General features: G+C 47.4%; 52 protein-coding genes and 4 tRNA genes (2 of these 56 running past the window's edge). 29 read left to right on the forward strand and 27 right to left on the reverse strand.

Annotated elements, in window-relative coordinates:
- The 5 genes from hutU to G5S52_RS03665 form a co-directional block, all read left to right on the forward strand.
- Positions 1–801: the final stretch of a urocanate hydratase gene (gene hutU, locus G5S52_RS03645; RefSeq protein ID WP_165011831.1), read on the forward strand. Its footprint begins 894 nt before the window's first position; only the last 801 of its 1,695 coding nucleotides appear in the window; its start codon lies beyond the left edge, outside the window; it ends in the stop codon at positions 799–801.
- 13 nt (positions 802–814) lie between these two features.
- Complete coding sequence (hutH, locus tag G5S52_RS03650) at positions 815–2,347, forward strand: histidine ammonia-lyase (RefSeq protein WP_165011832.1); 1,533 nt, start codon at positions 815–817, stop codon at positions 2,345–2,347.
- 175 nt (positions 2,348–2,522) lie between these two features.
- Positions 2,523–3,386 carry a fructosamine kinase family protein gene (locus tag G5S52_RS03655; RefSeq protein ID WP_165011833.1) on the forward strand — a complete coding sequence of 288 codons (864 nt, stop codon included), beginning with the start codon at positions 2,523–2,525 and terminating at the stop codon, positions 3,384–3,386.
- Between the two features lie 68 nt (positions 3,387–3,454).
- On the forward strand, positions 3,455–4,105 hold the full coding sequence (hxpB, locus tag G5S52_RS03660; RefSeq protein WP_165011834.1) for a hexitol phosphatase HxpB: 651 nt from the start codon (positions 3,455–3,457) through the stop codon (positions 4,103–4,105).
- Between the two features lie 318 nt (positions 4,106–4,423).
- Positions 4,424–4,627 carry a CPXCG motif-containing cysteine-rich protein gene (locus G5S52_RS03665; RefSeq protein WP_039850230.1) on the forward strand — a complete coding sequence of 68 codons (204 nt, stop codon included), beginning with the start codon at positions 4,424–4,426 and terminating at the stop codon, positions 4,625–4,627.
- A 75-nt stretch (positions 4,628–4,702) separates the two neighbouring features.
- On the opposite strand, the gene G5S52_RS03670 is transcribed toward G5S52_RS03665, so the two are convergent.
- Positions 4,703–5,314 carry a riboflavin synthase subunit alpha gene (locus G5S52_RS03670; protein ID WP_165011835.1) on the reverse strand — a complete coding sequence of 204 codons (612 nt, stop codon included), beginning with the start codon at positions 5,312–5,314 and terminating at the stop codon, positions 4,703–4,705.
- 154 nt (positions 5,315–5,468) lie between these two features.
- Between G5S52_RS03670 and G5S52_RS03675 the strand changes: the two genes are divergently transcribed.
- Together G5S52_RS03675 and G5S52_RS03680 are read left to right on the forward strand one after the other, a co-directional pair.
- The gene (locus tag G5S52_RS03675) at positions 5,469–6,839 is read left to right on the forward strand and encodes an MATE family efflux transporter (RefSeq protein ID WP_165011836.1); all 1,371 of its coding nucleotides are present in this window, start codon (positions 5,469–5,471) and stop codon (positions 6,837–6,839) included.
- Between the two features lie 104 nt (positions 6,840–6,943).
- Positions 6,944–7,936, forward strand: a complete 993-nt coding sequence (locus tag G5S52_RS03680) for a DUF3080 family protein (protein ID WP_165011837.1) — start codon at positions 6,944–6,946, stop codon at positions 7,934–7,936.
- Here the strand turns inward: G5S52_RS03680 and G5S52_RS03685 are convergent.
- The 5 genes from G5S52_RS03685 to G5S52_RS03705 form a co-directional block, all read right to left on the reverse strand.
- Entirely contained in the window at positions 7,931–10,036 is a 2,106-nt protein-coding gene (locus tag G5S52_RS03685; protein ID WP_165011838.1) for a peptidase domain-containing ABC transporter, read from the reverse strand. The two genes, G5S52_RS03680 and G5S52_RS03685, sit on opposite strands and share 6 nt — an antisense overlap.
- Position 10,037: 1 nt before the next feature.
- Entirely contained in the window at positions 10,038–11,276 is a 1,239-nt protein-coding gene (locus tag G5S52_RS03690; RefSeq protein WP_165011839.1) for a beta-barrel domain-containing protein, read from the reverse strand.
- Between the two features lie 4 nt (positions 11,277–11,280).
- Positions 11,281–12,276, reverse strand: coding sequence for an MvdC/MvdD family ATP grasp protein (locus tag G5S52_RS03695; protein ID WP_165011840.1), 996 nt, complete (start codon positions 12,274–12,276; stop codon positions 11,281–11,283).
- A gap of 21 nt (positions 12,277–12,297) precedes the next feature.
- The gene (locus G5S52_RS03700) at positions 12,298–13,275 is read right to left on the reverse strand and encodes an MvdC/MvdD family ATP grasp protein (RefSeq protein WP_165011841.1); all 978 of its coding nucleotides are present in this window, start codon (positions 13,273–13,275) and stop codon (positions 12,298–12,300) included.
- 128 nt (positions 13,276–13,403) lie between these two features.
- Positions 13,404–13,613, reverse strand: coding sequence for a microviridin/marinostatin family tricyclic proteinase inhibitor (locus G5S52_RS03705; protein WP_165011842.1), 210 nt, complete (start codon positions 13,611–13,613; stop codon positions 13,404–13,406).
- Between the two features lie 695 nt (positions 13,614–14,308).
- Here G5S52_RS03705 and G5S52_RS03710 point away from each other — a divergent pair.
- The 5 genes from G5S52_RS03710 to G5S52_RS03730 all read left to right on the forward strand — a co-directional run bounded on the left by G5S52_RS03710 (position 14,309) and on the right by G5S52_RS03730 (position 16,359).
- Positions 14,309–14,385, forward strand: a tRNA-Val gene (locus G5S52_RS03710).
- Positions 14,386–14,411: 26 nt separating this feature from the next.
- Positions 14,412–14,488, forward strand: a tRNA-Val gene (locus tag G5S52_RS03715).
- A gap of 31 nt (positions 14,489–14,519) precedes the next feature.
- Positions 14,520–14,596: transfer RNA gene (locus G5S52_RS03720), tRNA-Val, on the forward strand.
- 49 nt (positions 14,597–14,645) lie between these two features.
- Positions 14,646–14,721: transfer RNA gene (locus G5S52_RS03725), tRNA-Val, on the forward strand.
- A gap of 270 nt (positions 14,722–14,991) precedes the next feature.
- Positions 14,992–16,359, forward strand: a complete 1,368-nt coding sequence (locus G5S52_RS03730; RefSeq protein WP_165011843.1) for an MATE family efflux transporter — start codon at positions 14,992–14,994, stop codon at positions 16,357–16,359.
- Between the two features lie 103 nt (positions 16,360–16,462).
- Here G5S52_RS03730 and G5S52_RS03735 read toward each other — a convergent pair whose 3' ends face one another.
- Entirely contained in the window at positions 16,463–17,998 is a 1,536-nt protein-coding gene (locus tag G5S52_RS03735; RefSeq protein ID WP_205743762.1) for a phospholipase D family protein, read from the reverse strand.
- A 262-nt stretch (positions 17,999–18,260) separates the two neighbouring features.
- Here G5S52_RS03735 and G5S52_RS03740 point away from each other — a divergent pair, with 262 nt between their 5' ends.
- Complete coding sequence (locus tag G5S52_RS03740) at positions 18,261–20,141, forward strand: methyl-accepting chemotaxis protein (protein ID WP_165011844.1); 1,881 nt, start codon at positions 18,261–18,263, stop codon at positions 20,139–20,141.
- On the opposite strand, the gene G5S52_RS03745 is transcribed toward G5S52_RS03740, so the two are convergent.
- Positions 20,138–20,701, reverse strand: coding sequence for a dioxygenase family protein (locus tag G5S52_RS03745; RefSeq protein ID WP_165011845.1), 564 nt, complete (start codon positions 20,699–20,701; stop codon positions 20,138–20,140). The genes G5S52_RS03740 and G5S52_RS03745 overlap by 4 nt on opposite strands.
- 301 nt (positions 20,702–21,002) lie before the next feature.
- Here G5S52_RS03745 and G5S52_RS03750 point away from each other — a divergent pair, with 301 nt between their 5' ends.
- On the forward strand, positions 21,003–21,965 hold the full coding sequence (locus tag G5S52_RS03750) for a TerC/Alx family metal homeostasis membrane protein (RefSeq protein ID WP_046306190.1): 963 nt from the start codon (positions 21,003–21,005) through the stop codon (positions 21,963–21,965).
- Between the two features lie 45 nt (positions 21,966–22,010).
- On the opposite strand, the gene G5S52_RS23750 is transcribed toward G5S52_RS03750, so the two are convergent.
- The 5 genes from G5S52_RS23750 to G5S52_RS03770 form a co-directional block, all read right to left on the reverse strand.
- Positions 22,011–22,313: a hypothetical protein gene (locus G5S52_RS23750; protein WP_235956078.1), complete on the reverse strand. Its 303-nt coding sequence runs from the start codon at positions 22,311–22,313 to the stop codon at positions 22,011–22,013.
- On the reverse strand, positions 22,310–22,642 hold the full coding sequence (locus tag G5S52_RS23755; protein ID WP_235956079.1) for a hypothetical protein: 333 nt from the start codon (positions 22,640–22,642) through the stop codon (positions 22,310–22,312). The genes G5S52_RS23750 and G5S52_RS23755 overlap by 4 nt, the downstream gene beginning before the upstream one ends.
- Positions 22,643–22,740: 98 nt before the next feature.
- A complete protein-coding gene (locus tag G5S52_RS03760) occupies positions 22,741–23,370 on the reverse strand; it encodes a nucleotidyl cyclase domain-containing protein (RefSeq protein WP_205743763.1) in 630 nt (209 codons plus the stop codon).
- Between the two features lie 66 nt (positions 23,371–23,436).
- Positions 23,437–24,237: a ParA family protein gene (locus G5S52_RS03765; protein WP_165011846.1), complete on the reverse strand. Its 801-nt coding sequence runs from the start codon at positions 24,235–24,237 to the stop codon at positions 23,437–23,439.
- A gap of 157 nt (positions 24,238–24,394) precedes the next feature.
- Complete coding sequence (locus G5S52_RS03770; protein WP_165011847.1) at positions 24,395–24,928, reverse strand: cytochrome b; 534 nt, start codon at positions 24,926–24,928, stop codon at positions 24,395–24,397.
- 371 nt (positions 24,929–25,299) lie between these two features.
- Between G5S52_RS03770 and G5S52_RS03775 the strand changes: the two genes are divergently transcribed.
- The 3 genes from G5S52_RS03775 to G5S52_RS03785 all read left to right on the forward strand — a co-directional run bounded on the left by G5S52_RS03775 (position 25,300) and on the right by G5S52_RS03785 (position 29,330).
- Entirely contained in the window at positions 25,300–27,000 is a 1,701-nt protein-coding gene (locus tag G5S52_RS03775) for a mechanosensitive ion channel family protein (protein WP_165011848.1), read from the forward strand.
- Positions 27,001–27,294: 294 nt separating this feature from the next.
- Positions 27,295–28,524: a hypothetical protein gene (locus G5S52_RS03780; RefSeq protein ID WP_165011849.1), complete on the forward strand. Its 1,230-nt coding sequence runs from the start codon at positions 27,295–27,297 to the stop codon at positions 28,522–28,524.
- Positions 28,525–28,526: 2 nt separating this feature from the next.
- The gene (locus G5S52_RS03785) at positions 28,527–29,330 is read left to right on the forward strand and encodes an Ig-like domain-containing protein (protein ID WP_165011850.1); all 804 of its coding nucleotides are present in this window, start codon (positions 28,527–28,529) and stop codon (positions 29,328–29,330) included.
- Between the two features lie 51 nt (positions 29,331–29,381).
- Here the strand turns inward: G5S52_RS03785 and G5S52_RS03790 are convergent, their stop codons facing one another.
- The 3 genes from G5S52_RS03790 to G5S52_RS03800 are packed head-to-tail and all read right to left on the reverse strand — an operon-like array spanning position 29,382 to position 30,871.
- Positions 29,382–29,669 (reverse strand): hypothetical protein, encoded by a 288-nt coding sequence (locus tag G5S52_RS03790; protein WP_062661721.1) that lies wholly within the window; start codon positions 29,667–29,669, stop codon positions 29,382–29,384.
- 43 nt (positions 29,670–29,712) lie between these two features.
- Positions 29,713–30,459 carry a metallophosphoesterase family protein gene (locus G5S52_RS03795; RefSeq protein ID WP_165011851.1) on the reverse strand — a complete coding sequence of 249 codons (747 nt, stop codon included), beginning with the start codon at positions 30,457–30,459 and terminating at the stop codon, positions 29,713–29,715.
- 16 nt (positions 30,460–30,475) lie between these two features.
- On the reverse strand, positions 30,476–30,871 hold the full coding sequence (locus G5S52_RS03800; protein ID WP_165011852.1) for a GFA family protein: 396 nt from the start codon (positions 30,869–30,871) through the stop codon (positions 30,476–30,478).
- Positions 30,872–31,092: 221 nt separating this feature from the next.
- On the opposite strand from G5S52_RS03800, the gene G5S52_RS03805 reads away from it, so the two are divergent.
- Positions 31,093–31,284, forward strand: coding sequence for a hypothetical protein (locus G5S52_RS03805; RefSeq protein ID WP_165011853.1), 192 nt, complete (start codon positions 31,093–31,095; stop codon positions 31,282–31,284).
- Between the two features lie 41 nt (positions 31,285–31,325).
- On the opposite strand, the gene G5S52_RS03810 is transcribed toward G5S52_RS03805, so the two are convergent.
- The 6 genes from G5S52_RS03810 to G5S52_RS03835 form a co-directional block, all read right to left on the reverse strand.
- The gene (locus tag G5S52_RS03810) at positions 31,326–31,718 is read right to left on the reverse strand and encodes a hypothetical protein (protein WP_235956080.1); all 393 of its coding nucleotides are present in this window, start codon (positions 31,716–31,718) and stop codon (positions 31,326–31,328) included.
- A 225-nt stretch (positions 31,719–31,943) separates the two neighbouring features.
- Entirely contained in the window at positions 31,944–32,789 is an 846-nt protein-coding gene (locus G5S52_RS03815) for a citryl-CoA lyase (RefSeq protein ID WP_165011854.1), read from the reverse strand.
- Positions 32,786–33,988, reverse strand: coding sequence for a CaiB/BaiF CoA transferase family protein (locus tag G5S52_RS03820; RefSeq protein ID WP_165011855.1), 1,203 nt, complete (start codon positions 33,986–33,988; stop codon positions 32,786–32,788). Before G5S52_RS03820 ends, G5S52_RS03815 begins: the two co-directional genes overlap by 4 nt.
- An 11-nt stretch (positions 33,989–33,999) precedes the next feature.
- Positions 34,000–35,553 (reverse strand): tripartite tricarboxylate transporter permease, encoded by a 1,554-nt coding sequence (locus G5S52_RS03825; RefSeq protein WP_165011856.1) that lies wholly within the window; start codon positions 35,551–35,553, stop codon positions 34,000–34,002.
- A gap of 4 nt (positions 35,554–35,557) precedes the next feature.
- Complete coding sequence (locus tag G5S52_RS03830; protein WP_062661739.1) at positions 35,558–36,031, reverse strand: tripartite tricarboxylate transporter TctB family protein; 474 nt, start codon at positions 36,029–36,031, stop codon at positions 35,558–35,560.
- 131 nt (positions 36,032–36,162) lie between these two features.
- On the reverse strand, positions 36,163–37,146 hold the full coding sequence (locus tag G5S52_RS03835) for a tripartite tricarboxylate transporter substrate binding protein (protein ID WP_165011857.1): 984 nt from the start codon (positions 37,144–37,146) through the stop codon (positions 36,163–36,165).
- A 307-nt stretch (positions 37,147–37,453) separates the two neighbouring features.
- Between G5S52_RS03835 and G5S52_RS03840 the strand changes: the two genes are divergently transcribed.
- The 3 genes from G5S52_RS03840 to G5S52_RS03850 all read left to right on the forward strand — a co-directional run bounded on the left by G5S52_RS03840 (position 37,454) and on the right by G5S52_RS03850 (position 40,895).
- Positions 37,454–39,067, forward strand: a complete 1,614-nt coding sequence (locus G5S52_RS03840) for an ATP-binding protein (RefSeq protein ID WP_165011858.1) — start codon at positions 37,454–37,456, stop codon at positions 39,065–39,067.
- Between the two features lie 39 nt (positions 39,068–39,106).
- Positions 39,107–39,814, forward strand: coding sequence for a response regulator (locus G5S52_RS03845; protein ID WP_165011859.1), 708 nt, complete (start codon positions 39,107–39,109; stop codon positions 39,812–39,814).
- A gap of 184 nt (positions 39,815–39,998) precedes the next feature.
- The gene (locus tag G5S52_RS03850) at positions 39,999–40,895 is read left to right on the forward strand and encodes a DNA-3-methyladenine glycosylase family protein (protein ID WP_165011860.1); all 897 of its coding nucleotides are present in this window, start codon (positions 39,999–40,001) and stop codon (positions 40,893–40,895) included.
- A 3-nt stretch (positions 40,896–40,898) separates the two neighbouring features.
- Here the strand turns inward: G5S52_RS03850 and G5S52_RS03855 are convergent, their stop codons facing one another.
- A complete protein-coding gene (locus tag G5S52_RS03855) occupies positions 40,899–41,528 on the reverse strand; it encodes a hypothetical protein (RefSeq protein WP_165011861.1) in 630 nt (209 codons plus the stop codon).
- Between the two features lie 258 nt (positions 41,529–41,786).
- On the opposite strand from G5S52_RS03855, the gene G5S52_RS03860 reads away from it, so the two are divergent.
- Positions 41,787–42,806: a Preprotein translocase subunit SecY gene (locus G5S52_RS03860; protein ID WP_165011862.1), complete on the forward strand. Its 1,020-nt coding sequence runs from the start codon at positions 41,787–41,789 to the stop codon at positions 42,804–42,806.
- A gap of 60 nt (positions 42,807–42,866) precedes the next feature.
- Here the strand turns inward: G5S52_RS03860 and G5S52_RS03865 are convergent, their stop codons facing one another.
- Positions 42,867–44,114 (reverse strand): hypothetical protein, encoded by a 1,248-nt coding sequence (locus G5S52_RS03865; RefSeq protein ID WP_165011863.1) that lies wholly within the window; start codon positions 44,112–44,114, stop codon positions 42,867–42,869.
- 902 nt (positions 44,115–45,016) lie between these two features.
- Here G5S52_RS03865 and G5S52_RS03870 point away from each other — a divergent pair.
- The 5 genes from G5S52_RS03870 to G5S52_RS03890 all read left to right on the forward strand — a co-directional run bounded on the left by G5S52_RS03870 (position 45,017) and on the right by G5S52_RS03890 (position 50,702).
- The gene (locus G5S52_RS03870) at positions 45,017–46,417 is read left to right on the forward strand and encodes an L-cystine transporter (RefSeq protein ID WP_165011864.1); all 1,401 of its coding nucleotides are present in this window, start codon (positions 45,017–45,019) and stop codon (positions 46,415–46,417) included.
- A 66-nt stretch (positions 46,418–46,483) separates the two neighbouring features.
- Positions 46,484–47,821, forward strand: a complete 1,338-nt coding sequence (locus tag G5S52_RS03875; RefSeq protein ID WP_165011865.1) for a CoA-disulfide reductase — start codon at positions 46,484–46,486, stop codon at positions 47,819–47,821.
- Between the two features lie 215 nt (positions 47,822–48,036).
- Entirely contained in the window at positions 48,037–49,464 is a 1,428-nt protein-coding gene (locus tag G5S52_RS03880) for an NAD-dependent succinate-semialdehyde dehydrogenase (protein WP_165011866.1), read from the forward strand.
- Positions 49,465–49,599: 135 nt separating this feature from the next.
- Complete coding sequence (locus G5S52_RS03885; RefSeq protein WP_165011867.1) at positions 49,600–49,980, forward strand: CZB domain-containing protein; 381 nt, start codon at positions 49,600–49,602, stop codon at positions 49,978–49,980.
- 233 nt (positions 49,981–50,213) lie between these two features.
- Positions 50,214–50,702, forward strand: a complete 489-nt coding sequence (locus G5S52_RS03890; protein WP_165011868.1) for a hypothetical protein — start codon at positions 50,214–50,216, stop codon at positions 50,700–50,702.
- 44 nt (positions 50,703–50,746) lie between these two features.
- On the opposite strand, the gene G5S52_RS03895 is transcribed toward G5S52_RS03890, so the two are convergent.
- Positions 50,747–50,998, reverse strand: a complete 252-nt coding sequence (locus G5S52_RS03895) for a hypothetical protein (RefSeq protein WP_165011869.1) — start codon at positions 50,996–50,998, stop codon at positions 50,747–50,749.
- 219 nt (positions 50,999–51,217) lie between these two features.
- Between G5S52_RS03895 and G5S52_RS03900 the strand changes: the two genes are divergently transcribed.
- Together G5S52_RS03900 and G5S52_RS03905 are read left to right on the forward strand one after the other, a co-directional pair.
- The gene (locus tag G5S52_RS03900) at positions 51,218–52,231 is read left to right on the forward strand and encodes a TAXI family TRAP transporter solute-binding subunit (RefSeq protein ID WP_165011870.1); all 1,014 of its coding nucleotides are present in this window, start codon (positions 51,218–51,220) and stop codon (positions 52,229–52,231) included.
- 91 nt (positions 52,232–52,322) lie between these two features.
- On the forward strand, positions 52,323–54,458 hold the full coding sequence (locus G5S52_RS03905; RefSeq protein ID WP_165011871.1) for a TRAP transporter permease: 2,136 nt from the start codon (positions 52,323–52,325) through the stop codon (positions 54,456–54,458).
- Between the two features lie 62 nt (positions 54,459–54,520).
- Here the strand turns inward: G5S52_RS03905 and G5S52_RS03910 are convergent, their stop codons facing one another.
- Entirely contained in the window at positions 54,521–55,504 is a 984-nt protein-coding gene (locus tag G5S52_RS03910; protein ID WP_165011872.1) for a chemotaxis protein CheV, read from the reverse strand.
- A gap of 153 nt (positions 55,505–55,657) precedes the next feature.
- Positions 55,658–57,671 carry the 3' end of a type I secretion C-terminal target domain-containing protein gene (locus tag G5S52_RS24275; protein ID WP_368737447.1) on the reverse strand. It continues 2,699 nt past the right edge of the window, so 2,014 of the gene's 4,713 nt are visible here — the last part of the coding sequence; the start codon falls outside the window, past its right edge — the gene reads right to left on this strand; the stop codon is at positions 55,658–55,660.

A 57,671-nucleotide genomic window follows, 5' to 3' on the forward strand; every position in this document is an offset into this window, starting at 1 on the left:
GCGAAAGCTTCAATGGCAGAACAAGTCAAAGCCATGCTGACACTGCAATCCCGCGGCGCAGCGACGCTGGATTACGGCAACAATATTCGCCAAATGGCATTGGAAAAAGGCGTCGAAGATGCATTTGATTTCCCGGGCTTCGTTCCGGCGTATATTCGTCCTCTTTTTTGTCAGGGCATCGGCCCCTTCCGTTGGGCTGCGCTGTCTGGCGATCCAGAAGATATTTATAAAACCGATCAGAAAGTCAAAGAACTGATCCCGGACAACCCTCACCTCCATAACTGGCTAGATATGGCGCGCGAACGCATTCAATTCCAGGGATTGCCTGCACGTATTTGTTGGGTGGGGTTAAAAGACCGAGCGCGCCTTGGTTTAGCCTTCAACGAAATGGTGAAAAACGGCGAGCTGAAAGCGCCGATTGTGATTGGTCGTGATCACTTAGATTCAGGCTCAGTAGCAAGTCCAAACCGCGAAACCGAAGGCATGATGGATGGCTCTGATGCTGTATCAGATTGGCCCCTGCTCAATGCGCTGCTTAATACTGCTTCGGGAGCAACCTGGGTGTCACTGCACCATGGCGGCGGCGTTGGCATGGGCTTCTCGCAACACTCTGGCGTGGTGATCGTATGTGACGGTACCGACGATGCCGCGAAACGTGTTGGGCGCGTGTTGCACAACGACCCTGCCACAGGTGTGATGCGCCATGCAGATGCCGGATACGGTATCGCGATAAACTGCGCGAAAGAACAACAACTTGACTTACCTTTGCTAGACCTTCCAAACGTTCCGGTTAAGCAGTAAGGAGCCAATAATAATGAATAAACTAACGCTCATTCCGGGTGCGCTAACACTCAAAGATCTTCGTCTTATCAGCCGAGAGCCTACTCAGGTTAAGTTTGCCAAAGGTGTGGCTGAAACCATGCAAGAAAGCGTAGATACCGTTGCCAGCGTGCTTGATGAAGGCCGTGTGGTTTACGGTATCAACACGGGGTTTGGGTTGCTTGCCAACACCCGTATTGAACTGGAAGACCTCGAAACTCTTCAGCGCTCGATTGTACTTTCCCATGCTGCGGGTATTGGCGAGTTTATGGATGACGCCACCGTACGCCTGATGATGGTACTGAAAATCTCAAGCCTGGCCCGTGGTTATTCCGGTATCCGCTATTCGGTAGTTGAAGCGCTGGCCAAGCTGATTAATGCCGAAGTCTTCCCTTGTATTCCCAAGAAAGGTTCGGTGGGTGCGTCTGGCGACTTGGCTCCCCTCGCCCACATGAGCACCGTTTTGCTAGGTGAAGGTCAGGCAAGGCACAAAGGTGAAATCATTTCCGGTGCGATGGCACTGAAAATTGCTGGTTTGGAGCCAATCACGCTTGGTCCCAAAGAAGGATTGGCACTGCTGAATGGTACCCAAGCTTCTACCGCTTTTGCTCTGGAAGGTTTGTTTGCTGCGGAAGATCTTTTCGCTTCTGCAACCGCGTGCGGAGCACTTTCTGTTGAAGCGGCATTGGGCAGCCGCCGTCCGTTTGATCCTCGAATTCATCAGGTGCGAGGCCATCAAACCCAAATAGATGCTGCTAACGCTTATCTTCATTTATTGGATAGTCACAGTGAAATTGGCGATAGCCATCAAGGCTGTGAAAAAGTGCAGGATCCCTACTCCCTGCGCTGCCAGCCACAAGTGATGGGCGCATGTTTACAACAAATACGACATGCAGCTGACATACTCGAAATCGAAGCGAATTCAGTGTCTGATAATCCACTGGTTTTCTGTGATGACGGCGACATCATTTCCGGCGGTAACTTCCATGCTGAACCCGTTGCGATGGCGGCAGACAACCTCGCTTTGGCAATTGCAGAAATCGGTAGCTTGTCAGAGCGACGGATGGCGCTGCTTATCGACAGTGGATTAAGCAAGTTGCCTCCGTTCCTCGTCGACAATGGCGGTGTAAACAGCGGCTTTATGATTGCACAGGTCACCTCTGCGGCGTTGGCCAGCGAAAACAAAACACTCGCCCACCCCGCATCCGTAGACAGCTTACCCACCTCAGCAAACCAGGAAGACCACGTTTCCATGGCAACCTTCGCAGGACGTCGCCTGGCGGAAATGGCCGACAACACACGAGGCATTCTGGCGGTAGAGTTGCTCGCAGCATGTCAGGGGTTGGATTTCCGTGCGCCGCTGAAAACATCCCAGCGCTTAGAGCGAATTAAGGCGGAACTCAGAAGTCACGTTACCTTCTATGATAAAGATCGCTACTTCGCACCAGATATCAAGAAGGCAAACGCTCACCTTAAAGAAGCCAGCCACAACAAATACATGCCATCGAAACTGTTGCCGAGTTTCTAGGGGCTGTTGACCGTATTTCGTTCTCTAACGCCCCGTTCTTACGGGGCTTTGTCTTATTTTCTCCAAAATTCAAAAAACCGACACAGATTGTGGGATTAGACACATATCACTCCCAGCGAATTGCGCTACTATTTTGTTATCACACCAATTTTCATCGTCATGAAGAGGTGCACTTATGTGGCATTCGCTCTCAGTTCAGCTTTCGCTCGCTCTGGGTCAGCAGTTTGAAGTCGAAGAAAAAACGCCCATCGATGGAGGTGACATCAACGAGTGTTACGCCATTGCCAGTGGAAATTTGCGCTTCTTTGTGAAGATTAATTCACGAGACAGCTTGCCCGTTTTTGAAGCCGAAGCAGAAAGCCTTCGCCATCTTGCAAACAGTAGCGAAGTTTCTATTCCTCAGGTGATTTACCTTGGCATTATCAAAGAGAAGTCAGTGTTGGTGCTGGACTACATTCCGATGAAACCTCTTGATAGTGAAAATGCCTATCTACTCGGCAAAGAACTGGCGAAGCTTCATCAATGGGGAGAACAACTCGAGTACGGGTTTGATATTGACAACTTCATTGGTACAACGGAGCAACGGAACAGCTGGCATCGAAAATGGGCTAACTTCTTCGCCGATCATCGCATCGGTTTCCAGCTTCAGCTGGCAGAAGAAAGAGGCATGTCATTTGGTGATGTAGAAACCATTGTCGAAGCAGTAAAAGAACGACTGAACGGCCATCAACCGAAAGCCAGCCTTGTGCATGGCGATTTGTGGAAAGGTAATGCCTCTTCAACCATGAATGGACCAATGGTATATGACCCTGCCTGCTATTGGGGCGACCGCGAAGTGGATATTGCGATGACTTATTTGTTTGGCGGATTCCCAGAAGCGTTTTACGCGGGTTACGAAGAAGTGTGGCCACTCGATGAAGGATTTGAAGATCGTAAAGACCTTTATAACCTTTACCATATGCTCAATCACTGCCTACTTTTCGGCGGTCCTTATTTGGCTGAAACCGAGGCACTGATCAATAAACTCGAGCTGATTTGATTTTCTTGTTTAGCGATCATCGTTCAGAATATGGCGCTTTGGCGCCTTTTTCTTTTTTGGGAGCTCTCATGATCCAAGCAGCTATTTTCGACATGGACGGCCTGTTGGTCGATTCAGAACCCTTTTGGCAAGATGCAGAGCTTGCTGTATTCCAGAGTCTGGGGGTAAAAATCACCCGCCAAGACACTATTGATACCACTGGCATCCGCATAGACCAGATTGTTAAGCATTATTATAAAACTCAAGGCTGGGAAGGTCCCTCCTGCGAGGAAGTGTGCGACATGATCCTCGACAAAGTGATTGAGCTAGTTTCGATTCATAAACCCATGAAGCCAGGAGTAATGCACGCACTAACGCTCTGTAAAGAAGCGAATCTGCGCATTGCCCTTGCCTCTTCTTCACCGCTAAAACTGATCAATGCGACACTAGACGCGTTGGATATCGGAGCTTGGTTTGAACAATGCCACTCTGCTGAACATTTGAAGTATGGCAAGCCTCATCCAGAGGTCTATCTGAACGCCGCAGAAGGCTTGGGCATTGACCCACAAAACTGCGTCGCTTTGGAAGATTCGTTTACTGGGCTATTGGCTGCCAAAGCCGCCCAGATGCGCACAATTGTCGTGCCAGAACATGAGGTTGCCACTCAAGAACGCTGGGTAATCAGTGACGTCAAACTTACATCGCTGGACGAATTAAGCATCAAAATGTTGGAGGCTTAATCTCCAAAATCAGGGCAAAATGTCGAGTTTTGCCCTGCTGTTTCACTCCCTTCTTGAACGACACTCACAGAACGCAACTTACACTCACACTCTGTAATACATTCTTACGTATCCCAATAAGAATGCCGGATACAACTGTTACGAACTATATCGCAACCCAATAATTCAACGGGATTTCCGGTGCTCGGTCATACTTTGGTCTTATTTCACTGAGCAAACATTCTTGGCTTCTTAGAATGGAAACACATGAGCACAAGAAGAAACAGCTATCTTTTCTTCGTCATGTTATTGGCTCGCAGTTCAGATAGGGAGTTGAACATGCAAAATTACACTGAAAGAGGGATCGATTGTCCGCACTGTGGACACAGGATTCGTATTACTTTGGATACCAGCGGTGGTGATCAGGAATTTTATGACGATTGCCCAGCATGCTGTAACGCTATTCATTTGAATCTCATCATCGACTCTCAGCACAAAACCATCAACTTATTCGTAGATGCTGACGACGAGCAGATTTTCTAAAACATTCAGGCAGTCGATACTAGAAAAGCCAGCAGTTGCTGGCTTTTTCATTTCTACGTAATCAGTGAACAACACTTAAGCTTGTTTGGCAGCAAGTACCCTTTCAACGGTATCAACCACCGCCTGCGTTTGCGGGTCAACTTCAATGTTCACCCTGTCCCCTTTAGCACGCCAGCCCATATTGGTGCGCTGCAGTGTTTCAGGGATGAGGTTAACGCAGAAACGATTATCTTCAACCGCGCCAATAGTCAGACTGATGCCATCAATACCGATGTAACCTTTATCGAAAACGTACTTGGAGATATTTGCCGGCACTTCAAACCAAACCTGACGGTTGTTCTCTGACTCGATGACATCAATCACTTCGGCGGTGCACATGATGTGACCAGACATCGAATGCCCGCCAATTTCATCACCAAACCTGGCTGCACGCTCAAGATTCACTTTGTCGCCTTCCTTGACCTCGCCGAGATTGGTCAGCGCCAATGTTGCTTGCATCAAGTCAAACCACACAAGGTCACCGTCAATTTTAGTCACCGTCAAACAACAACCGTTATGAGCGACAGAAGCGCCAATTTCCAACCCTTTTCGCATAACATCATCCATGCGGATCACATGACTCTGAAAGTTCGTCTTTTTCTCTATCTGAATGATTTCCGCGGTGGTTTGAACAATACCTGTAAACATAACGATTCCTGATAACAGCAACTGGCTGTATTAATAGTGAGGCAAACAAAAAGCTAAATCTTGTGTATTTCACAAAAGTATCGATTGTGGCCGTCCTTTGCAAACGTATAATACAACTCCTTTTCAGCCTCTCTTTTCTTTTCCGGAGTTATAGGTGCAAAACTATCGCCTGGAAGCCAAATCCATCATTAAATTGGGGATCCCTGTCTTCATTGCGCAGCTCGCGCAAACTTCCATGGGCTTTGTCGATACGGTTATGGCTGGTGGTGTTAGCGCTACCGACATGGCTGCCGTCGCCGTAGCAACCAGTGTCTGGTTGCCTTCTATCCTGTTTGGTATTGGTATCCTGTTAGCGATGGTTCCGATCATCGCCCAGTTAAATGGCTCAGGCCGTCAGGCAAAAATACCCTTTCAGGTACAACAAGGCGTTTACATGGCATTGATGCTGTCAGTACCTATCGCGCTTGTGCTTTACAACGCTGGTCACATTGTTAACTACATGGAAGTAGAGGCCGCATTAGCCGAAAAAACCATTGGCTATCTCTATGCGGTAATTTTGGCGGTACCTGCATTCCTGCTGTTCCAAGTGCTTCGCAACTTAGCAGAAGGCATGTCACTCACCACACCTGCAATGATCATTGGCTTTATCGGTCTGGCTGCGAACGTTCCCCTTAACTGGATATTTGTTTACGGTAAGTTCGGCGCACCTGAGCTCGGTGCTGTGGGTTGTGGTGTAGCAACCACCATTGTTTACTGGTTGATGCTCATTTCGATGTTCATCTATATCAAGCTGAACAAACGTCTTCAGCGCGTGAACGCGTTTGCTGACTTTTCAAAACCAGACTTCCCAGCTTTATGGCGCATTTTCAAAATGGGCCTGCCAGTGGCAGCTGCGATTTTCTTCGAAGTGACTCTGTTTGCTGTGATTGCCCTTCTCATCGCGCCACTGGGTTCAACGGTCGTTGCGGCACACCAGATAGCGATTAACTTCTCTTCGATGATCTTTATGTTGCCGATGAGCCTGGGTACCGCTGTGAGTATCCGTGTTAGTCACCAGCTGGGTGAGAAATCGACAGAGGGAGCAGCCCGCGCAGCCAAACTTGGTATTTTGATCGGTTTAGGCACAGCCATGATTACCGCAGCGCTGACGGTAATTTTCCGCGAACCTATTATCCACCTTTACAACAGCAACCCAGAAGTTGTGGCCATCGCGGCTAACCTGATGCTGCTTGCAGCCATTTATCAGTGTACCGACGCTATTCAGGTCGTTGCGGCGGGTGCATTGCGCGGTTATAAGGACATGCGTGCCATCTTCGAGCGCACCTTTGTCGCGTACTGGATTCTCGGCGTGCCAATTGGCTACGTTCTGGGTATGATGGATTGGATAGTAGAACCTATGGGCGCATACGGTTTCTGGGTAGGTATTATTATCGGTCTCACTTCAGCCGCAATTTTGCTGGGTATTCGCCTTCGCTGGATTCGCAAACAACCGGATGAATTCCAGTTAGCAATGGCTGAGAAATAATCATCCCCGTCGCAAATCCCGGCCTTTGAGCCGGAATTTTCTTTTTGGATCCCGCTTCTTTTATACTTCGTATCATGACTATGACTTCTTAACAAAACGAGAAAATGGCCCATAGACTCGTCTTCGTCATCACAGGTTTGTTCCTACTTTCAGGTTGTCTGGAATCAGACAAGGCTCGCGCACAATTTGAAAACTATCAGAGTCGCCTTGCCAACGTGGTGAATACTGAGCCTCTACCGTTAGAAGACAGTGTTTCCATCGAACTTCCGAGAAAGCGGGACCTTACTTTACCCCTCGAAGATGTTCGGATGGGCTTGCTCGATGCTTATGAACTGCGAGAGTGTGGATTGTTTCAATTGATAGCCGACAGAAACTCCATTCTCGGCAAGGTTCAGGACGCCTTCAGGCAGCTCAATTATGAAGTGTCGCTGTTAAACACACTTGAACTTTGCTTATCAGAGGTCGAAAGCGATACCCTCCGCGAGCAATTGCTCAAAGTCCAAAAGCAAAAGCAACAGCAGCTCAGTACCGTGTACTGGAACACGCTGATCAGCAGCGATGCGTGGCGGCAGCAGCTCACCCCTTCCGGGATTGGATTGATCGCGCCTGATAAGCCTTTTCCGCACAGCGAAGCACTGTTGGCCATTAATGCTTACGCTCATCTGTCAGAGAAAGATACTGATATCGTTTCTCTTCAGGAGCCCATCGAAAAGCAGCGCTATCTAGGCACCGTTTTCTATTCCATGGATGAAAGCACTCGTTGGCTTAACACCATTACCAAGCAGCTTTATCGCGATGACCTTCTGGTGATTTGTGGTGCGAACCGCGATCCAACCCGCCTCAACTACCTCAGAAATGTCTTCGATAAATTCTTCATCGGCGAAGTGCAACCCTACCTTTCGAAAATCAACGGGCTTTATCTCGATGCCCAGCCTGCACTGGAAACCCTTCACAGGCAATTACCAGACAATGAGGTTTTCTTTAACTACAACGACGCCTATTTTGCCGGCAGTCACTATCAGAATTTCCAGCAAGCCGTTAAAGACCATGTTGGATACTGGCAACAATTGTTTCAGCGATGCAATGTGCAGCTATAGTGCTGCCATATCAATGACTCTATCAGCACTTTTAATCGTCTCTGGACGGTGGGCAATCATGACCCTGGTGAGTGGCAATGAAGTAATATTCCGTGTTACGTTTCGCTCTCGCTCAACATCCAAACTACTTGTCGCTTCGTCAAGGTAAAGAATGGCGGGTTGTCTATACAAAGCCCGAGCCAACAAAAGGCGCTGCATCTGCCCACCAGAAAGGTTGGATCCCATGTCAGCAATTAAGCTTTGGTAACCCATGGGTAGGCGAGTTATGTCCTGATGAATATCAGCAAAATAAGCACACTGGTAAATCAATTCTTGATTGGGTTCGGGTGAAAAGAAAGCAATGTTATCTTCAATGCTCCCGCTAAGGAGAACATCATCCTGCATCACAGAAGCAATCAATTTCCGGTAATTCACCAAACCAATGTCCCTGATATCCTCGCCACCCACCCGTACCTGCCCGGATGTAGGCTGTAGCAGGCCCAGCATAATTTTTATCAAGGTCGACTTACCACAACCGGAAGGACCGACAATCGCCACACACTCGCCCGGTGCTATGCGTAAGTTAATATTATTTAGGAGATAATCTGACTGCTCAGAATAGCGGAAAGAAACATTCACCAACTCAATTTCTCCGCCCAACCGTTCGATTTCCCGACCATTGTCTCTGTGCGCTTCCTGTTCGTGCATAGCGATATCAGCAATACGGTCAAGGTGTAGGCGCATCATCTTAAACAAAATCAATTGCTCGATTAAGGCCGTAAACCGGGTGGTTAACTGCGCTTTATATGCCAAAAACGCGAATACCATACCCACAGTCAGAGAGCCGCTCATCACGCCCGTCGCCGCCAGATAGATCACGATGATATGTTCCAATCCGAAAAGGAACTGCCTGGCCGCCTCAAAACCAATATTCAGTCTGCCAAGACGGATATCCGAATTGATCACTGACCCATACAGATTCTGCCAGTGACTCTGACGCGTGGATTCTGCGTTAAAAAGCCTGACAGTTTGCATTCCCCGAACGGTTTCAAGAAACTGACTTTGCTCTTTGGCTTTGGCTTCGATAGAGGCTTCAGTGACCTGTTTCAGCCTTCTGAACATCACCAAACGCAAAGCCAGATACAAGAGCACAACCGCCATGACAACCGCTGTCAATGTGGGGCTGTAAATCAGCATCACAATTAAAACCGTCGTCGACATTACGCCATCAACAACAGTTTCGACCAGCCCTGTCGTCATTCTCTCGCGAATATCAGCAAGAGAACCAAAGCGGGAAACAATATCACCCACATGGCGCGTTTCGAAAAAACTCATCGGTAAACGAAGCAAATGGCGGAGCAGATTCGCCCCCATCTGCAGGTTCAGTTGACTCGATAATCGTAAGATCAGCCAGCTTCGAATCGCGGTCGTGACCGTGCTGAACAGAAGCACCAAACTGAAACCCAAAGCGAGCACAATGAGCAAAACATCGTCGTAGCGAACGATGACCTCATCAAGCACAAGCTGGATATAATAGGGATTCGCCAACACAAAGATTTGAAGCAGAATAGACAACACGATCAGGCTAGTTAGCGCACCGGTAAAGCCCGAAATCTTTGTCCACAGTTGCGTTAAAGACATCTTCTGCCGTTCATCGGCTTTCTTGAAGTCGGATGTCGGCATAAGCTCCACAGCAATACCTGTGTACTTCTCGCTAAATGATGCAACGGATAGCACCTTCGGCCCCGTCGCAGGATCATTGATGAAGAGCTGGTTTTTCTTCACTCCGGTTAATACCACAAAGTGGTTTAAATCCCAGTGGAGAATACAGGGCAAGCTTAGCTTCCCCACACTTTCGAGCGGGCATTTGATGGCTCGGGCGGCAAGATTCAGTTTGTCGGCAGCCTGAATAAGGTGATGAACGGTCATCCCACTTAGGCCTGCAGAAAAACGTTTCCGAACTGAAGGCATATCCAGCTTGTGCCCATGATAGCTTGAGACCATAGCAAGACAGGCAAGGCCGCACTCTGCTGATTCAGTTTGCAAAATAGGCTTGACCGACTTCTTACCTGAGTACTCTATCAATGAAGTGATATGAGGTTCCTGATCGACGACCTGCATACTAAATTTTCCCTAATAACCCGTAGAGTGGCTCAAGAATCCAACCCAAAATACTGCGGCTTTCCAGCACAATGTCAGCTTCCAGCCTGAGGCCATTTTTTAAAGGATATTCATGGCCGCCCTGCTCTATCACAGCTTGTTTCAGGGTCACCCGAATCCGATAAGAAGGTTCCGAAATCGGAAAAACAGCATTCTCTTGTTGAATCAGTACGCTATCAATCAAAGACACTGTGCCTTCTACGTAACCAAAACGCTGATAAGGAAATGCATCAAGACGGATCTTTACCAAGTCTCCCGTTTGAACAAATCCCGCCGAACGCGTTGGTAGCATGAGTTCTGCCACCAAGGTCGCCTCTTCCGGGATGATGCTAATTAACCGATCTCCCTCCCTGACAGCTTCACCATTAGTGGCAAAGATGCCGGAGACATAACCATCCTGGTTCGCCGTCAGCACATGACTATGGTTAGCCAGCGCCATACTGTAGTGTTGCCTGAGTGAGGACTGCTCTTTCTGCCGTTCAAGCAAATTCAATTGATACTCTTCCGGCAACATTTCGAGATCTGAAATAGCAGTATTGCGGTTTTTCCTTAGGGCAAGCTCCTCTGCCAGAATCTGCTGTTGCTGAGTTTGGAGGTCAAGCAACTCGCCCAGTTCAACTCTCATCGATTGTGCAGAGATATGGCCGTCATCGAACAGACGTTGATGCAGCAAATGTTCCTCTTTCGCCAATATCATCTTTCGCTCTATCAGATTTTTTCGCCCTTCGATGGCCGTAAGTTCCGCATTCAAATCTGAAAGCCACTGCCTTTGTTTATGCATGACTTTTTCGTGAAGCGCCTGTTGGTGGGTTATTTCCTGCGAGATCGTAGCAATCTGGGTTTGAAGTTCTTCTAACGTGCTGGCGTTGACATCGACACCATTTTCAAGCTCGCTTTTCGAGCGAATGGTCACCAATGGCTCTCCGTTTATTACGTGCTCGCCATCTGTTACATGGACACGCTCGATGATGCCTTCATTCAGGGAAACAGACTGGATAACACCGAGGTCAGGGACGAGATATCCCTGAACCGTCTCTTTACGGCTGTACTCAGCAAAAGCAAGAAAGAGTGCAATCATGGTCGTGGCACAAACCAAGAGGAAAATAGTGAGGGTCAAAGACATGGGTTGCAGCAGTAACACCTCACCCTGAAGGCGTTGCTTTCGGGCATCTAAGACGGCTTGACGATATAACTGGCTCAAACAATCAGACCTTACGGCGACCGCCAGCAAGCAGGTTTTCGGCAATCGCTTCGCAGATACCCAGTTGCTGGAAAGCATCCATCCAATAGAATTCACCACAAGGGTTAATTTCCAGGAATTTGTACTCACCTTTTGGCGTCACAATGATGTCCGCCGCCCCGTAGTTAAGACCGAGAGCCACAGTTAATTGAACCAGCTTGTCACTGACCTCTTGCGGTAACTCATAAGGCATCCACTTATCTAAAGTATGTTGCCCTCGCTTACGCCAATCCAACTCCATGCCTGAGATTTCATTGGGATTGATCGCCGCACAAAAGACCTTATTACCAACGATGGTCGCACGCAGTTCGACTTCTTTTTCAATGAGTGCCTGAAACACCATAGGGCACAGATTGAGACTCTCTAATTGCTCCAGGTGTGACTCTTCAACCTTGTTGGTAAACACCACTTGCTCTTGCCCGTCTTCCCAAACAGAAAAAGACGTCTGCATCTTGGTGATAATGTTCCCTTGGTTCCCGTGATAAAACTCCCGCACCGCTTTTGGGGAGTTGGTTGTCAGCGTGTTGGGAAGATCGAGACCGACTTTACGCGCCAACATCAATTGAAATTCTTTGTTTGAAGCGTGGCGAATAGACCAGTAGTCATCCAACTTGAAACAATCAAGGCTGTCCATGTAGCCGAGCAGAGTCCTTTTACTCTCCTCAGCGGAAGGTCCTTTAAATGACGCTTCCATGTCTTTGGGTAATCCTTTGGCAGGCTGAAAACGGCGATACCACAGCGCGAATACTTCACCGCTTTCTACTTCAATACCCGCTTCGGTAACTAGACGATTATTGGAGCCTTCGTTGGTTTGGTGGTTTTCTATCGTGACTTGGGTCGGGAATAAGTCGGAATTAAGCCGAACGGCTTGTACGCCCCTTTCTTTGAGGTATTCAGAGACAACATCAATGGATGGGTTATCGTTTGAATGTGTAACGATAACGACTTTATTCTTTTTCACACTACTTCCTTAAACCTCAGTTCACGCACTATGTCTTAACAGGCACTTAGCAATACTTTCCGAAATCGGCATCCCTGTGTCTTTCTCCAACATTCCCCATTCTCCTGCCGGGTTGACTTCCAAAAACTGGTAGTTGCCTTCAGTGTCCAAAATGAAGTCAATCGCACCAAACTTCAGGTTCATGCTGCCCATAAAGCGGGAGATGTTTTCTTTTACATCACAGGGCAAGCTGAATTGCTCCCACTGCCTTATCGGGTCAGCTTTTCTCCAATCCAATTGCGCTTTACTCTGTTCACTCACATCGATGCTGGCTGCAAAACAATCGCCATCGACATACGCCACTCGTATTTCAGTATCTTTACGCACTTCAGCCTGGAAAATCATCGGCGAATACTTCAGGCCATCGAGTTGGCTTAAATGCGCTTCAGTGATTTTGGATGTATAAACAAAGGCCTCAGGCCGTCCCATAGACACGCTGAATGGTGTGTGCATCTTGGCGACCACGTGACGATTTTGGGCAAAATAGAATTGGGTTACCCTCTCAGGATCATTAGAAAACAGAGATGGAGGAACAAATAAACCCGCTCGCTTTGCCATCACCAATTGGCGCCATTTGTTTTCCGCACGGAATTGAATGTCAGGATGATCCAGCCAAAACGCATCAACACTATGAACCAGTCCCACCTTTATGGTTTCTGATTCGCGGATAGACTGTTCTAATAACGCTTCCTCAACATGGTCCTTCAAATCACAATGGCGGTTCTTCCGATGCCATATTGCGGACACACGGCTCGCTTCTATGTCTCCGATACTGGTTTCGATATGTACTTCAATATTTCCTTTATCAAGACATCCGCTCATTTTGAAGTCATGAGGATAAGCATCAGAATTAATCCTTAGGCCAATCGCACCTTGACTATTTAAATGCTCTATTACCCAGTCAACAGGATAAGAATCATCAGAATGCGTGACACATAAAACGATTTTTTTATTTTTCATTGTGTATCTCGCAAAACCAAAATGATGTACAAACAGACAGCTTGTTCATCGAAAGAATTAAACATTAGAGAGGATGAATCATATTCACTTAAAAATAGTGGCTCTATCGAGCCACTATTCAATCGCTTTTAGCGCAGGAATGCTGGCGCGTCGAAGCCTTCATCATCATCTGATGGGTGTTTCATTGTGACGTAAATTGGCTCTTTAGATGGGTCAAAACCACCTGGAAGATCACCTGGCTTAACAAAATCAAGACCGCCAGCCGCTTGCTTAGTCTCTTCTGTAGTCAGAGTTTGCGCTTCCATAAAGTTACTGAAAAATGGTGTATTTTTGCTCATGGTAAGAGTCCTTTTACTTTTACAATCATTTGTATGAAAGACGGCCAATCAGGCCAGTCTACATTTCGTCGTTCTGTGTTAGCACTCTGAATTCCCCTATAAAACAAAAGGTAACGCCTCAGGCGTGCCACATTAGACAATACAAACTTACAATATCTGAATAATCATTCTCTCAATTGTAAAATCTGATTTAGAACCAAACCTTACTTGCCATAAAAAAACCAACCTGAATTTCATTTTTTTGCGTAGCAATCAATAAGTTTCAACATAGTTAATACACTTGAACAAATATTAACCACCCATCGACTGGTTAATATTAAACCAAATAAATTCAACTAAACTTTAAAGAAAAAATAACTCCTTAACATTGCTATTTGTATTTAGCGTGTTTGTTTATATTTTTATTATTTGCCTTACAAAGACATAAGGAACGATCTAAATGAAGCAATTGGCAATATATTATTTTGAATTTTTCTCGCATTCACATCTTCTTACTATGCAATGGCCCTCATATCACCCCAAATCACACTCTTTTTTCCTTCTCTACCGCATGTAAATCAGCCAAGTTGTGCAGCAAACCACCAAACAGACGCCAAACCGAAAAAAAGTCAGGTTTTACGCTTGCGCGCAAAGTCCCTACTCGCTAATATTCATCCCGCTTTCAGGGGAAGCAAGACTGATTATCAGTAAGATATGCGTCTGTAGCTCAGTTGGTTAGAGTACTACCTTGACATGGTAGGGGTCGGCAGTTCGAGTCTGCCCAGACGCACCACGCTCTCTCTGGAAAGAAAATACTTTGCGTCCGTAGCTCAGTTGGTTAGAGTACTACCTTGACATGGTAGGGGTCGGCAGTTCGAGTCTGCCCGGACGCACCATTCCTCCCTGACCAGGATGGAATTAGAATTTGGGTCTATAGCTCAGTTGGTTAGAGTACTACCTTGACATGGTAGGGGTCGGCAGTTCGAGTCTGCCTAGACCCACCAAATTCCAATAAACGCACTACCCTTTCGAAGGCATCCCAAGCGTTTATTCGGGCGATTAGCTCAGTTGGGAGAGCACCTCCCTTACAAGGAGGGGGTCACTGGTTCGAGCCCGGTATCGCCCACCACTTTAAAAAAGCCTGCTTTCGAGCAGGCTTTTTTCGTTTGGTTTGATATCTAATTCGTTAAAACCCATTCCTATCTTTCACACTTGCGCGACAGCAAACTGCTCACAGCTTCAACACATTCATCAGTATTTTAGCTTCCTTGCGAATCTTAGCTTCTACTTTTCCAAATCGACCGATATCTACATCAGGTTGACTGATATGTATCAATATCATCCTGAATTTAAAGTGAAAATACCCATCCCTGAAAGATAAGAAAAACCAAGGATGGTTATGAAACCCTATAAGGATATTATGTTCCTCGCCGTTCCCATTGCTTTGTACAGCGTGTTGTTTGCAAGTCTCGGCTTTATTGACACCTTCATGCTCTCTGCTTTGGGCGGAGATACCGTTGCGGCAGCTGGTATTGGCTCACGGGTGCTGTGGTTTGTGTCTAACGTGATTGTCGGCATTGCTGGTGCCACTACCATTTTTTGTGCCCAGCATTGGGGAGCAAAAGATAATAAGAGTCTTAGCGTTACTGTTCATATCGGCATGATTCACGCTGTGATCGCTTCCGTGCTGTTAGTCAGCGCTGCGCTTATTTTCAAAGATCAGATTGCGGGTTTGATGACGAATGATGGTGCGATTGCAGCGATGGCTAGCAGCTACATTGAAATCTCAATTCTCTGTGTTTTGGTCACGAGTTTCTCCGCGATTTGGGGAGCTGGCCTGAGAGCGATTCAAAAGCCAAAGGTTATTCTGTATCTGTTTGTCTTTGAGCTCGTCCTTAATGTGTCTCTCAACTACCTGCTGATTTTTGGTCACTATGGCTTCCCTGCACTTGGTCTTGAAGGCGCTGCTTGGGGAACGTTGGTAGCGAGAACAACTTCCACATTGATCCTATTTTTCTATGTTCATGCTTTCGAGAGAATACTTGGCTTTACGGCATCTTCCTTTGTTGCAGCAAAGGAGAAAGCTAAGAACGTAGCCTTCGTGAACATTGCGCTACCGATTATTGGCGGTGAAATCATCTGGAGTGGTGGCATGACGGCCTATCACACCATTTACGGCAATATTGATGGCACCGCTCTGGCGGCTATGTCGATTCTCGCCCCACTGGAAATACTACTTGGTTCGTTTAGCTGGGGTTGCGCTGCCGCTGTTGGTGTGTTGGTTGGTCAGAAGATAGGTTCCAACAACCATCAAGAACTCAATGCCTATGTTCGTGCGGGTTTGATTGCTTCTGTCACGGTAGGAGGAACGATTGTTGCCCTACTTTGGATTGGGCGTGATTTGCTTGTTGGGTTGTTCAACGGCATTGAGCCAGAAGTGCTGGATGCTGTGTATCTGCTCTTCCCTTTCATTCTGGCTTCTATATTCCTTCGCTCAGTGACCATGACATCTATGTCGGGCATTCTTAAAAGCGGCGGCGACACCAAGTTCACCATGTATCTGGATATGGTGGCGCAATGGTTTGGGGCCATTCCTTTAATGCTAGTGCTGGCGTTTTGGTTCGAACTGCCCGTGCAGTATGTTTATGCCGCAGTCTTGCTGGAGGAAACACTCAAATTGATCCCTGTGATGCTGCGAATCAAAAACAACAAGTGGATTAAGACGCTCTCCCAAAACAGCACGTCGGCGGAGCCCGTTCCAGGCTAAACAATCTGGTGTATCTCATTCGTCGGCCCAACAAAAAAGCACCTCGTTTTCTGAGGTGCTTTTTTGTGTTGAGTGTAATTCTTATCCCAGAAGGGAAACTGAATTAAAGAATGTTTTTGGGCACAATTCTTCGCAGTTTCACCTTCAGCTGTTTGGAGGTAGACACGGTATCGTCTGGGTTGAAATCTTCAGTGATTCGCCAAGCATTTTCTGGTTCTAACTCTACTTCCATTGCGCGACGAACATCCTTGGTTATCGCCTCTGACCTTACGATGGTAATACTTTCGGTATTGAGGTTCGCGCTTCTTGGGTCGAGGTTGTAGGTGCCAATCACTGTTGTGTGGTCATCAATGGTCATGGTTTTGGCGTGAAGCCCAAAGATTGGCTGGGTAGGCAAACGCTTTACCATATGCTCTGTCATCACCCTTTGTCTGACTTTGGCATCAGGTTTAAATTCGTAAATCTCAACGCCGGTATCAAGTAGTGCTTTGCGGTCTCTTTGGTAACCACTGAACGCTTCAAGGTTGTCATTTGAAGCAAGGCTATTGGTGAGGATTTTTATCGATACACCGCGATCGACAAGCTCTTTTAAAAACACCCTATCGCGCGCTGTTGTCACCAGATAAGGGGTTTGAATCAAAATGCTTTCTTTCGCACTGTCGGCAAGTTCGACCAGCTTATCTTGCGTGATGCTGCCTCCACCCAGGAATTCACTCTTATCGTTTTTGCCCGGCTCATCGTAGATGTACTCAACATCTTCAATGAACCTGAACTTACCCTGCTCTTCTAGATAACGAAATGTCTCAGGTACTTTCTCGATTTCAGCGCGAATTTCAGGGTTAAAGTTTTCTGGATTACATGCATAAGCGTGTAAGCGAGAAAAGTCAGGATTTTCTGGGAAAGTATCTTCAGGGAAAAGCTTTTCAACGCTCACGCTTAAATCGTTATTCCAATACTCTTCAAAAGAGGTTGTCAGCGTCTTCACTTCTTTTCCTGCTAAGAACACATCTCTGTCCCTGAAGTTATAGGCATGGTCGAACCCAAAGTATTCGTCTGCGATATTGCGCCCACCCGTAATCGCCACCTGGTTATCTACCACAAAGATTTTGTTGTGCATTCTTTGGTTTAAACCATGAAAATCAGTCAGCAGTACCTTCACTTTTTCAGCGAGGTTTTTCCCGATATTCACGTTGGGGTTGTATATCTTAATCTCGATGTTTTCATGCCCTGCTAGCATCAACAATTCATCGCCACGGGCTTCAATCATGATGTCATCGACAAGCACACGGACTTTCACACCTCGTTCAGCCGCTTTTACCAGCATGTCGCTGGCAATCAGCCCGATGTTGTCCACGGAGAAAATGAAGTATTGGATATCAATGGATTTCTCTGCACTTTCAGTCAGCCAAGCCCGTGACATCATGGCTTCTGCGCCCTGCTCCAGCACATAAACGCCCGTTTTGGCGCTGAGTTCATCTTTATATGGCGTTAAGTAGGATGAGAGTGACTGACGCTCAATCGATGATTGACCTTCACAGTGATTTTTCTGGGACAATGGCACGCTATCTGGCGGGGAATCACAGCCAAACAGCAGGAAGGATAAAGAAAGCACGCTGATTTTAATTGAGGGAATAGCCAACTGATTCTATGTCCATATAGTCTGATATCTAACCAGTTGTTGAACATACACAAAGGGTTGGTTGTTGTCACTTTTAGCCGCCAATAGCGTGCTGCCTTAAACAACTTTATACATCGCCTTGGCATTAGTGCTCTTCCGATAAACAAAGCCCAATTCATTTCTCATCAACTAATTGAGATTCCTTTTAGGTATGTTCTCCAGGCCTGTCCTAAGCTAAGTGTTAACCATGATTAACACTTATCACAAAAAAAGAGACAGCGCTATGCCACGTTCTATCAAGAGCAAGCTCTCCCTCGCAATTGCGTTCATCATTATTGTTGTTGCCGCCGTGCAGTTCACACGCCAAGATCAGCAGTTAATGACCTATACCCAGAACTCAGTTGCGCAATATATCGACTCTGTGAATATCGCTACAGCGAAGGGTATTCAGAACTGGATTCAACCCCGAATCGGTATTATTCAGAGCGCACAACGAAGTGACCTGAGTGCAAATGGCCAACCTATTTATGCTTATCTCGACCAAGCCAGAGCGTCCGGCAGCTTTCAATCTGTTTATGTTGGCACGTCTGGCGGAGAGATGATTCGCTACAACGCAAAACCATCGAAAGCGGGATATGACCCAAGACAGCGCCCTTGGTACATACAAGCCTCCAGTGCTGAAGGCCCCATTATCACCAAGCCATATAAAGACTCTGCGAGCGGCCAACCTGTCGTCACCATTGCTGAAAAGTACACGCGAAGCAACGGTGAACAAGGTGTTATCGCCGGTGATATCAACATTACACAGTTGATTGATTATATTAAGAGCATCAGCAGCGAGAGCACTCAAGCGATTTTGTTTGATAACAACGCGACAATTCTTGCAAGTGTCGACGACGGCATGACGTTGCAGCCCGCGAGTGAGCTAACACAACAAATCAGCGCGGAAACCCTGCCAGTTATCGCCCAATCTTTCGATGTCAGCGAGATGAGCATTGGCAACACCCCTTACCTTTTCAACATCCAAAAAGTTGAGGGCACGCCTTGGTTTGTCGCGGTCGCGGTTGATAAAGCCTTCGCTTTCCAGACCGTGAATTCCGCTCGAACCGATTCTCTGATCTTCTCCGCATTGCAAGTGATCTTGGTTTCTGCGTTAGTGGTGTTCTTGGTGAACAAATTGCTCAAACCACTCTCTCCTATCATGCGCGCGATGAAGAAGCTTGCACAAGGTGACTTAACTGCCCACGTTCAAGTGACGACCAAAGATGAAATCAGTGTGATTGCACGCGGTATCAATGAAGTGTCCCAGAACCTTCGCGATATTGTCGGCGGCATCTCTCAGGCGACAATGAACATTTCCAGTGAAGTGGATCAGGTGAAAAGCCAGACCGAGAGCAATCATCACACCCTCACTCATCACAGTGAAGTGACTGAGCAGGTAGTTGGCCGCATCGAAAATATGAATTCCACCGTAGACTCTGTCGCAGAAAGTGCTTCAGAAGCATTGAGCTGTACTCAACGGACTAATCAGCAAACCTTTGACTCCAAACATCAGGTTAAAGAGTCGGTAAGCAGCGTGAATTCTCTGCTTCAGGAGATCTCTGATATGGAGGCGGACATTCAGGCGATGAGCGCGAATTCAGAGAAGATAGCCTCTGTGTTGGGTGTGATTGGTGATATTGCGGAGCAAACCAATCTGCTTGCTTTGAATGCGGCGATTGAGGCAGCGCGAGCTGGAGAGCAAGGCCGGGGGTTTGCGGTGGTTGCTGATGAGGTTCGCGCCCTGGCGAGTCGAACACAAGAAAGCACCTCAGAAATTAATGAGATGCTTTCCAAGCTTAATGACGGTACGGAACGTGCTGTTCGCGCCATCGAGAACACCAAGAAGAGTTGTATGGTCGCTGTTGAAAAGGCGGATGTTGTTGATACCAATCTCGACGTCATGGCAGCCTCGGTAAACGAAATTAATTCGCTTAACAGCACGATTACTGACATCACGAAGTCGCAAAGCCAGTCTTCAAGCGAAATCAGTCAAAGCATTGCTACCATCAGAGACATGGTAGAGAAGCTCAATCATAGCGGCGAGGCGACACTGTCGAACGTGCAGCAACTGGCAACATCCAACCAGCAGCTGTCTGCCGCCATCGCCAAATTTAGTATCTAAACCACGAACGAAAATTGGGCGAAAGTGCCATTCTCTATAGGCTGTGGAGCAATCTGCAGCCTTTCTCTTTCTTTGCTAAACCAACCACCGCCCGTTTGTCCCTGCAAATAAAGCTGCGTTGTCAGGAGTTCCTTGTTTCCATCCCATAGTTTGACGTGGATATGTGGCGGTCTGCCTGTGTAAGGAACGGGATACAAGGTTTCAAATTCGTAGTTACCGGCTGCATCCGTGATTGCAGCACCGTAACCGCCAAAAGCAGGATCGAACTTTTCAGTGTCAGCCTGCCGCGGATGGTCATAGAGTCCCACACCATCACATTGCCAGATCTCCACTTTTATACCGGCTAATGCTTTGCCGTTACTGTCTAAGACTTTTCCCTGCAAATTCATTACTTCGCCTACTAATGAATTCGCATCCAGAATCAGGGATTTTCTCACAGGGATTTCTTTCACAGGGTAAAAAGGCCCTTCCTGTTGACTTGGTGTTTTTCTGTCAGAGGCCCACGCAGGAAAGGTAATGGCTGCAATTCCAATCCCTTGTATGAAAGTGCGTCTTCTCATTTTTCTTCCTTTTTATTTTTTGGTCACTGCAAACTGTTATGACTACTAAACAGGCAAAGAAAGTTCCCGAAAATATTTGTTTTTTATTTCCCTCAAAAGCACTACTATTGCAGCGTTTTGGGGAGTAGTCACTTCGTCGCGCTGTCGTCATCCCGTAGCTTTTCGCTTCCGGCACGCGAGAACACTTATCGAAAGTGTTTTGACAAGACCAACGCACACACTGGCTTTAACTTTCGATTTTAGCTGTGCGGTTGGTCAGGCGATCCCCCCTCTCCTGTGCCCTCCGCATGCTGGAGGTATCATGTTCCTAAGCGAACTCTTTTCAGGTTATGAAGGCCTGCTCATTCTGACACTCCTGATGTTAGGGATAGACTTATTGCTCACCCGCGGAAAGATCAGTTTCCGTAGTGCAGCAGTTTGGAGTGTTTTCTGGTTTGCACTGGCGTTTGCCTTTGCAGCTGCGATCTTTTTCTTCTGGCCACACATGGCGCCGAATAGCGCTCTGACAAACGGTGAAGCAGCAACGTCCTTTGTCACCGGCTATTTGTTGGAAAAATCTCTCAGTGTCGACAACCTGTTTGTTTTCGCACTGATCTTTGCTCAATTTAAGGTGCCGGAAAGAAACGTACCCCGCATTCTGATGTTGGGTATCGTCGGTGCGTTGGTGTTGCGTGGCATCATGATCTCGCTGGGTGCGCCGTTGATTGCCAAGTTCCATGTCATTCTGTACCTGTTCGGTTTCTTCCTGATCTGGACTGGCGTACAAATGTGGCGTCAACATGGTGAAGATAACGAGTCGTTCTCTGACAGCTTTGCCGTGCGTTTGGTTAAGCGCTTCCTGCGCGTGAGCCCGGATTACCATGGCAATAAATTGTTTATCCGCGATTCATTAGGCTTGCTGGCGACTCCAATGCTGGTGGTGGTGATGGTCATTGCGATGACTGACGTGATGTTCGCTCTGGATTCAATCCCGGCAATCTTTGCCGTGACCCAAGAACCGTACCTAGTATTGGCGGCCAACGTGTTTGCGCTACTTGGCCTGCGTTCTCTGTATTTTGTACTGGGTGGCATGCTGAACAAGTTCGCGTATCTACACCACACACTGGCATTTATGCTGTGCTTTATCGGTGTGAAGATGCTGCTTATTGACACGCCGTTTGCGATCGCAACGCCTGTCTCTTTGGGCGTAATAGTGAGCTCACTGGCGATAGGGATTGGCGCATCAATCTGGAAACAACGTCAGCTAGAAAGACTGGCGCACTAGAAAAACGATGAAGGCACCGTGTGGTGCCTTCTTTCTATTTCGCTGTTACAGCTTGCCAAGATAGTCTCCCAACAAACCGCAGCCTATGCCGAACATGGCGCTGGCAAAGGTTCCCAACATGACATATTCCGTGAACATTCTGCTGCCATGATCTTTCAAATCCCCAAACCTGAAAACGGATTTGGCCGCCAAGACCAAGGCTACGCCCGGCAATTGCCCCCAAAGTACAAAGGTCACAATCAGCGCTCGTTCAAAGTAGCCAATAAAAGTCCCCGCTTCTTTTAAAGGTCGATTAGTTGCTGCATCTTCATTCGCGGTTAATTCCTGCGTCCAGTTCTGCAAAATCAAGGCAATCGCTGAAGAAGAAGGTTTAGCGCTAAAAGATAAGCGAGTCCCCAGCAAAGTAATGTCTGCCACTTCGCTTCAACAACAGTTTCCCATGCCGTGTGTCGCTGCTCCGGCGTAACGACAAAAGCGGTAATCAACGCAATCAAAACGACATGTAGCGTGAGTTTCAACACTAGCCCGCGGAGCCTTTCCGCAGGTATCGCCATGCTATGGCTGATCACCGCATATTGCGCTGTGAGTGCCAAAGCAGCGATGAAGGCGGTAAGAACGGGTATTCCCGCTATGGTGAACGCAACAAAGGCTAAGGCCGCCTGAACGGCGCCAACCAAAATCTTTCCCTGCCTCGTAGCCTCCAACAACGGGAGCACGTAAAACTCTGTGACAATATGGATAACCACCAGCACTAATATTAAGGTCAGCAAAGCACTCAATTCCTTTGATATCTTTCCAGCCTGTCAGCATACCAGCAGAGTGTTTCTTCAATGCGTCCATAATTGGCACGATTGATAATTCTTGTGAACGCGCTTCGGCTTACACCAAATTTTTCGGCGAGCTCAGCGTGCGGTTTCGACGGTTCATCGAACCAAAGCAGCAGTGCTTGTGCCATTTTGACTGTCAACTGGCTTAGATGATCATCGAGAAAAGAGAGAACGAGTTTCACATCGCTCGTAAAAGGCTGATTATCAGAAGAAAACGCCAGTCTGGCATTTTTCATCGCATCCAGGTTTCTTCCCGACAAGGTGAAAGCTTCAGAGTTATTCGCGATTCGTACTGGCAACTCTCGCTCGCTGGCTGCAGCGACCGACAGTGATAATCTGGCATCTTGCCCCAAAGCAATCAGGGATAGTCTCAGCTTTACCGCCATTTCCACCAGCGAAGCGGGTTCTACGGTGTAGATTTGAAAAGCATCTCCACGGTAGATCTCACCTTTCGCTGATTCGCTAAACGCAGAAAAGCACTGCTCTATCGCATCAATGCATTGGCGACGCAGTGCTTCTTCCATTTCTGTTGAACCGACCAAATCTCCGGTAATGACGCCGGCAATACTGATGTTCATGCCCCCCAAGTTACATAAATAGGTAACACTATTAAATGTTACGCCTTTATGTAACTTTGTCAAAGGTTACGCTGTTTTGTCACGCACTGGTTCTTCTATTGAGCTTTCTAATTGATCGTACAACGCCTGAAAACTCTCGGAGAGTTTATGTTTGGGCGCAAAATGAACAAGCGGCTTTTGGTGGTAATGCGACTCTTTCATTTTCACTGACTGCGGAATAAACGGCTCCAACAAAGGCAAACCCAACTCTCTCACATTCTCGATGATTTGCCCTGGGAACTTCGCCTGCGCGTTGAACATGTTGACCACTACCCCTTCCAGCATGAGTTTGCGGTTGTGATCATCACGAAGTTCGGCAAGGTTATCCATCAAGGTCAAAAGAGCTTGGTGAGAGAAGCTATCGCAATCAAATGGGATCAGCAGCTTGTGTGCCGCAATCAGTCCCGCTTTGCTATAGAAGTTAAGATTAGGCGGCGTGTCGATGTAAATGCGCTCATATTCTTTTTCCAACTCATCTAATGCATCACGTAGCTTGTATATCTTGTAGCGTCGCTCGAGCTCAGGCTCTAAGGTAGCCAGCCTTGGACTTGAAGGAATGATATCGAGGTTTTCGTAAGCCGTTGCTTGGGGGAAGTTTTTGATGGGAGTCGAAACAGAAAACCAAGAAACGGTTTGATCGAGAAGATCAGCGATCGTTCTGTCGTTCTTGGCATTGATATCCACACCCAGATAATGGCTGCTATTCCCTTGAATATCGAGATCAATGAGCAGTGTTTTCTTGCCGCTTGCCGCACTCAGCGCCGCAAGGTTAACCGTTATACTGGATTTACCAACACCACCCTTTTGGTTGAAGATGATTCTTCGCATCGTTTTCCCTTCCAATGGTTTGAAAAAGCACGACTACGATCTGTGCATACTCAATCAGTAGCTTACCAACACCAGAGAAAGAAAAAGTGAAGATGTGTCTCGATTATCAGTAGAAACATTCCGCGCCAGCCATATAAATGACTGGCGCGTGAAACAGTTAGGATTTACCCAGCATGCGTTTCAGGGTCTCATCCTTATCGACAATGTGGTGTTTGAGCGCACCAGCGATATGCAGAACCAGCGTGGCAATCACAATGTTCGCCAGCACTTCATGGGTAACATGACCAACCTGACCAAGCCATTCCACTTTGTCGCCCGCAGGAATTATCGGGATACCAAACACAGCTAAACCACGACCACCACCTACTGACATGGCAATACCAGAGATTGGCATCAAGAGTGTCGCTAGTAGCAAAATGTGATGAACCGCTTTGGCGGCTTTTTCTTGCCAACTTGGTGAGCCGGGAATGACGGGAATTGGCCCTTCCTTAAAACGCCAGACAATACGTGCAGAAGCCAGCAGTAAAACGATAAAACCAAAAGATTTATGCAGGCCAATCATCTGTCCTTTGTCTGGGCCGTTAGGTAGGTCTTCAACATACAAACCAAACGCCAGAACCGCGATGAACAATACTGCGACGCCCCAATGAAACATTCTGGTCGGCTTAGACAAAGACGACGAAGTACTCATTTTACCACTCTCCATATCCATAATTAATTTGGGTATATATTGCGCTCAACCTGAGCGCTAAACAATCAGCCCAGTGTAAAGTTAGGTAAAATTAGTACTTTATATTCAACGTGTTTCAGCTAAGTCTTAACCTCAAAATAGCTCCTAGCTTCCAGCCAAAATTTAATCATTCAAATTCCGGATATTCGGACCTCCTTTCATCAGATTTGTCTCTTTCTAAACAGAGCGATGACAAAGAAAGGTTCTAATTTTCATAAGGTTTTGGGATATCTAGTAAAATCTTCAAATGTGAGATCGACATACAGTGCTTGCAGCAATGCGAAGTGCCATACTAGGTTCTGTTAACTAATTATTATGCTGGAGAGATGTTCATGATCCCCCGTTGGTGTGCCGGATTTACTCTGCCTTTTATACTCCTTCTTTCTTCCTTTTCCTTTGCCAGCTTTGTAAACGCCGAAACGGCGCCACCGCAGGCAGAAACACCAAACGCTTCAAGCCAGTGGGAAACCCAAGTTGGCAACCTGAATAGAGAGCTTGGTGAGCTCGTCGCTCTTCAAAACAAGGCCAGCGGTGAAGATAAACTGGCTTTGCAACTGCAAATGTTCCAGAAAAACGAAGAGTTGCGGGCATTGGTTGCCAGCGGTGTGAAAAACGATAGCTTCGATCGGGCTTTTCTGATTAAGCAAATCAAACAGCAACAGAAATATGCAGACCAAGGTATTAAGTATCTGGCTGAACGCTCTTCCAAGCTTTCTGAACAGTTGAGCGAAGCAAAGAGTGAAGACAAATTCGCGATACTTTCTGATTACGAAGAATCCCATAAATACCTAGACAGCATGTATGAAGAGCAATCTCAGAACATCGATTGGCTGAAAAGACTTAACGCTATTGACGAGAAAACGGAAGAAGCATTCAAACTTGAAATCAATCGCCGGACAGAACAGATAGCTGCCAATGTAGAGTACATACGCCAACAACTGAGCGCTGATGACGCACAACTTAAAGTCGCACCGGAATCTGAAAAAGCGACCATTCAGCTGAGGCAGCTTATTACCCAACGTCGCATGGCTATTACCACACGCAGTCTTTCTGTGATGATTGAACTCTCTGATAAAGTTGGAATTGAAACAGCTGAGTACAAACGCCTTTATTTCGAAGCAACTGGGAGTGTGACGCAGGATTTGTTGAGTGGTGATGTCCTGCTTTCCATCATCAAGACCTGGTCGAGCAAGTTCTGGAACTGGTTCGTTGAAAACGCACCACAACATATCTTCCAGCTTATTGTCTTTTTGATCATCCTACTGATTGCCCGACAAATCGCTAACCTAACACGTAAGGTCGTCAAAAAAGCGGTGGCTGCGAAGAATCTTAAGTTCTCGGTGCTGATGCAAGACTTCTTTATTTCCATGTCCGGTAAAGCGGTTTGGTTTATCGGTATTCTAATTGCCCTTTCCCAGATTGGTCTTAATCTGACCCCCATCCTCACAGGTTTCGGTATTGCCGGTGTCATCGTCGGTTTCGCGTTACAGGATACGCTCTCTAACTTCGCAGCAGGCATGATGCTTTTGATATATCGTCCATTTGATGTGGGAGATTTTGTTCAGGCAGGTGGCGTTGAGGGCAAGGTAAGCCATATGAGCTTGGTGAACACCACCATCAAAACCTTCGATAACCAAATCATCATCGTTCCGAACAGCAAGATCTGGGGCGATGTGATTAAGAATGTCACTCATGAGCGGGTTCGACGTGTCGATATGGTCTTTGGTGTCAGTTATAGCGACGATATTGAGTTTGTAGAAAAAGTACTGACTGACATTATCACCAGCCACCCTGCTGTGTTGCGCGCGCCAGAACCCATGATCAAAGTGCATGTGTTGAACAGCTCTTCGGTTGATTTCATTGTTCGCCCTTGGGTGAAAACCGATGACTATTGGGATGTTTACTGGGATGTGACAAGAGAAGTGAAAATCCGATTCGACAAAGAAGGCATTTCTATCCCGTTCCCACAACAGGATGTACATCTCCACATGGCGTCAGGACAACTTCCTCCTTCATCTGACAAACCAGCTTGATCTAAAAATCTTAATAATTTTCAGAGAGCTCCCATTTTGGGGGCTTTCTTATTTTCTAAGGGTATCTCTCCCCAAATCACGACTCTTTTGGCAAGGCCACAAGTTGTTGACTAGGGTTATTTTGTCATATGCATGATTATCAATAACTGAATAATAAACCGTATCGCATATGGCTAGTTAACTGATCTTGTTGAAATTAAAAACTCTTAGTCCCGTTTTCGAGAAGAAAGTATTTCATTATTTTCGGTTAAGCTAATACACCTTGCTCTCATATAAAAACTAAGGGATATAGTAATGCTCAATAACAAAATCAAAGCTTTTGCTTTGGTTGGGGGAATGGCAATTAGTCTCTCTCAACCAGCACTGGCAAAAGATAAAGTCATGCAATCAGCGGGGGCATTGGCATTCGACAGCAAAAATGTTCTTTTCGTTGGTGACAGTAAAGCGGGCGTTGTCCATGCCTTTGACCTGCCAGAAAAGTCTTTTGAAGACCATAGTGGCTACCAATGGGGTCGAGCTCAGAGCTTTGAAGGTAGAACTGTCGTCGAAAATATAGACCAGAAGATCGCAAAACTACTTGGCGCGTCACCAGAAGATATTTCTATTAACGACATGGTTGTGCACCAACCATCTGGTGAAATCTATCTTTCTGTCCACAAAGGACACGGTCCCAAACCAAAGCCTGTCATTCTGAAGGTAGATAACGGCAAGTTAGAGAAGGTGAACCTGAAATCAGCTAAACACACTTCTATCAGTGTCGGTCCAGTACCTACCAAGGAAACGCTGGAATTCGGTCAACCACTGAACTCACTGGCTATTACGGACATTGACTATTACGACGGTGAAATCTTCGTAGCTGGTGTTTCTAATGAAGTGTTTTCTTCGAAACTGCGTCGTATTCCTTTCCCATTCAAGGGTGAAGTCAACACGACATCGATCGAAATCTGGCACGCTGTTCATGCTCAGTATGAGACCCGCGCGCCGATTATCACACAGACTATTCGTGAACTGGATGGCAAGCCTACCCTCATCGCTATTTATGCCTGTACGCCAATCGTGAAGATCCCTCTGGATGAGCTGAAAGATGGCGCGCAAGTGCGTGGAACCATGATTGGTGAGATGGGCTACGGAAACACCCCTATTGATATTGTCTCTTTCACTAGTGGCATGGACAACAACGACTATGTGGTTGTGACGAACACAAACCGCAGTGCTGCGCAAATTCCGTTGCAAGCGATTGCGACAGCGGAAGCGATGCCATCCGGTGAAGGCGTAAAACCTGTTTTCCAGGTTGCAGGTGTCTACCAGTTCCCACTGCCAATGAGTGGAACACTGCATCTTGATCTCATCAACGATCAGTGGGCAGCGACTATCCGTCGTAACCCTGAAGAGGTTGGCGGTATCGATTTGCACACCCTGCCATTACCGTTCTTTTTCGACCGCGCTGACCACGTTGTAGAAATGAACTGGGCTGACGGTCCGGATCCATTCGGCTATAAGTCATTGCCACCTGTTAAATACTAAGCATGACTTTCCTAAACGCAGCAGCACGACAAATATTTTTTGTCGTGCTCTTTTTCTCTTCGGCAGTAAGCACTGCTCAAGCAGCTTTGCTTAGCTACACCCCCTCTCAATCCGCTATTCCTGCCAACACCCTTCGCTTCTACCTTCATTTCTCGGAGCCAATGGCTCGAGGACAAGTCCAAAGTCATATTCGGCTAGAGCGCGAAGACGGCAGCAAAGTGGTCAACCCGTTTCTCAACCTCTACACCGAGCTTTGGGATAGCGAGCAACGCAGAGTCACGCTTTTATTTGACCCAGGCCGGGTTAAACAGTCGGTAGGGCCAAACGTCCATGCTGGTGCTCCATTGGTAGAAGGTAACCAATATAGACTGGTTGTCTCTGGTTCTATGAAAAACGCGGTAGGAAAAGTAATCGGCGAAGACCAGATCATTGAGTTTGATGTAATCGCGCCTGAGCGACAGGCCATCGTACCCGCCGATTGGGAATTGACCACACCACCAGCAAACGGATTGCAACCACTTGTGGTGACATTCGACAGAATCATCGACCGATACGCAGCTCAGCGACTCATTCGATTGAAAGGCCCTGATGGAGAAACCCTTAGAGGAAAGTTGGTCAGCGAAGATCGCACCTGGACACTGACCCCGGAAACGGCGTGGCATAGTGGGAACTATAAACTTATCGTCAGTCCCGAATTGGAAGATATTTCCGGCAATACCATTCGCTCTCCGTTTGATGCCAAATCAGGGACAATGGGCGAAGCCACTAACATCATCGAGCGTGAATTCGTCATCGGTACGCCATGATCAGAAAAGGAGGCGAAACGCCTCCTTATGCTGCTTTACTTTCTTTCGTTCTTATTTGGCTTTTACAAACAGACCTTTAAGCCATTTGTATATAAGAATCAAGCTGTAGAACGGGTTGCTTGATGTGTTGTATTCCTCTAGCGCATAGATGTAATTCGATTTGTACTTCTCTACCGCTTCCTGTGCTGAATCTGCATATATCGAGTCATCTTCTACTTCATAACCCTGTGCCAGCAGAGCATCCTTTTCTTCCAGGAAGGTGTTTGAAGCCATGTCCAAATAAGTAAATTTCTGTCGCTTCGAATTTGGAATGGTGAAGAACTGATATTTGTTAGCCATTAACGTCCCCTAATTTGTTTAATAGGCGGCGAAATCGCGTTGCTCAGTTAACTGCACGTCCTGTGCTTAGGAACGAAACCCAGTCATCACGATTTCTGCTTTTTGCAGCTTCAACGGCTTTGCGAACATCGTAATCGATTCGCTTGTGGTTCACGCTCCAGCTTTTACCCTCACCTTCTACAATTGCGTACGAAGCATGATGGCTAAAGCTTTCCATCGCATGAACCCAAGGTTCGTCATCCTTGTAGGCGGGAAGTCCCACACTGCCAGGGTTAACGATGAGTTGATTGCTGCGCGTCGAAACTGATCTTGCTAAATGGGTATGACCGCAACAAATTAGATGGCTTGGGTTGCCCGCTAATAACGCAACAATGTCGTCGTTATCTCTCAATACAGGACTTCCGCTTGACGCATCTTCCAGCAGGTAAACCAAATCGTTATCCGGTGTACCGTGACAGAAAAATACATCCTCATTAAATTGCATGGTAGGTGGCAGAGACTTCATCCAGTCGAGGGGCGCTGCGCCAAGATCATCCAGAATAAACTGCATCGTCGGGTTTGAAGCAATTTCCGCTTCCTGCGCCTCATAAATCTGCCTGTCCTGATTGCCACGAATAGTAACAATCTCATGCTGCATCAATAGATTAAACGTATCACGTGGAGCGATAGGTCCGTACAAAATATCGCCGAGATTAACGATAACATCGACATTTTCTCGACGAATGTCACTCAGCACTGCTTCTAATGCAAAAACGTTGCTGTGAATGTCTGAAATCAGGGCCAAACGCATTGGAGCATCCTTGTATTTAGCGGTCAGCGGGATGGTTTACGCCGCCATTAGTGACAACGTCACCCAAATCAAAAGGATTAACACCTTCCAGGCAACCCACGTTGTAACCATATTCTGAAGGGTCTGAGCGGCGCTGGTGATGTGTGTAAATACCGCACTCTGAACAAAAATAGTGTTTTGCAGTGTGTGTGTTAAAAGTATAAAGCTTGAGGAGCTCTTTCCCTTTGACGATCTTGATGCCGTCCAATTTAACAGAAGCCACCACGGCCCCCTTTCTGCGGCAAATTGAACAGTCGCAACGACGGGGTTTATCAATACCATTTGGCAAGGAGAGTTCTAGCTCCACCCCACCACAATGACAGGTAAACTTATGTTTCTCTTTTATTTCTGTAGGGCCAACTTGTTTAATCATGAAACGTATCCACTTCCTTGTTATGGGCACCATTTCATGGAAACAAAATATAAAGTTGGATACAAGATAATCACTCTAAGGTGGAGCGCTTAAAGTCTAAAAAGTTGGCTTTTAATTGATTTATTCCCGAAAAATGCGTGTTGCCTTTGAATATACTCCTTTCCTCACTCAAGCTTTGCTAAAATACTCTTATTACAAAACCAAAATATGAACGGAGTTTCATGTCTCAAGCCTTGCCTAAAAACCGTACCGAATGGCTGATTTTCTTTCGTCGTGCAAAATCTATCGACACATTGGATTTGATGCTGGATGGTGCGTTAAAAAAACTAAAAACGCCTTCAGAACAGGCTGATGCGATCCTTGGCCATGAGGCCAGACTGGATGAACTAGAAGGGATTCGTAAAGCGATTTAAGAAAGAAGGCACAATGGTTTTCATTATGCCTTTTAATGTGTTTAGGCTGATTGATTAAATTTCTCAGACTCTTCTGGCTCTAAAGGTTTGACTGGCGCTGGTTCAGTTTGTTCAGGCTCAAGCATTTCTTCGGCTTTCTTTTCTACTTCCTCGACCAGTTCGCTGCCTTTCTCTTTGCCTTTGTTCCACAGCTCAGAGCTTTTCTCTTTGGCGCTGTCCCAAAGGTTGCTTCCACCTTCCTCAGCGTTATTGAGCAGCTCCCCGCTCTTTTCTTTGGTCGCATCCCAAGCATTCTTACCGGCCTCCTTCGCAGAGCCCCAAGCTTCGCTTGCAGATTCTTTCGCTTTGTCCCAGCTACTCTCTTCCTCTGCCTGCGCCGATAAAGGCAACACAAGCATTAATGACAGCACCAGTGCTTTCATTGGATTCATCATGCTCTCCCTGTTTGATTGCTTGGCGTTTGGTTTGAATCTTATACCCAAACCTGCGGTATCGTCAGTCTATTAAAGACAACTTGAATCACATATCAAGTCACCCTATCAGAAATATAAAACAGTGTTCAATATTTGGAGAAAGAAAAACCGCCTTTAAATGTGCATAAAGGCGGTGAAGGTTTGACAAGGAGAATGTCAAATTATCAGATTCGGTTGCTCCCAAGGTTAGTCTTTATTTTTCATGTCCCGTTTGGGGTGGCCATCATATGTCCAAAGAAGATCACGTGGAATAGGGCCTTTGTTGCGGCCACCTTGCTGAGTTTGTTCCCAGGCATGAGCCAAAATTCCTACTGATCGGGAAAGACAAAATAACCCTCTGGCCAACTCGGCGGGTATACCTAGTTCGCCATAGATAACCGCTGTCGCACCATCTATGTTCATTGGTATCGCTTTGCCTTTTTCTTTCAGAAGCTGTTTTTCCACCTGTAAAGCGATGGAATGAAAACGCCCTTCAACGATGCCATCAGCTTTAGCTTCAGCAATCAGTTCCATCAATCTCGGCGCTCTGGGGTCGACAGGATGGAAGCGATGCCCAAAACCGGGAATGAACTTGCCATGCAATTCACGTTGTTTGGCCAAGCCTTCGATCACGGCTTCTTCTATCGACGAATTTTTAGACGCAGCAATTTCATTCACCATCTGGTAGAAGGTCACTGCTTGTTCACCCGCTCCGCCATGAACATCACCCAGTACATTGACCGCAGATGCCATTGCATTATTCAGCCCAACGCCACAGGTTGATGCCATTCGGGCGATGGCAATACTTGGCGCTTGAGGTCCATGATCTACTGCTGACATCAAGGCTGCATCCAACAACTTGGCCTTTTCCGGTGAAGGTAGTTCACCTTGGGTCATTAACCAGATCATTTGTGTGAAGCTCACGTTACCAATCAAGGATTCAATCGGATAACCGTAGTAGCTGATTTCACCCGGTTTCATGTCAATGATGTCGGTTCGCCACCAGTCTGCCACTGCTTTCTCTGGCCCGGATTCAGGGCGTCGAATACTCATACCACGCCCTTCTCTTTCAGTTGTTCAATATCACTCGCTTTATAACCAAGCTCAGAAAGGATCATGTCGCTGTGTTCACTCAGAACAGGTGGTGGCATACTGACTTCGGGTCGCTTTCCATCAACAAGGAAACCTGGGCGAGCGATATGGACATCGCCTTTTGTTCCTTCAACATCCTCAAATACTGCTTCAAATTCGCGTAACTTCACTTGTGGAAGATCCAGCGCTTCAGGCACCGTCATCACACGACCTGCAGGCACTCCCAATTTATTCAGCATATCTTCCCAAAACTCGGCGGGATGCGCCGAAAACGCAGCTTCTAGAAGCTCGGTGAGTGCCGCACGGTTCTGCAACCTAGCCTGACGTTCGGAGAATCTCGGGTCAGTTTTAAGTTCGGGTTGATTGATCGCATCGCAGACAGACTCAAACTGCTCCTGTTTGTTGGCCGCAATGTTGATAAGGCCCGTGGCGGTTTTAAATGCACCTGAAGGACTGGCGGTAAAATTGTCGTTCCCCATAGGTTTGGGGTCTTTGTTGGCAACTAAGTAATTCGAGACCACCCAGCCCATGGTCGCCATGGTAGATTCAAGCATGGAGACATCGATGAAACAGCCTTCGCCACTTTGTGCACGGCCTGCCAAGGCAGAAGAAATCGCAAAAGCAGCGGTCAGGCCGCCAATGGTGTCTGCAATCGGATAGCCGACTCGGTAAGGTGCATTTTCCGGCGCGCCGGTAATCGACATCACACCTGACATTCCCTGTATAATTTGGTCATAAGCGGGAAGGTGCTTCATGGGACCTTCTGCACCGTAGCCTGATATTGCACAGTAGATAAGGTTTGGGTTGACCGCTTTCAGCACTTCATAATCCAAACCCAAGCGTTTCATGACTCCGGGGCGAAAGTTTTCCACCAACACATCTGCGGTTTCTACCAGCGATTTCAAAATCGCCTTTCCTTCAGGGTCTTTGAGGTTAAGCGTAATGGAGCGCTTACCCGTATTCTGCGCCAGAAACGACACACCCATTTTATTGGCATTGAGATCAGGATCTGCACCCAATTGTCGGGCGAGATCCCCACTACCGGGAACCTCGACCTTGATAACATCTGCGCCCATGTGTGCCAACTGGTGGCAGGCAAAAGGGCCTGCCAACACGTTGGTCAAATCAAGCACACGAAAGCTGGATAATGTTGTACTCATTTGCTTGTTCCTTATCCGTCACCGCGATCAACCTGAACATTAGGGCGTTGGTTTTTCGATGCGCCTATCCCTGCCTTTTCCAGTCCTGTGCGGATCACTGGGAGTAGCAGCACAAATACTGAAATACACATGATGGTGAGTGTCAGCGGACGCTCCCATAAGAAGCTCAAGCTGCCATCAGAGATGATCAGTGAACGGCTAAGGTTGTTTTCCATGATGCCACCCAGAATAAAGCCGAGAAGCATCGGTGCCATCGGGAAGTCCAAAAGACGCAGGAATATCGCCGCAATAGTGATGATAACCATCATATTGATGTCGAAGGTGTTAAAGCTGACCAGATACACACCTGTGATCGAGAAGAACAGAATGAGTGGGATCAGTATTGGCCTTGGGATCACCAACAAACGTGAGATATATGGGATCAGCGGCAAGTTCAGGATAAGCAGTACAATGTTGCCAAAGTACATCGAGATGATCACCGACCAGAACACGTCTGGATTATCGACGAACAGACGCGGTCCTGGCTGGATGCCGTAAGCAATCAAAGCACCGAGCATTATTGCCGTGGTACCTGAACCCGGAATACCCAAGGTAAGCAGCGGAACAAATGAACCCGTCGATGCAGCGTTGTTTGCTGATTCTGGTGCTGCAAGGCCTCGCAATGCCCCTTTACCAAACTTCTCTTTCAGGCGTTTCGGTGCCAGGTTACGCTCCAGACCATAAGAGAGGAACGAAGCGATAGTCGCTCCAGCGCCCGGAAGCACGCCGACGATAAAGCCAAAGACTGAAGAACGGGCAACCGTTGGTGCGACCTCTTTCACTTCTTCTTTTGAAAGCTTCATGCTGCCTAGCGCAGCCATATCCATGTCCGGCTCTTCCTCTTTATGCTGTCCTTTCAACACCGTCATCACCACTTCCGCAAGCGCAAAAGTTGCCATAGCCAGCAGCAAGAAGCTGATACCATCAATCAGGTCGATATTGTTGAACGTAAAGCGCGGCGCACCGGTGATTACATCCGTACCAACGGTCGCAATCATCAGGCCGAATACCGTCATTGCCATAGCCTTCAACACCTGACCTTTACCGGCAAATGCGGCGACTGCGGTCAAGCCTAAGATCATCAGCGCAAAATAGTCGGCAGACTGGAAACTCAGCGAGACCTTGGCGAGTGCGGGCGCGGCAAACAGCAGAATAATTGCGCCAATCGTACCACCAGTGAAAGAAGAGTAAGCCGCCAACGCCAGCGCTTTACCAGCCTGACGTTGTTGCGCCAGCGGATAACCGTCGAATGCCGTCACCACTGTACTTGCACAACCTGGTGCATTAATCAGAATTGAAGATGTAGAGCCGCCAAATACGGCACCATAATAAACGCCAGCCATCAGGATGATGCCAGATGCTGGATCCAGACCATACGTAATCGGGATCATGAGTGCTACTGCCGAAATAGGCCCAAGCCCCGGCAGCATACCGATGAAGGTACCGGCAAAACAGCCGACAACCACCATCATAATGTTAAAAGGCATTGTTGCGGTGCTTAAGCCCGTCGCGATTCCTTCCCACATAGCCTTAACCTCCGAACAACTGGGTAAACGCGCGTCCAGGCGCGAGATAGATATCTAGTAGCTTTGCCAGCACAAACCAGATACCGACGGCAAAAGGTACCGACGCAATGAACAATGTTTTAGGTCGGCGTTCTCCGAGAATCCAGTAACCGACAACCAAAAAGAAAATGGTAGAAAGCAGGAATCCAACCCACTCAAGCGCAAAAGCAAACGCCACAATCAACGCTAACAGCTTTGCCACCAGTACGAAGTCCAACCCTGCCAATTGCACTTTGCTGCCAGCATCACGACGACCTGTTACCAACATTAAAATGCCGAGAATGCCACCCATATAGGAAAGTGCGATAGGTAAGGTTTGAGCGTGAAAAGGTTCGTATTCATCGCCTGGGAACATGGGGATTTGGCGGGCGTAGTACCCGTATGCCACTGAAAGACAGAGAAATACGAGACCACCGATATGGTCTTTAGTGACAACCATCTGACACTCCTTGAACTGCAAAGTAAGACGGTAATGTCCGTCTTTAAAAGCGATAAGGCCTTATCCGTAGGCCTTAGGTCATTCGACCAATTGAATTAGGGCTCGGAGAACCGAGCCCTTTTCGTTGAGGCTTAGCGAAGGAAGCCAAGCTCTTTCATCAGTGCACCCACTTCTTGCTCCTGACCTTCAAGGAAAGTCACGAACTCAGCGCGAGGTTTGAAGATTTCAGTCCAGCCATTGCGGTCGCGAACTTCTACCCAAGCATCTGTGGAGTACATTTTTTCCAGTGTTGCTGCATATTCGTCAGCTTGTGCGTCAGACAGGCCCGGTGCACCAAAGAATCCACGCCAGTTAGTGAATTCCGCGTCATAACCCAACTCTTTCAGGGTTGGTACATCATTCGCTGCTGGTGAACGCTCAGGACCCGTCATCGCCAGAATGCGAACTTCACCTGCATTCTTCAGTGCCAGTGCCTCAGAGAAACCGGTGGACAGTACTTGAGTTTCACCTGACAGCATGCCCGCCATCGCTTTACCACCGGCATCATAAGCCACATATTTCACACGTTTTGGATCACCACCAGCGGCCTTGAATGCCATAGCTGCAACTAAGTGGTCCATACCGCCACGTGAAGAACCGCCCGCGACGGAAACTGAACGCGGGTTTTCTTTGTAGTCTTTCATCAGTTGCTCAAAACTCTGATATTTAGAGCTGGTTGGAACAACAAACGCCGCATAGTCACCAATGGTTGCAGCAATTGGGGTCAGGTCGCGGAAAGACTGAGGGAAAACTTTAGAAAGAGAACGGATAACGATAGGTGTCGAGTTAACCATCAAGGTGTTGTCTGCTTGCGCGGCGGTTTCAATCAGGTGTGCGATTGCTTTACCACCACCACCGCCGGACATGTTTTCATAAGAAACAGTTTCAACCAGTCCTGCTTTTGACAGTGCTTCACCGGTACCACGCGCAGTGCCATCCCAACCACCACCTGCACCACCAGGGATCAGGAAGTGAACTTCATCTACGGCAGCGCTTGCCATACCTGCACTGAGTGCAGACGTGAGCGCCAATGCAGCAACGAATGAACGTTTTTTGGCGAACAGATTTGAAATCATAGGTTTTTCCTCGTGTCGTTCCGTCCTTTGGACGAGATAGATTTATGCCGAAACTCCGCTCAAAATGGCGTTTTAGCGCAACGCGCCGTTTCGGTATCTTTGCCCTACTCTTTCAAATTATTTGGTGACCTCGGATCTGGAAAGCTTGTGTTTTTAATGTTTTTTTAAACCTTTAAAAACATTTTGTTCATATTGTTCACTTGCGTGATAAGGAACAAAGAATCATCATTTCAACTAGATAGATAATAGCGAGTATACTTAAACCACGAACTCGCCCTCTTTCGTAAACAAAAGGTTTCACCTCTGGATGTTTTCACTTCGCGCGCTCAAGCTCAAAACCCGCATGATGCTTATCCTCGGCATGATGGCGCTGCTACAAACCGGATTTATCGGCTTCTTTGCTCTCACCTATCTCACTCACTCGCTGGATGAGCAGATAGGTCAACGCGCATTGCACGTCGCCAAAACCATTGCAGGTATCCCTGAAGTGGTTGAAGCCGTAGAAAGTCGTGACAGCGAACTGTTACAGCCTTTGACTCTGGATTTAGCTTCTATTAACGATGCACGGTTTGTAGTGATTGGCGACAGAAACGGCATTCGCCTTGCGCACCCTTCATGGGAGCGCGTTGGCAAGCCAATGTATGATGATGATGGCGATTACAACGAGCCCGCATTGCTATACGGCAAGCCATACATTCAAAAAGCAGTGGGAAGTTTGGGCGCTTCCGTTCGTGGTAAAGCCCCTATCTTTGACAGAAACAACGAGAATGTAGTCGGGATTGTTTCTGTTGGCTTTATGCTCACTTCCGTAGAAGACATCATTAACCGATACCGCACCACCCTTTACATCGTCATTGTGCTCAGTTTCGGCTTGAGTGTTCTGACGGGTATTTGGTTTGCCAACCATTTTAAAAAAGCCATTTTCGGTTTGGAGCCAGAGCAAATCGGTCGACTTTTCCAGGAAAGGAATGCAACGCTAGAGTCAGTCCGGGAAGGAATTATTGCAGTTAACAGTGAAGGCAGGATCACCACCTTCAACCGAGCTGCCGTTGAAACGCTGGGATTAGATGCCAACACCAAGCTCACCGACCGCCCGATTGAAGAAGTGCTGCCAGACAGCCGTTTAATGGATGTGCTTAAATCCGGCAAACCCCATTTTGATAAAGAAATTTGGCTGCAAGACAGAAATCTGATTGTGAACCGTCTCCCCCTGCTTCAAGACAATGAAATCACAGGCGTAGTATCTAGCTTTCGCCGTAAAGACGAGCTCGATGCCGTGAGTAAACAGCTGACTCAAATACAGCAATATGCGGATACGCTGCGCAGTCAGTCCCACGAGTATTCCAATAAACTCCATACCATTGCGGGTCTGATACAAATCGGTGCTACTGATGAAGCATTGGCACTCATTGGACAGGAAACCCAAAGCCATCAAGCACTGATTCATCTGATGGTTGAAGCGGTGCCTGACCCTATCCTCGCGGGCTGTTTGCTGGGGAAATACAACCGCGCCAAAGAGCTGGGTTTACGCCTCGAAATCGACCCAGAAAGCTCAATGAAAGAGATTCCCGATCACATCCCTCGCGAAGAGTTAGTGAGTATCATCGGTAACTTGATCGACAATGCCCTTGAAGCCACGCTGAGCAACAAACGATTGGAAGTCAGGCTATCCATGACCGATCTTGGCAATGACCTGATATTCGAAATAGAGGACGAAGGGCAAGGCATTCACGAAGAAGACCACTCACGTATCTTCCTAAAAGGTGTCACAAGCAAGAAAGGCGAAGGTCATGGCTATGGCCTTCATTTGGTGCAAAAGCTTCTCCAAAAGCTCGGCGGTACCATTTTACTCGAGCCTGGCGATACCATGGGCAGCCGGTTTACCGTGTATATCCCGAAATCCTCTGAAAGTCAGAGCTAAGATAAGAATAAGAAACGAAACAAGGAATAGTTAGTACCTATGGCACAAAACATCCACGTCGTTATCGCAGAAGATGACGTTCAAATCGCAGAGATTCAAAAACGCTTTCTTGAACGTATCGAAGGCGTCGAACTTGTCGGCATCGCGCATACGCTTGAAGATGCGGAAGATTTGGTGGATGTATTCAAGCCCGAACTCTTGCTTCTCGATAACCACTTCCCTAACGGAACAGGCCTTGAGCTTCTCCGTAAATTACGCGCCAACAACAGCGAAACCGATGTCATTCTCATCACAGCGGCCAAAGAGGTCGACACCTTGCGTGAAGCGTTGCGCAGTGGCGTATTTCACTACATCCTCAAACCTTTGGTGTTTGAACGTCTGCAGGATGCCATTCAGCAATATGCCGCATATTTGGAAAAGCTCCATGCAATGGAAGATCTCGTACAAACGGACGTGGATACACTATTGCCACAACGTGCAGTCGCCAGCACTTCAGTACCGCAAGAAACTACCACCGTCATTCAACGTCTACCAAAAGGTATCGATGGCATTACGCTAGATAAAATCCGCACTGTATTTTCTGATTCGGAAGAATCTCTCAATGCAGAAGAAGTCGGCGCGATGATCGGCGCCAGTCGGACCACAGCAAGGCGCTATCTTGAATACATGGTAAGCACTCAAGAGCTAGAGGCGCAGGTTAACTACGGCAGCGTCGGCCGACCTGAGCGCAGATACATTTCCGCATAACCTTATTGCAGACTAAGAGAACAGTCACGCGGCTGTGATCCTAATTGAACAAATGGAAGTGAACATATTAAGTTATAGTGCGTTAAGGCGTTATTTGTCGCGTTCCATCGAATGAACGCTTAGTCTTGATTGTCAGCGCTTTTCGTAAGTTTACAGGTCCTTCTTCTATATGGAGTTAGAAAACATGAGCCACGCTCTTCTTTCAGTGACAACGTCACTACCTGAGAATTTTCGTCATCACGATTTTCTGACTTTTCATCGAAGGGACAAAACCGAGCTTGCGGAAAAAGTTGACGGTAATGAGGTGATTAAAGGCATTACCTTACAAGGCGTTCCTACCCTACTTCATCTTTCTCTCTCTGAAGATTCAGCCCGATTGGATATTCAATCGGACACGGAAAAGTGCTTGATGACAGAGGGCGAGCTAGATCAACTTCTTCAACATATGCTGGGACTAAAACAAGCCACTGAAGATTTTGAATCAAAATACAGCGCTCACTGCGATATTTCCCGCCTGTTGAATCACTCGTCAGGTCTCAGAATTCCTCAAACCGTCACACCCTTCGAAGCCATTACATGGGCAATCACGGGGCAGCTCATCAGCGTTGAAGCCGCAGTTTCCATTCGACGCAGACTGATTCAGGCAACGGGGAAACAGCACAGCAGCGGCATGTGGTGTTTACCCGACGAGACGATTCTCGCTGGAACAGCCATTGAAACCTACCGAAGCTGTGGATACTCCAACAGTAAGGCCGCAACCATTCAGCGCATCGCCCAAGCACTAATTGATGGTTCACTATCTCTTTCATTAGAGGAACAACCTGAACTCATTGGTAAAGAGCTTCTTGCTGTTAAAGGTGTGGGGCCTTGGACAGTAAGCTACACCTTGCTTCGGGGGTTCGGTTGGCTGGACGGTTCACTTCATGGAGACGTCGCTGTACGCAGAAGTCTGCAGCAACTATTAGGATTGGATGAAAAGCCCACCGAGAAAGAAACACAGCAGTGGCTTGCCGCATTTTCACCTTATCGCGCTTTGGTGGCAGCACATTTATGGGCGATGGATTCAGCCAAGAGTTACTAAAAGTCATCCAGAGGGGCCAGCTTTGGCACGCTCTATAGAGTCTTGAATCTCACTTTCAATGTCAGTAAGTCGCTGCTTAAGCTGCTGAGGTGATTTTACTCCATTGAATGGATTTACTTTATCGACGATCCTCAAGTCATAGTCGATATCTCTATTCCTGAATTTTTCTGGCTGAAACATGGCCATTCTTGATAGCGATTCAATCATCATCAGAGACTGGCAGGTGTTGTATCGACTAAACACATTGTAACTGGACAGTAAGTGTGGGTTTTCCAAACAAAACTTAGCCATCTTTTTATATACATCTACACACTCAGTATGAGTCTGAAATTTACCAGTTGTTTGATAACTCACCTTACATTTTTCAAATTTAGCATTCAGTTCTGGATTGCCTGTGTCTGGCGTAGAGAATTCATCATGCTCTTTTTCACAACCACTCAATAGAAATGAACTTCTAACACTGCATGTCTCTTCTTGTGTTTTTGGTTTGACACTCGATTCTGATACTTGCGCTTCAACCGATAAAGACGCTTTTGAGATTAACAACCCTTCAATATCATCTTCAAAAGGCAATAACACTAATAAGATCGATAACACAACACCAAAACCAGAAACTTCCCTAACTGACAGCATACATATTCCTTTTTTCTTATTTTATATGTTTTTGAAAATGCTTTATCAATATGCAACATCTGAGTGCCGAGGCTTTCAATCAACAATTTCTTCCGCTTTCTCAGATGGAGAACAATTCTCTCTACTTAAAATCGTTCATTTCGCTCTCAGATTGACGCAAAAACATGCACTTGAACGTCTTGACGTGCCACAGTTGCGGAACCCTTATGATCATTGCGGTATGCTCCCCGCCCTCGTACCGTGATCAATGACACATTTATGCATTACAAAAACATGTTGGGGTATCGCTACCCTAAAGGGCCTTTCGCCATGTTCAGCGTGTATACCTTTACTGGTGCCGCCGTGGTGACTTCTACGGTCTTTTCGCTGCTGCTATTTCTCTCCATTGATGACAACACCATGATGAAAGTGTTGTTTGGTACTTTGGCGATCATTTTTGAAGCCGGTAAGTTCTATGCTTGGTATGAGTTTGGTGAGCGCCGTGCACACAAAAACTACACAGGCGCAATGACAGCATTGGTCTTCTATCTTGTGCTTGCGGCTATCTCTATCGGCGGCAGTATCGGCGGCATCAACAGCGCCACCAACAAAGCACAGGGTGTTATCTCCATTCAGGAAGCTAAAGTTGCTGCTTATGACAGACAAATCGCCTCCATCGAAAAACAAATTGAGCTCAATAACCTCGCCGCAGAGAAGTACATCGAAATGGAACGCATCGCAACCGGTGTGACGCGAATCCAACAGCAAAACAACAAGCTTCGTGAAGAACAAATCAAGTTAGCAACTGAACGCGATTCGTTGCCGCCTGTGACTCAAGGTTCTGCGATTGGTTTGATTGACAGCCTGGCCGATGCGTTCAGCGTTTCTCAGCAAGCAGCGCAATTCGGTCTCGTCGTATTCCTTTCTATTTTGCTCGACCTGTTTGCGGCTTTCTTTGTCGGTGTGATTGGTGAAGAGTTGCGTTTCAGACGCTTCTATCAACACCACACTGAAATTGATATCACGCCGGAAGACGTTAGCAAGCCGGTTGGCTATCTGGAACATAAACCCGCTTTAGATGAGTCTTTCACCGCGGATGCAGCTTCCGCAGAAGAAGCACTCTCACTTGAAGATAAAGTGAAAAAAGCGGTGCAAGATGGCGTGATCACTTGCTCTAAGAAAGCCGTTGGTAAACATTTCCTACTTTCAACCGATGATGTAGACGCTTTGTTTGAGCAAATGATGCTTGGCGGCCTTATTGCCAAGAAAGCAAACAATCATTATTACTTGGTGGCTTAAACCGCAATCAATGAAAAAGAGCGCGCAACGCGCTCTTTTCTTTATTCGAATAATTGGAGTCTAAAGCCCGTCAGTGGTTTCCGCACTGACTTCTGTCACACTGCTATCTCCCTTTGGCTTGATGGTATCAATCACCATCTTGAGGTCGTCAATCAGCCCTTCGTTTTTGCTGTTTTGCTCTTCCAGTGTCGACACTTGTGCCGTTAGCGACGCTTTCTCCTGCTGCGACATCGATAAATCTGACTGCACTTTATCCAGTTCACTCATCAGCTTCGCCAGTTGAGGATCGACGTCGGGCTTCGACGTCAGAGCGGTATTTAACATCTGGGCCTTTTCTTCCAGTACCAGGGCTTGTTGCTGCATAGGTTGATTGCGAAGATCTAACCCTTCCAGCGCTTGCGCAATGGCATGCAATCGGTTTTCCAGTTCAAGGATCAGTGGTTCAAACCTGCCATCATCAACATTTCTAAACCGCTTTACCTCCTGGCCGATATGCTTCACGTGGTCAATTTCAAATTGAACGGCAGCCACAGCGGCATTGATGGCATCTATGTCCCGAGGATTCGCATTAACGCTGGCGACAGCTTGTTCGAGCGAAGCTTCTGACTTAGTAAAACTGATAGGCGCTACCGACTTAAACCCTTCACGGCGAAGCAAGGTGATCTGATTTTTCAGTGGCTCAACGTGAATTTTGAGAACAACGGCAATTTCTAATTTCTTTGCATTTTCAAGGAACACGACTTGCTTGACCTGTGCATCATCAATGTCGTTATCCGCGACATAAGCGAATAACTTCCTGTAATCAGAAGCCAAGCGGTTATAGCGTGATGCATACAACTCGTCTGCGCCTATCTCTCCAAGATAAGCCATCTCAGCGATCGATTCAGCCAGCAATGAATCTGCAGTCGTTTTGAGTGTTTGCAATTGGTCAAAGAGCCCATCAACGTTTGACAGGCGTTTGTCGAAGATTTCAGCATATGTCCCATCAGAGAAGAGAGAATAGTCTTCTGTTGCTTTCGCTGGGTTTGATGCGAAGTCTTCGTAAACATCCACTGCGTCATCCCATGCATCGAACAGATCATCGACCAAGTCATCGTCGTAAAGCCTCAGTGACTTGCTTTCCTCCATCTTAGCCAGCCAACGCTCGTAGTCTGCTTTTGATGCTTCGTAGATCTTTAGTGTGTTCTGGTTTTCTTGAGCGGGTGCATTGGTTTCAGAAGCGACCTGTCTTGGTTCACTGGTTGACTGACAGGCACTGAGTAAAGATGCAAAGGCGACGGCACAAAAGACCGCATTGAGTTTGTTCATCGGCTAATCCCCTAGGTCACTGAATCTGAGCTGGTTAATATTCAAAGCATCATTGTTTTATTTTTCTTATAGTTAGCTGCCACTAGTTAGCTGCCACTTTTCGCTTTTAGTGATCTGAATCACTTCCCTTAAAGCTAGACCAATGGCTGAATCAGAGTCAGCAGATAAACATGACTTAGATCACACTGATTTTTGTAAGTTTTACACGACGAGATCCCGTATTTAGAAAAAGATAACTTTGGTTTAAAAGAAGCAAAACCAAGTTCACATTTAATTAAAGTCATCCTAATTAAAATCCTTGATGAAAAATAAAAAGGGAAATTAAAGAATCGAGTAATATGTTTTACTTTGGTTAATAAAATTAGCCTAAATATAAATACCATTGTTAATCACGACTCTTATTTATCCAATAACTGTCGAATTTATATCTTATAACTATTGGCAATATAGATCTCGTTTATATGCTTAAGCCTTTGGCCTTATGATTCGCCACAACCGCGCTTGCTGACTGAAACCAGGTGATTTAGAGAGAGTCTCCAAACATGAATGACTCACTCCCACTTGTTAAATATATTTTATACCCAAACAACCTGAAGATGCAGGATTCAGCGAGATTGACTGGTGTCGTGATCGCGGCGTTTCTTTGCAGGTGTAGTCATCTCCATCAAAAAGGAACAACAAAGAGCACGGCATCAGTCAACTCGCCCGAACGGAGGCCCTCAATGCGCCCACTTCTTCGTTAAATTCCACGGAAATAGAACGACTATTCCTCGTGAAATTTGCCTCGAATTGAACGCATTGATGACCTCTGAATACAAGCATCTTCAGGTAGTTTGGGTATATGTTTTTATTTTGTTATTTGTTTCATTTTAGCCCGCTACTTTTTTAAGGATTATTACAAAATGACAATGAGCGTTATATTTAATCTCGCGATATTCATCGCGCTTATCTATTTCCTTTATAAACTCCAAGCCAAATATGTTCCTTTTACTAAACGCGTTTTTGCTGGCTTGGGTTTAGGTGTTGTTTTTGGTGGATTACTGCAACTGTTTTACGGTGCGGGTTCAGACATCATTGCCACCAGCATTGACTACTTCGATATCGTCGGCAAAGGCTACGTTAAGCTACTGCAAATGATCATCATCCCATTGGTCATGGTCTCGATCATTTCGGCCATTCTCAAACTGAATGGTGGCACATCGGTGGGTAAAATCAGTGCGATGAGCATTGGGGTGCTTGTGATCACCACCATGATTGCTGCACTGGTTGGCATTGCATGGTCGCTGCTATTCGGTCTGAGTGCAGATGGACTGACAGCAGGCGCAGCAGAAGTTGCCCGAGGCCAATCCCTGGAAGTGAACTTGGGGCGTGTGGAAAGCTTGTCTTTCGCTAACATGATTCTGGAGTTTATTCCTGCCAATCCATTCCTGGACATGACTGGCTCGCGTAAAACATCGACAATCGCAGTGGTGATCTTCTCCATCTTTATCGGTTTGGCTGCGACAGGTATTTCTACCAAGAAACCCGAAATTTACGCCTCATTCGAACACTTCATCAAAGTCGCACAAGCCATTGTGATGCGCATAGTGACTATGGTACTGCGCTTGACGCCTTACGGTGTATTGGCGCTGATGACCAAAGTGATTTCAGGGTCTAACTACGCTGATATCGTGAATTTGGCTAACTTCGTGTTTGCTTCTTATGGCGCGCTGATCACCATGTTCGTCATTCACTTGTTGATCATTTCACTAGTTGGCCTGAACCCGATTCGCCACCTGAAGAAAATTATCCCGGTACTGACCTTCGCATTCACTTCACGATCCAGTGCTGCAACCATTCCTTTGAATGTACGTACACAGGAGCAAGCGCTTGGCGTACCAAGTGGTATTGCCAACTTTGCAGCTTCATTTGGTGCGACGATCGGACAAAACGGATGTGCAGGCATCTACCCTGCCATGCTTGCGGTGATGATTGCACCAACAATGGGGATTAACCCCTTGGATATCGGATTCCTCGTTCCTTTGATCGCCATCATTACTATCAGCTCATTTGGTGTTGCCGGTATCGGCGGTGGCGCGACATTTGCTGCCTTGATTGTCCTTTCAGCAATGGACTTCCCAGTCGCATTAGCAGGCCTTCTGATTTCGATTGAACCTCTGATCGACATGGGTCGCACTGCGCTGAACGTTTCAGGTTCTATCACCGCAGGCTCTGTGACCAGTAAGCTGATGGGCGAAACTGACATGACCGTTTTCAACGACGACAAGCCGCTGAATTTGGATGGCGAAGACGCCACGGCCTAGGCAATTATCTCTTTATGACTGGGGGCATTACGCCCCCTTTTCCTGTTCTATTTAAAGGTTCACAACATGAACATCGTTATTATCGGCGGTGAAGCAGCAGGCATGAGTGCTGCAGCCAAAGCTCGTCGCGTTAACCCAAACGCTACCATCACAGTCTTTGAAGCTTCAGAAGTCATCTCATTCGGTGCATGCGGCCTTCCCTACTATGTCGCTGATGAATTTCAGGATGCTGGCTATATGTCAGAGTTCACGCCAGCACAGTTTGCTGAACGCGGCATTACCGTGAAAACCGGCCATCGCGTCACCAAGTTGGATGCTGAACAAAAAAAGCTGGAAGTCGTCCGTCAAGGCGAAACGTTCATCGCAGAGTATGACCGCCTGATGATTGCCACCGGCGCGAGAGAAGTGTTGCCTCCAGTTTCTGGCCTCGACAAGCAAGGCGTTCATACGCTTCGTGTCATGCAAGACGGTCTTTCGCTAAAAGAAGCGGTTCAGGATGAATCGTGCCAGCATGTCACTGTGATTGGTTCTGGCTTTATTGGCCTTGAAGTCGCCGAAGCCATGATTCACCAAGGTAAGAAGGTTCGACTGATTGAACGTGCTGAGCGCCTTATTCCGGATGCTTTTGATGCCGAAATCAGCGTCCATTTTTCGTCTGAACTGGAAAAAGCGGGCGTTGAGATTCACACCGGTGAATCTCTGAAAAACATTGTGGGTGAAAGCAAAGTTTCTGGAATTGAAACAGACAAAGGCCAGTACGTCACAGATTTGGTCATCGTGAGTACTGGCGTTAAACCAAACACCGAATTTCTGAAAGAGACTGGTATCAAAATCTTAGATAACGGTGCCATAGTCGTGGATCGCCAAGGTAAAACGTCACTGACCGATGTTTGGGCTGCGGGCGACTGCGCAACAATCTGGCATTCAGTATCCGGTGAGAATGCGTATATCCCACTGGCAACGGGTGCGAATAAACTCGGCCGAATGATTGGTGACAACATCGCACAAGTCGAAGGTGAACCACTTGAGTTTCCGGGTTCTTTGGGCACCAGTTGTGTTCGCGTTCTGGGTTTGGAAGCTGGCCGCACTGGTCTTTCTGAGCAAGAAGCCATTCGCGCTGGCTTTGCGGTGAAAACCGTCACCATTAAAGACAAATGCCACACCAACTACTGCGCAGGCCAATCTGACATGCACATTAAGCTGGTGTATGAGGAAGGTTCAAAGCGTATTCTTGGCGCGCAGATCATTGGCTACAAAGGCGCGGTACACCGCATTGATGCAATGGCTGTCGCGGTAAGTGCCGGATTGACCACCAACCAACTTGGTATGATGGACTTTGCCTACGCGCCACCTTTTGCGCGCACGTGGGATATTATGAACGTGGCAGGTAACGTTGCGAAATAGCATCAACCTGTTGTGATGACTCTGAAAGCCAGCGACTACGCTGGCTTTTTTGTTTCCAAGCGTTCAAAGAGCCACCCGTTCAATATATTGCACAAATCACAATCTCAGCATCTTTTCTTTCACCTTGCTACTGCCTTAACCCCCTATCCTTGCAACCAACTAATCCGGCAGTTAGGCTAATCTCAACTCAACTGATTCGTCGAATGGAAGCCGCTATGGAACAGATTACTAACCGCTTGCTACTCTCGGCAATGTGCGAAAACACGAACACTGCCATCGCTGTTGATAACCCTGCTACCGGAGAGGTTCTAGGTTATGTGCCTAATCACAGTCAGCAAGAGATAGAAAATGCCGTCAGCAAAGCCTCAGAGGCACAAAAAACGTGGGCCAAACAGACAGCGAAACAGCGTAGTGAGATTCTGAGCCGATGGTTTAACCTGCTGATGGAAAATCAGGAAGATTTGGCCCGCATCATGACATTAGAGCAAGGCAAACCCCTTGCTGAGTCCCGTGGTGAAGTCGCTTATGGTGCATCATTTATCCAATGGTTTGCCGAGGAAGGTAAACGCACTTATGGCGAAACCATTCCGACACCGATGTCTGACCGCAGAATCATGACCATTCGCCAGCCTGTAGGCGTTGCAGCGGCAATCACGCCATGGAATTTCCCTATCGCGATGATCACCCGTAAAGCCGCGCCAGCACTAGCGGCAGGTTGCAGCTTTATTGCCAAGCCTGCGGCACAAACACCTTTTAGTGCTTACGCTGTTGCGGAACTTGCTTATCAAGCCGGTTTACCCCGTGATTTACTGGCGATAGTGACAACAACTGATGCAGTGATGGCTGGAGAACTCTTCTGTAGCAGTGATCAAATACAGAAAATTTCCTTTACCGGTTCCACCAATGTCGGCCGTATTCTAATGAAACAAAGTGCCGAGAGAGTTAAACGTGTGTCGATGGAGCTTGGCGGCAATGCCCCTTTCATCGTGTTCGATGACGCAGATATCGATGCCGCGGTGAAAGGTGCCGTTGCCTCAAAATTCCGCAACGCAGGTCAAACATGTGTTTGTGCCAACCGTTTTTACGTTCAGGATGCGGTTTACGACGAATTCGTCGAGAAGTTCTCAGAAGCAGTGAAAACACTGAAAATCGGTAATGGCTTCGAGGATGGCGTAACCATTGGGCCTCTGATTGACGATAATGCCAAAGCCAAAGTCCAACGCCTGATTTCTGGTGCTACTGAACAAGGAGCGAAAGTGGTCGTTGGAGGAAAAGATCAGGGTGGTCGATTCTTTGAGCCAACGATCCTCACTGATGTTACCCACGACATGGCGATTGTTCAGGAAGAAATATTCGGTCCTATCGCCCCTGTCATTCGATTTAGCGACGATAACTCTCTGGTCCAGATGGCGAACGACACCATTTACGGCCTTGCCAGTTATTTCTACAGCAAAGATATCAATCGTATTTTCTCCATTGCGGAAGCGCTGGATTACGGCATGGTGGGCGTTAATGAAGGGGTTATCTCTACCGAGGTTGCACCGTTTGGCGGTGTTAAGCAATCTGGTATTGGCCGCGAAGGTGCCAAGCAGGGTATCGATGAATACCTGAATACCAAATATATCTGCCTCGGTGGTTTGTAAACCTATCTAATACCTGCAGGGCGATAGTGCCCTGCTTTCGTTCCTGCACCTTGAACCCGACCTGTCATTCCGCCTTCTCACTTTTGAACATGGGCGTCTATGCTTCTAATAAACAAAATAATTTAGGAGTGATGGATGGGTATTCGTGAAGAAATCGATGCGGCAGTGGGTGCTCATGGTGCCTGGAAACAAAAGCTTAGGAATGCGATTGAAACCGGCGAGTGCGAATCTACACCCGAGCGTGTCAAAAAGGATGATAACTGCTCATTTGGGAAATGGTTGCATCACCGTATGGATGAGCAATATAAAAAGAGTCCTTTCTACAGCGAAATTCTCTCACTCCATGCCGCCTTTCATCGTGAAGCCGGTGCTATTCTTGAAATGGCGTTAAATGGCGAAAAAGAAGCCGCCAACGATAAAATGAAGCTCGGTAGCGAGTTTTCTAAACTTTCAGCCAGCTTGACAGCCAAGATGCGTGAGTGGCAGGAGTGGCTGGATACGAAAGGCATTCAATAAAGTGACAAACTTTTTACACCTGAAAACACTTTCATGCACTTTTTACCGCATTACATTCACTATCTTTTAACCCTAAATCTCTGTTTCATGCTTCAACAAAGAAGAATTCGCATAAAAATTCAGCAATCAATCTTCCCAAACACCGGTCCTTTCCTTTAATGTGAAGCGCAACAGTGTTTTTTCGTGCCACAGTGCGAAACTACGCTCAATTCAAAAAGAACAAAGGTAAAAAGATGTCTGACGTACCTTCAGCTGTTGTAGAAGTCGCAGCTAATGCACAAACCGTTGCTGAATCTTCCGGTTCCGTATGGCCATATGTGGTTGGCGGTATCGCTCTTGTCGTCGCAGCGGGTTTTTGGGGTTACAAGCTAGTAAGCCGTCCAACTTTCATCATTAAGCAGATCCGCCGCCGTAATCTGAAGGCAATGAAGAAAGAAGGGATTGAAAGCTCAGAAGCAACCAACGATTTGGATAGACTGCTGACTGCAATCGAAGAGCATGCAGTCTCCAACAAGATGTCTGGTGCTGACATGATCAAACTTCTGGCACCACTCAATGACCAGAACCGCATGAAGTCGGCAAGAGATATGTACCTGACTATGCAGCACATCGCTCGCGAAGTTGGCAATACTCGTCTTGCTGGTGAATTTAAAGGGAAATCTTCAGGCGTGAAATCCAGCTCTAAGCTGATGGCGGGCCTGTTTAAACGCGCGGGCATCTAAAACCCCTATCGAAGAAGAACTCAAGGCACCTTAGGGTGCCTTTTCTATTTCATGGCAGTCTTACCGCCAATGATCTTATAAGCAGGTGTTCCCCTTACCAACGTCTCCCTCGCAAACACATTGCCACAAGAAGGACACTCACAGGGCGTATCAGTGTGGTCAATCACTATGCGTTCTTTAAAACACTTCACTAATGACCCTTTCCCGCCTTTCTTGTATTTAAACAACATCGCCTTGCATTTCGCGCAGATGACATCGACTGATCGTTCCGGCAATTTCTTGTTGGGTTTCGCCACGTTACCTCCGGTGATGATTTCGTCGATCTTATCTCAAAGACCGCATTAGACCAAAGTCTTAGGCTGGGAGAAAAACTGAGAGAAAGCTTATGTTTATCACGACTGGTTAACATCTCATTTACAATCTCGGCTATTCTTTGCTGGTTATCTGCGATGCGTCTATCTCACGCTTTGCATCTTATTCCACGGCAACGGATACCTATAACATTGGAGTGTTGTATGAAAATCAAATCCTTGGTGAAAACCCTTTCATTGGCAACTGCCATCGTGACAGCAGGCATGGGCAGTGCCGCTGCGGAAGAAAGAGACTATATCCTCGCCACAGCCTCTACGGGTGGCACATACTATCCAGTCGGTGTGGCACTGGCGACGCTGAGTAAAGTGAAACTGGAGCCTCAGTACAAGTTTTCACTGTCAGCTATTAGCTCTGCAGGTTCCGGCGAAAACGTTAAGTTGCTCCGCGAGAACGAAGCACAGTTTGCAATCCTACAGGGTCTCTATGGTGCATGGGCATGGAATGGTGAAGGCAAAGTTGAGCAGGCTGGCCCGCAGAAGGAACTGCGTTCGGTTTCCATGCTTTGGCAAAACGTTGAGCACTTCATCATGCTAAGCGATTTGGCCAAAACCGGCACCATGGCAGACATGAAAGCGATGGACGGCAAAAAGTTCTCTATCGGTAAGAAGAACTCAGGAACAGAAGGCTCTGGTCTGCAAATTCTGAAAGGTTTGGATATCGATACCAACAAATTCAATATGGCGTACCTCGGCTACGGCGCCAGTGCAGATGCTCTGCAAAACGGCAACATTGATGGCATGAACACGCCTGCAGGTGTCCCTGTCAGCGCTGTGACCCGTGCTTATGCCGCAATGGGCGATAAAATCAAAATCCTCAACTTCACTGACGAGCAGGTTAAAGAAGCGAACGGCAGCTATAACCTGTGGACCCGTTACGTGATTGAACCCAATACTTACCCGGGTCAAACCGAAGCCGTTGAAACCATCGCTCAGCCTAACTTCCTGGCAGTGCGCAGTGACATCAGTGACGAAGACGTATACCTGCTGACAAAAACCATCTACGAAAACCTGGCTTTCCTGAATGGTATTCACAAAGCCACCAAAGCGATGTCGCTACAAAAAGCCATTGGTGGTCTGCCTGTGCCACTGCACCCAGGTGCGGCTCGCTACTACAAAGAGCAAGGTTTGACGATTCCTGATCACCTTGTTAGCAACTAACGGCTAAACCCAAGGCGCTGATCCCGTCAGCGCCGCTTCTTCATTTCCAGCCCAACAGGACGTCGTGTCTTCTTTGCACGCTAGAGGGAATATGACCGATAAATCTTCCAATGCTGATTCGCCTCAGGAAATCGAAACCGAACTCTCCCAATTTGAACTGACGCAGCGAACAGATTTCCCGTTAATCACTCGTATTGTCACCATTTTCGGAATCGCGCTTTCACTTGTTCACATTTGGTTTAACACGTTCGCCACCCTGCCAGAACTCTGGGTCTCTGCTGCGCATTTCGCAGGCTTTTCGGTGATGTGTGCGTTGACCTACCCTGCTGCAGCCAAATGGAGGAATAACCGTTTTGCATTGGCCATCGACATCGGTATCGCCGTCGCCGCGATTGCCTGTCTGGTTTACATCATTTTCGCTGAAGATGCGCTGTATGATCGTGGCGTAACCTTCGTCACTACCGATTGGGTATTTTCTGTCGTCGCTATTTTGATCGCCCTTGAACTAATTCGTCGCACCATGGGCTGGTTTATTCCATGCCTGATTGTTGTGGCGCTCACTTATGTAGTTTGGTGGGGAAGTTGGCTGGATGGCATATTCGCTTTCCCGGGACTTTCTGCAGAAACCATGCTCTATCGTGCTTTCTACAGTTCAGAAGGCATGTTTGGCCCTATCTCAAGAATTTCATGGAGCTATGTCTTCATGTTCATCTTGTTTGGGGCTTTTTTGGTGAAGTCCGGCGCGGGCGATTACATCATCAATGTCTCCCGTGCTGCCGCAGGTAAGATCATTGGTGGCCCCGGTTTTGTCGCGGTTTTGGGTTCAGGATTGATGGGGTCAGTATCCGGTTCCAGCGTGGCAAACACCGTATCTACTGGGGTGATCACCATTCCCTTAATGAAGAAAGCCGGATTTCCTCCCAAGTTTGCCGCGGGGGTAGAAGCCGCTGCATCGACGGGTGGGCAGCTCATGCCACCCGTGATGGGCGCAGGCGCGTTTATCATGGCGTCGTACACCCAAATTCCCTATGTCGAAATCATCGCGGTGTCGTTTGCTCCTGCCCTGATTTATTTCCTGTCTGTCGCCTTCTTCGTGCGCATTGAAGCCAAACGCTCCGGTGTGCATCAGCTAGAAACCGAAACACCATCCATGCTGAAAGTGTTGGCATCAGGTTGGCACTACCTCATTCCACTCGCTGTGCTTGTCGCCTTGTTGATCATGGACTTCACGCCAACCTATGCGGCGGGTATCTCGATCATTTCGGTGGTTGTGTCGTCTTGGTTGTCACCGAACAGGATGGGCATCGCGGATATCTTTGACGCGCTCGCCCAAGGTGCCCGTAACATGGCGACCACTGCGGTATTGCTCACTGGTATTGGCTTAGTCGTCAATGTCATCAGTACCACAGGGATTGGTAATACCTTCTCCCTGATGATCAATGACTGGGCAGGTGGCAGCCTGTTCATCATGATTGTCTTGGTCGCGCTGGCATCGCTGATTTTGGGAATGGGATTGCCTGTCACCGCATCCTATATTGTGCTTGGCACCCTTTCTGCGCCTGCCCTCTATGGCTTGATTGCCGAGCAGCAATTGCTTGAGCTTCTTACGACCGGTCAGTTGCCAGAAGAAGCCAAGACCATATTTATGCTGATAGCACCGGAGCAGCTCGCCGCTTTGGGCTCACCCATGTCATTTGAAATGGCCGTCGATTTAGTAGGCAAGGTACCGGATGATTTTAAAGCGACGCTTCTGGAGCAATCTCTGGGCCCAGTCACCGTTGGATTAGCCCTGTTAGCCGCACACCTGATCATTTTCTGGTTATCGCAAGACAGTAACGTGACACCTCCTGTCTGTTTAACTGCCTTTGCAGCCGCTACCATTGCGCGTACACCCCCAATGGCAACGGGTTTCAAAGCGTGGAAAATCGCAAAAGGCCTGTATCTGGTGCCACTACTCATGGCGTATACGCCACTGGTAGCGGGAGACTTTCAGCAGGTTGTCATTGTGACCCTATTTGCCATTCTAGGTACTTGGGCGCTTGTGGCTGGCTTAGAGGGATATCTTGAAGGTCCTATTAATCCGCTTTTCCGCGTAGCAACATTCGGTATGGCAGCTTTGATGATGTGGCCAGGTTTGGATATTTGGCTTCGCTTACTGGGCGCAGGGCTGTTTATCGCACTGGTAGTGCATTCCTACAAGAAAGCGCCACCGCTGGCGACTGCCTAGATCGCTTAATTAGAAAGAAGAAAAGCGCCTATTTGGCGCTTTTCGCTTCGGTTGAAGGCCGACTAGCCTTCTTTCAATACCAAACTATCCATCAAGCCGACCATACGACCAATTTCTGGTTTGGTGATGGTGTCGTTAGCACCAAGATCCAGCGCTTTACGGCGGTTATCCTCACTCATCAAGGAAGAGAACATAACAATCGGAATATCTTTGTATTCACCGATATCACGTAGTCTTTTTACCAGATGCAAACCGTCCATTTTCGGCATTTCTACATCAGAGACCACACCGTCGACGAACTCGGTAATAGGCAGTTGTTCTTCGGTGCACAGCCGGACAAACTCAATCATGTTGTCCAACCCTTCCTGACCGTCTTTTGCAGTGATCACATTGTAACCCGCCGATCTCAACGTGTTTTCAATCAAGCGCCTGATAAACGCCGAATCGTCGACAACAAGGATGGTTTTTGCTTCACGCCTTGCCACCATGGCATCGTCGATAACGACCGTTTTGTCTTTGGTGACATCGTATTTTTCCATACTGAGTTCTGGATTGATGTCAGCAATGATTTTCTCGAAGTCGAGGATCATGATGAGATTGGATTCCTGACGAACTACCGCCACGACACAGTCTTGATCTGAGGCTTCGAGGAACTGGCTGGGAGATTCCACTTCTTCCCAGGATATCCGGTGAATCCGGCTGACACTGTCGACCAAGAAACCGTTCGACATCTTATTGAAGTCAGTGACGATAACCACTTTTTCTTCGACACAATCCTTGGTTGGCACGCCAAGCCAGCGGGCTAAATCAACCAAAGGGATCAACTTGCCACGAAGAGAGAATACGCCCAGCACGTTAGGCTGTGCATTGGGGTAGTCCGTGGTATCGGGAACGCGGATAACCTCTCGTACTTTGGCTACGTTGATGCCGTAAAAGCAAATTTTCTTAGAGCCATCGGGTAAAATTTTCTCTAAACGAAATTCAATAATCTCTAGTTCGTTTGTACCGCTTTCTGTCAAGATTGAAGTTTTAGGTTCTGTGCTCATACCAGATCTCAATGCATGTGAGGGCAAAAACAATAACGTCCTCTAACAGCATAGTCTTAATCTATCAACAGATGACTCAATTAACGAAAATAGTTATGCCCAAATTCAATACCTTGAGAAGAGAACCTTCAAAGCCCGAACTGATTTCTCCTGTTAGTCCACTTTAAAAACCTGTTGGTCATAGAGGGCATTAATGATTTCTGAAGTACTGGATCCTGCAGCCAGACTAAGCCCTGAACTCGAGATATCCATGCTTTCCAGCACGATGTTTTGCGTTTGACCATTTGAAATCAGTGCAAGCGTGATCGTGCCATCATTAGCGACAGTTGCGTCATCAAAAAATGGCAATAAATCAGACGCATCCGGTGTTGAGCTTAACCCTGTCAGCAAGTCAGAGATATCCAGTTTGTCCTGCCCCAACGTCAGATCAGTCACCCTGTCTGTATTCGCTGGATTGGTCAAAGACGACTCCAGCCAAACGAACAGATCTTCTCCTTCACCGCCAGTGAGAATGTCATCGCCTTTACCCGCTTGCAGGGTGTCATTGCCCCCCATACCAAACAGACTTTCTCCTGCGTCATCGGCGACCAACGTATTGCTTTCTCCATTACCGATATTGTCACCGAGATATAACTGACCGCTATCGATGACAGAGGTCAGGAGCTCTTCCTGGGTCATACCAGAAGCCGTGCCATTAATCATTTCATCCAAACTGACGCCGTTGAAAACGATGTCCTGAACTTTATCTCCGCCAACTGAAACACTCAGCGTTGCGCTGCCACCGCTTTCGGTTAATGCGAGGATATCAGTCAGCGCTGAGAGGCCACTCAGGTTTTGCAGGCTTAGCGCACCGCTGAGATCCACCACATCCGTTGCAGTGTCGAAATCTTCGATGGTATCTGTCGCAGGGCTGCCGGCGGTGCCAAAATCTCCTGCATTCCAGACAAACCTGTCGATGCTGTTGTCCGCTTCACCCTCTTTACCACCCCACAAGCTGTCATCACCTGCGCCGCCACTGAGGATGTCTGCACCAAGCCCGCCAATCAAGGTATCGTCACCATCGCCACCTTCCAGTGTGGCATTTTCCGTTCCCGAAACCACCACATTGTCGAGGGCAGGATTTGCGGCTGCAATCGCCCCTTCGCCTGCGTTAGTCACGTTGATAGAAAGTTCGATGGAATCAGATTCTGCCGATTCCCCCGTCGTTGTCGTTGAAATAGCAACCACTTCAACGGTGTTCGACAGCACTGACGAGCCTGTCACATGCAGTTGTGCGAGATCTGCCGGCGTTAGCGTCACAACACCACCGATAGGGCCTGTCCCCATGGCTGCGCCGTCAGCATCAACGAATGTTAGTCCCGCAGGCACATTTCGAATTTCGATCGAAAGCGTTTCAGATGGGTCCGTCAATGCAGCTGCCAGCCCAAGCAGTGGAATCACGGAAGCGACACTCCCCGCAACCGCAGCGGTTTGTGGCGTATTCAGGGTAAGTGTGGGAATGTCCGGTTTTGGCAGTACATTGATGCTGACCGAATTCGTATCTGTCTTCGCCCCTCCGTCACCGGTATTTCCGTTATCGTTGACCGTTACGGTCAGGGTATCTTCACCACTGAAATTAGTATCTCCCGTGTAAGTGACGCCATTGCCCAAAGCTTCATTAATGGCATCCAGCGGCCCCTCCAAAGTCATGTTATTGGTGCCCTGCCCACTCACCGTCACGCCCGAAGGCAATGGTGGTGAGTCTGGTAAACCAATCACACCGTCAATCGCACTCAAGCGAATAGAAATGGCACCACCAGACGTTTCATTAGCATCAACATCTTTCACCTGTATCGATTCAATCAGTAAGGTGGTTTCTTCTTCCGCTTCCAGTGAAGTTGGCAAGGTTAACTCTGGCTCGTCATTGACTGGTGTGACGGTAACATCGATCACCTGATTCACCCACAGCGAACTGTCCGCTTCTACGCCGTTGTCTACCGCGCGAATCGACACTTCAAGCTGCCCATCCCAGTTATTTTCATTGGCATCTCCCGGCGTGAAAATAAGCGAAGACAGCGTGGTTTGATTGGCGATAACGACCCAACTTCCATCGGGTTGTTTTTCCGCACTGCTCCCACTGGCAACACCCGGCGGCAGGCTGATCGTTGCGGAATCCGGCACATTGGTC

Source organism: Grimontia sedimenti (assembly GCF_011045095.1).
Classification (GTDB): Bacteria; Pseudomonadota; Gammaproteobacteria; order Enterobacterales; family Vibrionaceae; genus Enterovibrio; species Enterovibrio sedimenti.

Bases quoted from the DNA above. Each gene is read 5' to 3' on its own strand.
- G5S52_RS03875 (WP_165011865.1), top strand. From the start codon at position 46,484: ATGAACATCGTTATTATCGGCGGTGAAGCAGCAGGCATGAGTGCTGCA.
- G5S52_RS03665 (WP_039850230.1), top strand. From the start codon at position 4,424: ATGCAAAATTACACTGAAAGAGGGATCGATTGTCCGCACTGTGGACAC.
- G5S52_RS03890 (WP_165011868.1), top strand. From the start codon at position 50,214: ATGTCTGACGTACCTTCAGCTGTTGTAGAAGTCGCAGCTAATGCACAA.
- G5S52_RS03850 (WP_165011860.1), top strand. From the start codon at position 39,999: ATGAGCCACGCTCTTCTTTCAGTGACAACGTCACTACCTGAGAATTTT.
- G5S52_RS03780 (WP_165011849.1), top strand. From the start codon at position 27,295: ATGCTCAATAACAAAATCAAAGCTTTTGCTTTGGTTGGGGGAATGGCA.
- G5S52_RS03835 (WP_165011857.1), bottom strand. From the start codon at position 37,146: ATGATTTCAAATCTGTTCGCCAAAAAACGTTCATTCGTTGCTGCATTG.
- G5S52_RS03840 (WP_165011858.1), top strand. From the start codon at position 37,454: ATGTTTTCACTTCGCGCGCTCAAGCTCAAAACCCGCATGATGCTTATC.
- G5S52_RS03820 (WP_165011855.1), bottom strand. From the start codon at position 33,988: ATGAGTACAACATTATCCAGCTTTCGTGTGCTTGATTTGACCAACGTG.
- G5S52_RS03670 (WP_165011835.1), bottom strand. From the start codon at position 5,314: ATGTTTACAGGTATTGTTCAAACCACCGCGGAAATCATTCAGATAGAG.
- hutH (WP_165011832.1), top strand. From the start codon at position 815: ATGAATAAACTAACGCTCATTCCGGGTGCGCTAACACTCAAAGATCTT.
- hxpB (WP_165011834.1), top strand. From the start codon at position 3,455: ATGATCCAAGCAGCTATTTTCGACATGGACGGCCTGTTGGTCGATTCA.
- G5S52_RS03685 (WP_165011838.1), bottom strand. From the start codon at position 10,036: ATGCAGGTCGTCGATCAGGAACCTCATATCACTTCATTGATAGAGTAC.
- G5S52_RS03795 (WP_165011851.1), bottom strand. From the start codon at position 30,459: ATGCGTTTGGCCCTGATTTCAGACATTCACAGCAACGTTTTTGCATTA.
- G5S52_RS03860 (WP_165011862.1), top strand. From the start codon at position 41,787: ATGCATTACAAAAACATGTTGGGGTATCGCTACCCTAAAGGGCCTTTC.
- G5S52_RS03845 (WP_165011859.1), top strand. From the start codon at position 39,107: ATGGCACAAAACATCCACGTCGTTATCGCAGAAGATGACGTTCAAATC.
- G5S52_RS03765 (WP_165011846.1), bottom strand. From the start codon at position 24,237: ATGCGAAGAATCATCTTCAACCAAAAGGGTGGTGTTGGTAAATCCAGT.
- G5S52_RS03655 (WP_165011833.1), top strand. From the start codon at position 2,523: ATGTGGCATTCGCTCTCAGTTCAGCTTTCGCTCGCTCTGGGTCAGCAG.
- G5S52_RS03740 (WP_165011844.1), top strand. From the start codon at position 18,261: ATGCCACGTTCTATCAAGAGCAAGCTCTCCCTCGCAATTGCGTTCATC.
- G5S52_RS03700 (WP_165011841.1), bottom strand. From the start codon at position 13,275: ATGAAAAATAAAAAAATCGTTTTATGTGTCACGCATTCTGATGATTCT.
- G5S52_RS03770 (WP_165011847.1), bottom strand. From the start codon at position 24,928: ATGAGTACTTCGTCGTCTTTGTCTAAGCCGACCAGAATGTTTCATTGG.
- G5S52_RS03775 (WP_165011848.1), top strand. From the start codon at position 25,300: ATGATCCCCCGTTGGTGTGCCGGATTTACTCTGCCTTTTATACTCCTT.
- G5S52_RS03805 (WP_165011853.1), top strand. From the start codon at position 31,093: ATGTCTCAAGCCTTGCCTAAAAACCGTACCGAATGGCTGATTTTCTTT.
- G5S52_RS03760 (WP_205743763.1), bottom strand. From the start codon at position 23,370: ATGAACATCAGTATTGCCGGCGTCATTACCGGAGATTTGGTCGGTTCA.
- G5S52_RS03730 (WP_165011843.1), top strand. From the start codon at position 14,992: ATGAAACCCTATAAGGATATTATGTTCCTCGCCGTTCCCATTGCTTTG.
- G5S52_RS03815 (WP_165011854.1), bottom strand. From the start codon at position 32,789: ATGAGTATTCGACGCCCTGAATCCGGGCCAGAGAAAGCAGTGGCAGAC.
- G5S52_RS03790 (WP_062661721.1), bottom strand. From the start codon at position 29,669: ATGGCTAACAAATATCAGTTCTTCACCATTCCAAATTCGAAGCGACAG.
- G5S52_RS03800 (WP_165011852.1), bottom strand. From the start codon at position 30,871: ATGATTAAACAAGTTGGCCCTACAGAAATAAAAGAGAAACATAAGTTT.
- G5S52_RS03785 (WP_165011850.1), top strand. From the start codon at position 28,527: ATGACTTTCCTAAACGCAGCAGCACGACAAATATTTTTTGTCGTGCTC.
- G5S52_RS03750 (WP_046306190.1), top strand. From the start codon at position 21,003: ATGTTCCTAAGCGAACTCTTTTCAGGTTATGAAGGCCTGCTCATTCTG.
- G5S52_RS03680 (WP_165011837.1), top strand. From the start codon at position 6,944: ATGGCCCATAGACTCGTCTTCGTCATCACAGGTTTGTTCCTACTTTCA.
- G5S52_RS03830 (WP_062661739.1), bottom strand. From the start codon at position 36,031: ATGGTTGTCACTAAAGACCATATCGGTGGTCTCGTATTTCTCTGTCTT.
- G5S52_RS03810 (WP_235956080.1), bottom strand. From the start codon at position 31,718: ATGATGAATCCAATGAAAGCACTGGTGCTGTCATTAATGCTTGTGTTG.
- G5S52_RS03870 (WP_165011864.1), top strand. From the start codon at position 45,017: ATGACAATGAGCGTTATATTTAATCTCGCGATATTCATCGCGCTTATC.
- G5S52_RS03825 (WP_165011856.1), bottom strand. From the start codon at position 35,553: ATGTGGGAAGGAATCGCGACGGGCTTAAGCACCGCAACAATGCCTTTT.
- G5S52_RS03705 (WP_165011842.1), bottom strand. From the start codon at position 13,613: ATGAGCAAAAATACACCATTTTTCAGTAACTTTATGGAAGCGCAAACT.
- G5S52_RS03745 (WP_165011845.1), bottom strand. From the start codon at position 20,701: ATGAGAAGACGCACTTTCATACAAGGGATTGGAATTGCAGCCATTACC.
- G5S52_RS03885 (WP_165011867.1), top strand. From the start codon at position 49,600: ATGGGTATTCGTGAAGAAATCGATGCGGCAGTGGGTGCTCATGGTGCC.
- G5S52_RS03855 (WP_165011861.1), bottom strand. From the start codon at position 41,528: ATGCTGTCAGTTAGGGAAGTTTCTGGTTTTGGTGTTGTGTTATCGATC.
- G5S52_RS03900 (WP_165011870.1), top strand. From the start codon at position 51,218: ATGAAAATCAAATCCTTGGTGAAAACCCTTTCATTGGCAACTGCCATC.
- G5S52_RS03880 (WP_165011866.1), top strand. From the start codon at position 48,037: ATGGAACAGATTACTAACCGCTTGCTACTCTCGGCAATGTGCGAAAAC.
- G5S52_RS03865 (WP_165011863.1), bottom strand. From the start codon at position 44,114: ATGAACAAACTCAATGCGGTCTTTTGTGCCGTCGCCTTTGCATCTTTA.
- G5S52_RS03905 (WP_165011871.1), top strand. From the start codon at position 52,323: ATGACCGATAAATCTTCCAATGCTGATTCGCCTCAGGAAATCGAAACC.
- G5S52_RS03910 (WP_165011872.1), bottom strand. From the start codon at position 55,504: ATGAGCACAGAACCTAAAACTTCAATCTTGACAGAAAGCGGTACAAAC.